The organism is Polaromonas sp. P1_G1 (genome assembly GCF_056405595.1).
Window position 1 is genome coordinate 1 of sequence record NZ_JBFUBU010000022.1, and the last position, 56,781, is coordinate 56,781.

Here is a 56,781-nt window from a genome sequence, read left to right on the forward strand (position 1 = left end):
GGGTCTGGCTAAACTCGCCTTCGGCTCAAACAACGCCAGCCCTGATCCGCTTGTCTCTGCGCTCCTCGGCCCAGCCAGGACGGGGCAATCGGGAGCGGGGACAGAAGACAGAAATACCAAGAAGACAAATACAAACAAGGACTCGCCACGGCGAGTCCTTGTTTCTTCAGGTATTCGGTATTGGTATTCACTCCCCACCCCTTGTGGATGCGCAGAGGAGCGGAGGTTCAGGCGGATCAGGGATCGCGTTGTTTGAGCGAAGCGAGTTTAGCGAGACCCCGTCTGGACCGAGCACCGCAGGTTGCCCGCAGCGAAGCGGAGGGACGCAGCAACCAGGGTCGCCTTTTCTTTTGGCGAAGCAAAAGAAAAGTGAGTAGCCGCCGGGCTACCCCCGGCCAGCAACCCTCAGCAGAGAGCGCAAAGGCCGGGCAAGACCGGCCAAGAGAAAGAACCACAGATAATCTCTCTATGCGAATCCGATTCACCAAAATGCAAGGCGCCGGCAACGATTTCGTCATGCTCGACGAAACCCGAGGCTCCTTGGGCCTGACCACCGCCCAGTACCGTTTCCTCGCCGACCGCCACTTCGGCGTAGGCGCCGACCAGATCCTCACGGTGCGGCCGTCGCCTGCAAAAGGCATTGACTTCGAGTACGTGATCCACAACGCCGACGGCGGCGAGGTGGAGCAGTGCGGCAATGGCGCGCGCTGTTTTGTGCGTTTTGTGCGCGAGCAGGGGCTGACGGACAAGGATGTTGTGCGGGTCAAGACCCTGAGCGGCATCATCGAGCCGCGCATGCAGGCCGATGGGCGCGTCACGGTCGACATGGGTGCGCCGGTGTTCGAGCTCACGCGTGTTCCTTTCGACGCTTCCGGGCTCGTGGCGACTGCCGAAGGCTCATGGGAAAAATGGCCACTGGAGCTGCCGGGCCAGGCGCAGGCCGCGCCGCTTTTCATTGGCGCTTTGTCCATGGGCAACCCGCATGCGGTGCAACTGGTGGACGACGTGGATACCGCGCCGGTTCTGCAGACCGGTCCGCTGATCGAAAACCATGCGCGTTTCCCGCGCCGTGTGAACGCCGGCTTCATGCAGGTGGTCTCGCGCGGGAAGATACGCCTGCGTGTCTACGAACGCGGTGTGGGCGAGACGCTGGCCTGCGGCACGGGTGCCTGCGCGGCGGTGGTGGCCGGCATACGCTGGGGCCTGCTCGATACGCGCGTGGACGTGATGACGCTCGGCGGCCAGCTCACGATTGAATGGTCGGGGCGGCTCGATGCACCCGTCATGATGACCGGGCCGGCCACCACGGTGTTCGAGTCCGAGATCGAAATTCCGGACACGATCTGAGCGCTTTCGGCGCAAGCGGATGTAACGCGAACCACCAGCGACCTTTGCGCGGGCCGCAAAACTGAGGACAATGCCAGCATGAACCCAACCGAACATCCCATCACCGAAGACGACATCGCCAATTTCCTGGCCAACACGCCCGACTTCTTCGAGCGCCACGCCGAGTTGCTGGCTTCGGTGCAGTTGTCCAGCGGCCACGGCAACCGCGCCGTCAGCCTCCAGGAACGCCAGGCGCTCATGCTGCGCGAAAAAATCAAGGGCCTGGAGACGCGCATGGTCGACATGATCCGCCACGGCCAGGAGAACGTGGGCATCGCCGACAAGATGCAGCGCTGGACGCGCAAGCTGCTTCAGGCCGCGCAGGCGCGCGACCTGCCCGGCGCGGTGGTCGAGGGCATCACCACCGAGTTCCTGATTCCCCAGGCGGCCATCAAGATCTGGGACGTGAACGGCATTTTTTCCGACGAAAGCTTCGCCACCGGTGTGAGCGAAGACGCCAAGGCCTTTGCCTCTTCGCTGGGCGCGCCCTACTGCGGTGTGAATTCGGGTTTTGAAGCCGCCGGCTGGCTGCCCGAACCCGCCGTGGCGCTGTCGATGGCGATGATCCCGCTGCGCGCCGCCCCGGGCGCGGAAGCCTCCGGCCTGCTGGTGCTGGCTTCGCCCGACCCCGAACGCTTCCACAGCGGCATGGGCACCGACTTCCTCGAGCGCCTGGGCGAACTCGCCAGCGCGGCGCTGACGCGCCTGCGGCCCCAGCAGGTGGCGGCCGCATAAACACCACGGCCATGGCGCAGACGTTCCCGCTCGCGCCTGAAACCGGCGGCGCCGAGCCTGCGCCTGTGCCGCCATCGCACCCCCTGGTCGAACGCTACCTCGAGCACGTTCGCGTGGAAAAGCGCCTGGCCTCACGCACCGTGGAACTCTATGCGCTGGACCTGCAAAAACTCGAGGCCAACGCCCGGCAGGCCGGCGTGCAGCTGACCGAGGTTCAAAACATCCACCTGCGGCGCTGGGTCGCGCAGATGCACGGCGCGGGGCGCAGCGGCCGCGGCATCGCACTCATCCTCTCGGGCTGGCGCGGTTTTTACACCTGGCTGGGCCGCGAGGGCCTGGTCAAAGGCAACCCGGTGCAGGACGTGCGTGCCCCCAAGGCCGCCAAGCCCCTACCCAAGGCCTTGAGCGTGGACGAGGCCGTGCAGCTGGCTGCCTACCAGGCCGACGTCACCGACGGTGACCCCTTGCTGGCGCTGCGCGACCAGTGCATCACCGAGCTGCTGTACGGCTGCGGGCTGCGCATTGGCGAACTGGTGGGGCTGGACGTGCAAGCCAGCGCCCAGGCGCGCGGCTGGATAGACATCGACGCGGCCGAGGCCCATGTGCTCGGCAAGGGCTCCAAGCGGCGCAGCGTGCCGGTGGGGGGCGCGGCGCTGCAGTCGCTGCGGCAGTGGCTGGCGGCGCGCGGCGGCTGGGCGCGCGAGGACCAAGCCCTGTTTATCAGTGAGCGCGGCACGCGCCTGACGCCGCAGCACATACGCGTACGCCTGAAGCAGCGCTCCTTGAAGGCCGGGCTGGCCACGCCGGTGCACCCGCACATGCTGCGCCATTCCTTCGCCAGCCACGTGCTGCAGTCCAGCGGCGACCTGCGCGCCGTGCAGGAACTGCTGGGCCACGCCAACATCACGACCACGCAGGTCTATACGCGGCTGGACTTCCAGCACCTGGCCAAGGTCTACGACGCGGCGCATCCGCGCGCGGTGTCAAAGGCCGGCATGGGTGTGGCGCCACCGCTTGTGACCGACCAAGCCGCCACGCCGAAAGCGACCAAGACCGGCAAGGCCTGAGCCGGCGCGAAGCAGCGCCGGGACCGTCTCAGGCGGCCTTGGGCCGGTCGCGCCGGGGTTGCCGCAGGGGCTGCGCTTCCCCGAGCATGAACACCGCGCGCTTGCTGTCGGTGGAAGCGGCGGCCAGGCGTTCTTCGAGCTGTGTCAGCAGGCCCTGCGCATTGGAGCCCTGGTGGGGCACCAGCGCATAGGCCACATGCACCTGCGCCACGCAATCCACATGCAGACCCTTGTAGGGCATGAGGCAACGCGCCACGATGCGCGGCCCCAGCGTGCCGGCGTCTTCCGCGTTGAACGGGCCTTCCACCAGCATGCCGAAGCGCCGTTCCGACAGCCGCGCCGCGCTGTCGATTTCGCGCGCGGTGGACAACAGGCGCTCGGCCACGCGCAGCGGCAGCTCGTCGGCCGCCTTGCGCCCGAAGTCACGCTGGATCTGCTCGGTATTGACCAGGTCGATGATCATCACGGCGCTCTGATGGCGCAGCCGTTCGGAGCGCGCGATCATGCGGATCAGCCGTTCAGCGAACACATGGCCGTTGATCAGGCCGGTCGCCGGGTCCACCCGGTCCAGGCCCTGGATGCGGCGTATGTTTTCGCGGCGCTGCTGGCTGCGCAGCATCAGCACCAGCATGACGATGGGCAGGTGCAGCGCCACTCCCAGCTGCATGCCATGCTGAGTCAGGAAGCCGATGGGCACCAATTCGGCGTTGCGCGCAAGGGTCCAGCCGGCGGCGACCAGCACCGGCACATAGGCCAGCATCAGCCAGGGCGCGAAACGGTCGCCGCGCCGCCAGGCCCAGCCCATGACCAGCATGCCGCTGAACTGCAGGAGCAGCATGATGGGGATGAACACATCCATGCGCGAGGCGGCAGGCAGCAGCACCAGCAGCACGGCCGTGAGCGCGCCCAGCACCGCCTGGCCGACCATCAGCCAGTGCAGGCGCATGGAGCGTTCGGGCAGGGCCACGGCCGCGGAAATGAACAGCAACGTGGCCGCGGCTGTCAACATGGGCAGCACCGAGGTCGCGACGTCGCTCCAGCCCGGCCAGGCGGGCCACAGGTGCAGGCCGGCGATGCCGGTGACGGTGGCCTGGGTCAGCCCCAGCAAGGTCACGCACAGGGCGTAGAAGCCATAGGCGGAGTCGCGTAGCGACACAGCGCCCAGCGCCGAGATCAGCGCGGCCAGGCCGGTCAGCCCAAAGAAAATCCCCAGGATCAGCGAGACGCGTTGTTCGGAATAGCTGAGCCGCCCCTCGCTGATGAACTGTAGCGGTGCGCTGAAGGGGTGGCCGTTTTCCAGGCGCAGCAGGTAGTTGGAGGGAACCTCGGCAGACAGTGCGATGGGCAGCAGCGGATGGCGGTGCGGCACCGGCCATGTGTTGACCGCCACCAGGTCGCCGGCTCGCTGCTCGGTCCACTGGCCGGCGCCGTCCAGCGTGTACAGCGACGCCCGGTCTATGGACGGGTAGGGGACCTCGAGGTACCAGCGTTCGTTATCGGGTGCGGGCGGCACGTTGAAGCGCACCCACATCGAATAGCCGCTGGTGACCGGATAGATCGCGTCGGCGTGCGTCGGCTTCCAGGGAATGTCGGGCGAGGCGGCGACCTGCTCGGGCGTGAACTTGCCGGTGGTGTCTATCCAGTAGTCGCCCCAGTCCTGCAGCGCCACCGGTTGTATCTGGGCGTCGAGGTCCAGCACCGTGCGCGAGCGGGCATCGAGGCTGGTCAGCGCCAGCAGCGAGCCCATCAGCAGGCTCATCGCCAGGCCCAGCAACAGGGTCCGTACAGCCGTGCCTCTGCGAATCACATTGCCTGCAATTGGCGTGTGTTTCTTCAACTGCACGGAAAAGTACTTAAAAATCATTAACCTGCGATTGTCGCAAACTTTCGCGAAAATTACAGTCCCTGTTTATGGGACAAAGGCGGGCGTTGTTTTGCGGTTCACTTGGGAAGGGCTGGGGCCGGTGCGCCCTGCCGCGACAATAGCGCCATGAAAATTATTCGATTGCGGGATGGCAAGGAGCGCTCCTTGCTACGGCGCCACCCCTGGATTTTTGATGGCGCCATCGCCAAGGGGGGCGGCGACGCCGGCGAAACGGTGCGGGTGGAAAGTCACACGGGTCAGTTCCTGGGCTGGGCGGCTTTCAGCCCGGCGTCCAAGATTCGCGCGCGGGTTTGGAGTTTTGACGAGGCCCAGCGCATCGACGCGGCTTTTTTCGCGGGCCGCATCGCCCAGGCCCTGAAGGCCCGGGAGCTGTTTGATATCCAGAGCGACGGCCGGCGCCTGGTCCATGGCGAATCCGACGGACTGCCGGGCCTGGTGGTGGACCGCTACGGCGACACCCTGGTCGCGCAGTTTTCCAGTTGCGGCGCGGAAAAGTGGAAAAGCGTGATCGTCGAGGCCTTGCTGGCCCAGACCGGGTTGACCCGTCTGTATGAACGCTCCGACGCGAGTTCGCGCGCGCTTGAAGGTCTGCCTGAAGTGACTGGATGGCTCAAGGGTTCCGGCGAGACCGGCATCACCATCACCGAACACGACTGGAAGCTCAGCCTGGACATCGCCGAAGGCCACAAAACCGGCTTTTACCTGGACCAGCGCGACAGCCGGCAGAAGTTTGCGGCCTACACGCGCCGTCTGGGCTTCGGGAGCGTGCTCAATTGCTATTGCTACACCGGCGGCTTCACCGTGGCCGCGCTGGCCGGCGGCGCCGGGCACGTCACGTCCATCGACTCGTCGGCCCCGGCGATTGAACGGGCCCGCGCCAACGTAGCGCTCAACGGCTTTGACGCCGGCCGTACCACCTTGCTCGACGCCGATGTGAACGCCTCACTGCGCCAGTACCAGAAAGAGGGCCGGACCTTCGACGCCATCGTGTTGGACCCGCCCAAATTCGCACCCACCGTGACGCACGCCGAGCGCGCCGCCCGGGCCTACAAGGACATCAACCGCCTGGCGCTGTCCATTCTTTCGCCCGGGGGCGTGCTGTTCACCTATTCGTGCTCGGGCGGCATCAGCGCCGACCTGTTCCACAAGATTGTGGCTTCGGCCGGCACAGACGCGGGTGTGGACGCCTTCATCTCTGAACGCATGGGCGGCGCACCGGACCACCCCATGACGGTGGCCTTCCCGGAGGGCGAATACCTCAAAGGGTTGGTGCTGGTAAAGCGGGTGGGCGGCTAAGAGCGTATAGCCCGGGGGGGCTTGACAGCCTCTGTAAAGTAACTGTTGGCCGAGGTGGTATTCGCCCGGGCCCCGCTTGGGGCTTGAACCCGCCGCTAAACTCCCCAGCTTGGGTTCTCGCGGCCCGCCCGCATCCCCGCAACCCTTCGTTTTTAGGTAGACACCATGAGCTTGATCCCCGTCACCATCCTCACCGGCTTTCTGGGCTCCGGCAAAACCACGCTGCTCAAGCGCGTGCTGACCGAGGCGCACGGCCAGAAGATCGCCGTCATCGAGAACGAGTTCGGCGAGGAAAACATCGACAACGAGATCCTGGTCAACGACACCCAGGAAAACATCATCCAGATGAACAACGGCTGCATCTGCTGCTCGATCCGCGAGGATTTGCGCGAAACGCTGCAGTTGTTGGCCGCCAAGAAGCGCAAAGGCCTGCTCGACTTCGACCGGGTGGTGATCGAAACCACCGGCCTGGCCGACCCCGGCCCGGTGGCGCAGACCTTTTTCATGGACGAGGAGATCGCCGAGCAGTACCTGCTGGACTCCATCCTGACCCTGGTGGACGCCAAGCACGCGGCCGGCCAGCTCAATGACCGCCAGGAGGCGCGCCGCCAGGTCGGTTTCGCCGACCAGATATTTATCAGCAAGTCGGACCTGGTGGCCAAGGACGAGGTCGACGCGCTGATGCACCGGCTCAAGCACATGAACCCCCGAGCCCCGCAGACCGCCGTGCATTTCGGCGAGGTGGCGATCAAGGACGTGTTCGACCTGCGCGGCTTCAACCTCAACGCCAAGCTGGACATCGACCCCGATTTCCTCAAGGAAGACGAACACGCCGGGCATGACCACGACCATGATCATGAGCACGGCGAACATTGCGACCACCCGTCCCACGCCCACGACGCCAAGGACGGGCATGAGGGTCATGGCCACCATCACCACCATGACGACGACGTCAAGAGCTTCGTCTTCCGCTCCGACAAGGCCTTCAGCCCGGCCAAGCTCGAGGATTTCCTGGGCGCGGTGGTCAATATCTACGGGCCGCGCATGCTGCGCTACAAGGGCGTGCTGAACATGGACGGCACCGACCGCAAGGTGATTTTCCAGGGTGTGCACCAGCTCATGGGCAGCGACCTGGGGCCCGCCTGGGCCGAGGGCGAGAAGAAAAACAGCAAGATGGTGTTCATCGGCATCGACCTGCCCAAAGATATTTTTCTGCAGGGCCTGGAGCAGTGCCTGGTTTGAGGTAGGCTGTCCGCCTGTAGCCTATAAAAGGCGGAGGGCTTCATGTTTGTCTCGATTCTCCAACGATTTGTTTTTTGGGTGTCACAGGGCGCTGGCGAGCCGCTACAATCGCGCGCCGACCAAAATACCCGGAAAACCGGATCGGGAGGCCAGTCAGGCACAAAACCAGCTAAAAAGCGGGTTGAGGACCGCGTTTTAGCGGTTCCCAGGACTGGCGGGCGGCGGACAAACCAGGAAATCTGGCAACAGCTAGGGTTGGACTATCGCACTGCGGCAGTCTGGCCAGGAAGCCGCCGCAGAGGCCCCCGGGCCGTTCCAAGGCTGCTTTCCAGAGGAGACACATTGTGAAAGCCCCAGCGAAGAAGACCAAAACGCCCGCCAAGGCTGCAGCCAAACCGGCCGCCAAGACAGCCGTGAAGGCCAAGACGGCGCCCAAGGCAGCCGCCAAAGCCGTGAAAAAAGTTGCCAAGCCCGTGGTCAAAGCCAAGCCGGCGCCCAAACCCGCCGCGAAAAAGGTTGCGAAGCCGGTGCCCAAGGCGGCACCCTCGAAAAAACCTGCCGCAGCCGTCAAGAAAACCGCTGCCAAGCCTGTGCCTTCCAAGGCCAAGGCCGTCGCCAAACCCGTCAAGCCAGTGCTCAAATCCCCACCAAAACCCGCCGTCAAACCTCCCGCAGCCAAAGCCGCCGCAAAACCCGTAGCCAAGCCGGTACCGCCTGTGGCCGCCGTTGCGCCGGCTCCGGCCGCGGCTCCCGTGAGGGCCGGGCTCGCCGCCCCGCCTCCCCTGAAACCCGGCCGGCGCAGTTCCGCCCGGGTCGCCACCCAGTCACCCCCTCCCGCACCCATGGTGCCAACCCATGCGCCCGACGCAGCCAAAGCCAGTTACTCCACAATGACCGAACGCGTGATCGCGCCGCCACCCCAGGCGGCGGCCAAAAAAGACCCCAAGCTCGCCAACAACTGGAAGACCAAATCCGCCGAGCAGCTGACAGACGACGAAGTCAAGGCCATGCCCGACTCCGAGTACATGAATGAAAAGCAGCTGGCCTTCTTCCGCCACAAGCTGTCGGTGCTCAAGCAGGACATCCACAACAGCGCCGGCGAAACCACCGAGCACCTGCGCGAGGACACCGTCGTGGTGCCCGACCCGGCGGACCGCGCCACCATCGAGGAAGAGCACGCCCTTGAATTGCGCACCCGCGACCGCGAGCGCAAGCTGCTCAAGAAAATCGAGCAATCGATCGCCCGCATCGACTCCGGCGACTATGGCTACTGTGACGAAACCGGCGAGCCCATCGGCGTGGGCCGGCTGATCGCCCGCCCCACGGCCAACCTGTCCCTGGAAGCCCAGCAGCGCCGCGAACTCAAGCAAAAGATGTTTGGCGATTGACGCCAGGCTGCCGATTGAAGTATTTTTAGTTGTCCTCCCATGTCCAAAGAAGATACCGCTTCAGGCCTGCTGTCCAAGATGGTGAAGTTCGTCCGGAATCCGGCCACGAACTGGGCCGACCTGGACGCGGCCCCCACGGACCGGGACGAAGCCATGAGCAAGCAGTTGCTCAAGGAAATGATAGAGCGCAAGCGGCAGAACGACTTCGTGCGCAAGCGCGAATTCGACATGCTGCGCAAGATGCGCAAGCGCGAAGCCATGGTCGGCGTCGGCCAGGATCCGGGCGGGCGGCCTTCGTTCTTCCAGAGCAGCATGCCGTCCAAGCCCGACGACAGGGCCACCACGCTCAAGAAGATCGACGAGATCGAAGCGCAGATGTCCATGCAGTGGTGGAAAACCAAGAATGGCGGCATCCCCGACAGCACGCCACCGCATGCCTCGCCTACGGGCGCCAGGAATCCCTCGGTCCAGGCGCCCCTGCTGGACAACGCCTTGCCGACGGCCTACAGGGCCACGGCCCCGGCGGGCCTGAGCCATAAAAAACCCGAACCGACCACGGAGGCCTCTCCGCTGGACGCCTCGCCTACCGCGCCCGACTCCCTGTCCATCGCCCTCGCGGAGGCGCGCGCCGGCGGCGCGCCGCCGCAGCGACGAAGGCGGCAGTTCCGGCTTTTCGCATTCCAAATTCAGCGCCGTCGATGTAGACGAAGGGGTCGAGCATGACGCCGAACTCGAAGAAGCGGCCATCCGCTTTGCCAACGGCGACGATGCCGGTGCCGAAGCCGGCCTGTTGGAAATCCTCGCCCCGAACGGTTCGCGCACCGGCCATGCGGACACCTGGCTGACGCTGTTCGACCTGTACCGCGCCACGGCCCAGCAGGACAAGTTTGAAACCGCCGCGATCCAGTTCGTCGAGCGGTTTGACCGGTCGGCGCCGCAGTGGTTCTCCATGCCCGACATGGTGAAAAAACTCAGTGAGCCTGCAAGCGGCAAAGCTGCCAACGGGCCCGCGGCCGACTGGGTATGCCCCTCGGTGCTGGGTATACAGACGGTGGCCGCGCTCAAGGCGGCCATGGCCAAGGCCCCGATGCCGTGGCGGCTGGACTGGAAAAACATCAAGTCCATTGAGGCCGCCGCGGTGGAGCCGCTGTACAAGGTTTTCAGCGGCTGGGCCGCCCAGCCCGTCCAGCTGCGTTTCATGGGCGATGCGCAGCTGCAGAAAGTATTGCAGGACGCCACGCCCTCGGGCAGCCGCGACACGGCCCAGAACTGGTGGCTTTTGCGCATGGAGGCGCTGCGCGTCACGCACCGCCCCGACGACTTTGAGCTGGCTGCGCTCGACTTCTGTGTCACCTATGAAGTTTCCCCACCGGCCTGGGACAGCGCGCGCTGTGAATACAAACCCATAGACGCCCAGGGCGGCGTCATGAGCGGCCAGGCCATCATCGGCGATGTCTACCGCGACTCGATGTCTTCCAGCCTCAGCTCCATCGAAGGCGACACCCAGATGGATGCACCGAGCTCTCAGATGAGCAACCTGCTGTCGGTGGAACTGTCCGGCCAGGTGCAGGGCGATGCGATCGCGGTGCTCGACAAGCTCGAAGCCAAGCTGATGGGCGCCGATATGATGCTGATCTCCTGCTCCAAGCTGATCCGCGTGGATTTTTCCGCCGCGGGGACGCTGCTCAACTGGGTGTCGGCCCGCGAAGCCGAGAACCGCGCGGTGCAGTTCTCCGACGTCAACCGCCTCGTGGCCGCCTTCTTCAATGTGATCGGCATCACCGAGCACGCAAGGGTCATGGTGCGCGTCGACTGACGCGGACCGCGCCCACTTCGGCCCTGTGCAACGGGGCCGTTTTCAATCGGTTTTTTCCTCCCGCATTTCATCCGCCACTGGGTGCGCCGCTGCCCGTGGCGGGCCGCCCGCGCCCGCTATCTGGCGCGTGTGCATGCTGTTGTTCCCTGTGCAAGCTGGCTTGGTCGCTATGGTTTCTATAGCGAGTCCCGCGGCCATTGCTCGTAATGCAGACGTGAGAGAGGGAAATAGTCCCGCTTTTTCACGCTGCCTTCACCTGCCAGGCACTGTTGCCTTAAAGCAATACTTTCATTGCAGCGTCTAAGTGCTTAATTTAGAACGCTTTTTGATTTTGGCTTTTGCATCCACAGACGCTTCTAAGTCCTTGATTTCATTGAAAAAATTTGTTTCAAATCCCTTGTTTGCAAATGGTTTCCTGCTAAAGTGGGAGGAAGTGCAATTTAGTGGTGAAAAGTGTTCTCTAAAGGTTTTTAGCAGTGTTTCAAGGCGCCTCATCGTTAGCTCTCGATACCAAAGGTCGGCTCTCCGTGCCGACCCGGCATCGTGACGTGCTGAGTGCCACTGCTTCCGGCCAGCTCACCATCACCAAACACCCGCACGGCTGCCTGATGATTTTCCCTCGCAACGAGTGGGAAAAATTCCGTGACCGCATCGCCTCCCTGCCGATGCAGGCACAGTGGTGGAAACGCATCTTTCTCGGCAACGCCATGGACGTCGACATGGACGCCACCGGCCGTGTGCTGGTGTCGCCCGAACTGCGCGCGGCGGCGGGCATCAGCAAGGATACGGTGCTGCTTGGCATGGGCAGTTACTTCGAACTCTGGGATGCCGCGACCTACGCGGCCCAGGAAGCCGAACAGATGAAGGGCGAGATGCCCGATGTCTTCAGAGACTTTTCGTTCTGAAAGAAGACGGTGAACGGCACATGGATACACCGCACCGTCCTGTTGAACGAAGCCATAGAGGCGCTTCTTGTCAACCCGGACGGCCACTACGTCGACGCGACCTTCGGGCGCGGCGGGCACTCGCGGCTGTTGCTGTCGCGGCTCTCGCCCCAGGGGCGGCTCATCGCCTTCGACAAAGACCTCGACGCCATCGCCGAGGCGCAGACCATCACCGACCCGCGCTTTTCGATACGCCACGAGGGTTTTATGCACTTGGGCCAGCTGCCCGCCGCCAGCGCGGCCGGCGTGCTGATGGACCTGGGCGTGAGCTCGCCGCAGATCGACAACCCGGTGCGCGGTTTTTCGTTTCGGCAGGAGGGGCCGCTCGACATGCGCATGGACACCACGCGTGGCCAGAGCGTGGCCGAGTGGCTGGTGGATGCATCCATAGAAACCATGGCGGAGGTGATTCGTGAATATGGCGAAGAACGGTTTGCTCAACAGATTGCAAAGGCGATTGATCGTCGCCGACAGGAACGGGGCCCTCTTCGAACCACCGCTGAGCTGGCCGAAGTCGTGGCTGGCGCGGTCAAAACCCGCGAGCCGGGCAAGGACCCTGCAACGCGCACATTTCAGGCTCTTCGGATTTTCATCAACGCCGAGCTTGAAGAGCTGCAACAGGCGCTAGCCGCGTCACTGAAAGTTCTCCAACCGGGAGGCCGTCTGGTGGTGATCAGTTTTCATTCGCTCGAAGACCGCATCGTCAAGCAGTTCATCGCCGCGCATTCGCGCGAGGTGTTCGACCGCCGTGCCCCTTTTGCCGAACCCAAGGCCATGCAGCTCAAGGCGCTGGGCCGCACCAAACCCAGTGAAGAAGAAGTCGACGGCAATCCGCGTTCGCGCAGCGCAGTGATGCGTGTTGCCGAACGCACTGAGGTGGCCGCATGAATGCCGGAGCACAGTCATGGCGCGCTTGAACCTCGTGCTGCTTCTTGCTGTGCTGGCCAGCGCGCTTTACCTCGTGCGCACCCAGTACGAGTCGCGCCGCCTCTATGTCGAGCTTGAGAAGGCGACGGCCGAGGCGCGCAAGATCGAAATGGACAACGAGCGCCTGCAGGTGGAAAAGCGCGCGCAGGCCACGCCCCTGAAGGTCGAGAAGCTGGCCAAGGAAAAGCTGCAGATGCGCACGGTGACACCCGCCATCACGCAGTACGTGACCCACAAGGACGCCCCGGCTGCACCGGCTTCCGCGGCTGAGGGCGCCAGGCCATGAGCCGCAGCGTTCTTTATTCGTCCAGCCCCCTGCTGGCCAGCAAGACACCCGTCTGGCGCAGCAAATTCATCGTGGCCGGCATCGCGCTGGCCTTTGCCGGGCTGGCCGGCCGTGCGGCTTACATCCAGATTTTCGGCAATGAATTTTTCCAGCGCCAGGGTGAGGTGCGCTTTGCCCGCACGCTGGAGCTGCCCGCCAACCGCGGCCGCATCCTGGACCGCAACGGCCTGATCCTCGCGTCCAGCGTACCGGCATCCAGCATCTGGGCCATTCCCGAGGACGTGGAAGCCAGCAAGCCGCAACTGGCCGAACTGGCCCTGTTGCTGGAAATGCCGCTGGCCGAGCTCAGCAAGAAACTGGGTGACGAAGACAAGACTTTTGTCTGGCTCAAGCGCCAGGTCGACGAGCCGGTGGCGAAAAGAATCCACGCCATGGGCATCAAGGGCATTTACCAGCGCAAGGAATACAAGCGCCAGTACCCCGAAGGCGAAACCGTGGCCCACGTGGTCGGCTTCACCAACGTCGAGGACCGCGGCCAGGAGGGCATTGAGCTGGCCTTCAACAAGGACCTGGCGGGCAAGGCCGGTTCGCGCCGTGTGATCAAGGACCGCCTGGGCCGTGTCGTCGAGGATGTCGGCGAGCAGATGCCGCCCGTCGAAGGCAAGGATATCCAGCTGAGCATAGACAGCAAGGTGCAGTTCTTCGCCTACCAGAAGCTGCGCGACGCGGTCATCGCGCGCAAGGCCAAGGCCGGCAGCGTCGTCGTGCTGGACTCCACCACCGGCGAGGTGCTGGCGCTGGCGAATTATCCCAGCTACGTGCCCGACAGGCGGAAGAACCTGACCGGCGAGCAGTTGCGCAACCGGGCTCTTACCGACACCTTCGAGCCCGGCTCCACGATGAAGCCGATCACGGTCGCCATGGCGCTCGAGGCCGGGCGCATCAAGCCGCAGACCATCATCGAAACCGGGCCAGGGCGCTACAGCATCGGCGGCTTCACCATCAGCGACACCCACAACTACGGCACGCTGACGGTGGAAGGCGTCATCCAGAAGTCCAGCAACGTCGGCGCGCTGAAGATCGCGCAAAAGATGAGCGCGCAGGAAATGTGGGACACCTACATGGCGCTGGGCTACGGGCAAAAACCGCAGATACAGTTTCCCGGCGCCGTCACGGGGCGTGTGCGGCCCTGGAAAACCTGGCGCCCCGTCGAGCAGGCGACGATGGCCTATGGCTATGGGCTGTCGGCCTCGCTGTTCCAGATGGCGCACTCCTACACCGCCTTCGCGCACGACGGCCAGATCATTCCCGTCACCATGCTCAAAAGCAGCGAACCCGCCGTGGGCGTCAAGGTTTTTTCCGCGGAGAACGCGCATGCCGTCCGCCGCATGCTGCAGATGGCCGCCGCTCCCGGCGGCACGGGCCCGCTGGCGCAAACCGTCGGCTATTCGGTGGGCGGCAAATCGGGCACGGCGCACAAGCAGGTTGGAAAAGGTTACGCCACCAACAAATACCGCGCCTGGTTCACCGGCATGGCGCCCATCGAGGCTCCGCGCATCATCGTCGGCGTGATGATCGACGAGCCCGGCGACGGCAACTACTTCGGCGGCGTGGCCGCCGCGCCTGTTTTCAGCGAGGTCGTGCAGCAGACGCTGCGCATGATGGGCGTGCAGCCCGACATGAGCGTGAAACCGCAGATCACCACCCAGGCCGTGGAGGAGTCGTTTTGAGCACGCAGCTCCACACCCCTGAGCAAGCCGCCGGCTGGTTGCGCGAGCGCGTGAGCGGAAGCCTGCGCACGGACAGCCGCAAGCTGGCCCCGGGCGATGGTTTTATCGCCTGGCCCGGCGCCGCCACCGACGGGCGCAAGTTTGTGGGCGGCGCCCTGGATGCGGGCGCCACGGCCTGCCTGGTCGAACAGGAAGGCGCGGCCGCCTATGCTTTTGAGGACGGCAAAGTCGCTGAATACGCCGGCCTCAAGGCCGCGACCGGCCCCATCGCCGCCGTCTATTTCAAGGAGCCGAGCCGGCAGCTGCGGATTTCCGCCGTCACCGGCACCAACGGCAAGACCTCGACCGCCTGGTGGCTGGCGCAAGCCCTGGGCCGGTTGGGGCGCAAATGCGGCCTTATCGGAACGCTGGGCATTGGCGAGCCGGGCGCCATGGTTTCCAATGGCCTGACCACGCCCGACCCGGTGCTGCTGCAGCAAGAACTGCGGCGCTTCGCCGACGAAGGTTTTGCCGCCTGCGCGCTGGAAGCCTCCTCCATCGGCGTGGTCGAGCACCGCCTGGACGCGACCGCCATCGAGGTCGCCATCTTCACCAATTTCACCCAGGACCATCTCGACTACCACGCGTCGATGCAGGCCTACTGGGAGGCCAAGGCCGCGCTGTTCGGCTGGCCGGGGCTGAAGGCGGCGGTCATCAACATCGACGACGCCAAGGGCGCCGAACTCAAGGACTCCCTTGCCGGCAGCGGCCTGGATCTCTGGACCGTCTCCTGCGTGGAACCGGCGCGCCTGCAGGCGCGCAACATCGAGCACGGCACCGATGCGCTGAGTTTTGACGTGGCCGAGGGCGCCGAAAGCCACACGCTGGCCGCCCGGCTGGTGGGCCAGTACAACGTGTCCAACCTCCTCGGCGTGCTGGGGGCCCTGCGTGCCATGGGTGTGCCGTTGGCCGATGCGGTGAAGGCCTGCGCCGGCCTGCTGCCCGTGCCCGGCCGCACCGAGACCCTGGCCGTGCCGGGCCGGCCGCTGGTGGTCATCGATTACGCCCACACGCCCGATGCCCTCGAGAAAGTGCTGCTCGCCCTGCGGCCGGCCGCGGCGCACCGCGGCGGCCAGCTATGGTGCGTGTTCGGTTGCGGCGGTGACCGCGATGCGACCAAGCGCCCATTGATGGCGGCAGTCGCTGAAAAGAACGCCGACCAGGTGGTGGTCACCAGCGACAACCCGCGCAGCGAGAACCCGCTGGCCATCATCTGCCAGGTGTTGCTGGGCCTGAGCCACCGCGATGCCGTGCATGTGCAGGCCGACCGCGCCGCCGCCATCACGCATGCCCTGAGCTTGGCCGGGCCCGAAGACGTGGTGCTGCTGGCCGGCAAGGGCCACGAGAGTTTTCAGGAAGTGGGCGGCGCCAAGCTTCCCTTCTCCGACCGCGAACATGCGCAGGCGGCGCTTGATGCGCTCGCCGCAGCCCCGCAAGGAGGCCGGCCATGATGCGCCTGCAGCAAGCCCTCGATTGGCTGCCCGACGCCCGCCTCGTGGGTGACGGCGGCGTGCAGGCCGTGCGCGTCAACACCGACACGCGCAGCCTGCAGGCCGGCGACCTGTTCGTGGCGCTCAAGGGCGAGCGTTTCGACGCCCACGACTTCCTCGCGCAGGCCAAGGCGCAAGGCGCGGTCGCGGCGATTGCCCACCACGGGCTGGCGCAAGCCGGCCTGCCGGGGCTGGAGGTGGCCGACACGCGGCTGGCGCTGGGGCGGCTGGCGGCTGGCTGGCGTTCGCAGTTCCGCCTGCCGCTGGTGGCGGTCACGGGCAGCAACGGCAAAACCACCGTCACGCAGATGATCGCTTCGATACTGCGCGCCTGGAAGGCCGACAAGGCCTTCGCCACCGAAGGCAACCTCAACAACGACATCGGCGTGCCGCTCACGCTGCTGCGCCTGTCGGCCGTCCATGAAGTAGGTGTGGTCGAACTTGGCATGAACCACCCCGGAGAGATCGCCTACCTGGCCGAACTCACCAGGCCTACCGTCGCGCTGGTCAACAACGCGCAGCGCGAGCACCTCGAATTCATGGCAACGGTGGAAGCGGTGGCGCGTGAGAACGGCTCGGTGTTCCAGTCGCTGGATGCGGCCGGCACGGCGGTCTTTCCGGCCGACGACGACTACACCCCGCTATGGCGCGAGCTGGTCGGCAAGCGCAAGGTGATGACCTTCGCGCTCTCGGGTGCCGCCGACGTCACCGGCACCGCGCAATGGGAGGGCGGCTGCTGGAAGGTGGCCGCATCCACTCCGGCGGGCAGCACCGATTTCTCGCTGCACATCGCCGGCCGGCACAACGTCAAGAACGCGTTGGCCGCCGCGGCCTGCGCGCTGGCGGCAGGTGTGCCCCTGGCTGCTATCTCCGCGGGCCTCTCGGCTTTTGTGCCGGTCAAGGGCCGCTCCCGCGCCATCGCCGTGGCCTTGCCGGGCCGGGTGTTGACGCTGGTCGACGACAGCTACAACGCCAACCCCGACTCCATGCGCGCCGCGCTGGAAGTCCTCGCCGAACTGCCCGGCCCGCGCCTGATGGTGATGGGTGACATGGGCGAGGTCGGCGACCAGGGCCCGCAGTTCCACGACGAGGCCGGGCGCCATGCGCGCGCGCTGGGCATTGAAAAACTCTTCACGCTGGGCGAGCAGTCCAGGCAGGCCGCGGCCGGTTTCGGTGGCGCGCAAATTTTCGGCGGCATGGACGAACTCGCCGCCGCCGTGCTGGCGGAGCTGCCCCACACCGGCAGCGTGCTGGTCAAAGGCTCCCGCTTCATGAAGATGGAACGTGTGGTCCAGGCCATCACGGCCCATGCGCAAGATCAAGATCAAGCTCAACACAAGCAAAACCATAAGGAAGAGCCCCATGCTGCTTAGTCTGGCCCAGTGGCTCCAGTCACTTTCCCCCGAGTTCGGGTTCTTCAGGGTGTTCCAGTACCTGACCTTCCGCGCCGTCATGGCCGCGCTCACCGCGTTGCTGATCGGCTTGCTGGCCGGGCCCTTTGTGATCCGGCGGCTCATCTCGCTCAAGATCGGCCAGCCCATCCGCCAATACGCGATGCAGACGCACTTGAGCAAGAGCGGCACGCCCACTATGGGCGGTGTGCTGATCCTGCTGGCCATCGGCATCTCCACGCTGCTGTGGTTCGACCTGTCCAACCGCTTTGTCTGGATCGTCCTCATCGTCACGCTGGGCTTCGGCGCCATCGGCTGGGCGGACGACTGGCGAAAAGTGGTGCTCAAGGACCCGGAAGGCATGCGCTCGCGCGAGAAATACCTCTGGCAGTCCCTCATCGGCCTGGTTGCGGCGCTGTACCTGGTGTTCAGCATTTCCGAGAGCTCCAACCTGCGCGTGCTCGAGCTGTTCTTCAGCTGGGTGCAGTCGGGCTTTGACGTGAACCTGCCGCCCAAGGCCGGCTTGTTGGTGCCTTTCGTCAAGGAAGTCAGCTACCCGCTGGGTGTTTTCGGGTTTGTGATCCTGACCTACCTCGTGATCGTCGGCTCCAGCAACGCCGTCAACCTGACCGACGGCCTGGACGGCCTGGCCATCATGCCGGTGGTCATGGTGGGCTCCGCGCTGGGCGTCTTTGCCTATGTCACTGGCAGCTCGGTCTATTCCAAGTACCTGCTTTTCCCGCACATCCCTGGCTCGGGCGAACTGCTCATCTTCTGCTCGGCCATGGCCGGCGCGGGCCTGGCCTTCCTGTGGTTCAACACACATCCGGCCCAGGTCTTCATGGGCGACGTGGGCGCGCTGGCGCTGGGCGCAGCGCTGGGCACCATCGCCGTCATCGTGCGCCAGGAGATCGTGCTGGCCATCATGGGCGGCATCTTCGTGGTCGAAGCGCTTTCCGTGATGATGCAGGTGACCTGGTTCAAATACACCAAGAAGCGCTACGGCGAAGGCCGCCGCATCCTCAAGATGGCGCCGCTGCACCATCACTTCGAGAAAAGCGGCTGGAAAGAAACGCAGGTGGTCGTCCGCTTCTGGATCATCACCATGCTGCTGTGCCTTATCGGCCTCTCCACCTTGAAGCTCAGGTAACAGGCATGCGGCATTTACAAGACCAAACCGTGTTGATCCTGGGCCTGGGTGCGTCCGGCCTGGCCATGGCGCGCTGGTGCGCCCGCCACGGAGCGCATGTGACGGTCGCCGACACGCGCGAAACGCCGCCCCTGCTCGCCACGCTGCGCGAGGAACTGCCGGGCGTCGCTTTTGTCGGCGGCGCCTTCACGCCTGAACTGGTGCAAGGCACGGCCGTGCGCGCCGTCTACCGTTCGCCCGGCCTGGCGCCGGCGACCATTGCCCCCGTGGCCGATGCCGCGCGCGCCATGGGCCTGCCTGTGGGCGGTGAGCTGGACCTGTTTGCGCGGGCTTTGGCGGATTTGCGCGAACCGCCGGCGGCCGAGGTGCCGGGTGAAACAGCTTTGCCCGATGCGCTTGATGCATCTGATGCGCCGGATACGCCGGATGCGTCGGATACGCCTGACGAGACCGATACGGTTGATGAAAGCGCTGTGACCCCTGATGCATCTGAAGGCGAAGCCGCCCTGGCGGCCGATGCCTCTGGCGATATTCATGAAGCAGCCGCAGCGCTCGTCCCGGACGCCGCCCCTGTGCCCGACGAAGCCGGCGAAGAATCGGCGCTGCCCGCCTTGCTGGCGCTGGCCCAGGCCGAACCCGAGCCGGGCTACCGGCCGGCAGTGCTGGCCATCACCGGCACCAACGGCAAGACCACGGTGACCTCGCTGCTGGGCCAGCTGGTGCAGCGCGCCGGCAAAACCGTGGCCGTGGCCGGCAATATCGGCCCGACGCTGCTGGACACGCTGTCGACCCACATGGATGCGCAAACCCTGCCGCAGGTCTGGGTGCTGGAACTGTCCAGCTTCCAGCTGGCCGACGTGCAAGGCTTTGAACCGACGGCCGCCGTGGTGCTTAACATTACACAAGACCACCTGGACTGGCACGGCGACATGGACGCCTACACCGCGGCCAAGGCCAGGGTGTTCGGCGCCGGCACCTTCATGCTGCTCAACCGCGACGACGCGCGTGTGATGGCCATGCTGCCGCCGCCCGTCAAGGTGCGCCTGAAGCCGCCGCAACTGCGTCCCCACGCCACCTTCGGCGCCGGCGAACCGCAGCGCCCCGGCGACTATGGCATTGAAACCGTCAACGGCATGACCTGGCTGGTCCGCGCGGCCGAGGCCGACGAAACCATCAAGCGCCGCAAGGATGAAGAGGTGGAACTGCACGTGCAGCGCCTGATGCCCATCGAGGCCCTGCGTATACGCGGGCGCCACAACGCCACCAACGCCCTGGCGGCGCTGGGCCTGGCCGTGGCCGCGGGCTGCACCCTGGCGCCCATGCTGCACGGCCTGCGCGAATACCGCGGCGAGCCGCACCGCGTGGAGTCGGTGGCCGTGGTCAAGGACGTCGAGTACTTCGACGACAGCAAGGGCACCAACGTAGGGGCCACCGTGGCGGCACTCACGGGCCTGGGCCTGGAGCGCAAGCTGGTGCTGATCCTGGGCGGCGAAGGCAAGGGGCAGGATTTTTCGCCGCTGGCCGATCCCGTGCAGCGCCATGTGCGGGCCGTGGTGCTGATAGGCCGCGACGCGCCCCTCATCAAGGAAGTCCTGCCGCGCAACATCCCGATGTTTGACGCCGTCTCGATGGAAGAAGCCGTCACCCTGGCGGCGCAGCAGGCCCAGACCGGCGACGCCGTGCTGATGTCGCCGGCCTGCGCCAGCTTCGACATGTTCGACAACTACGAGCACCGCGCCCGCGTCTTTTGCGAAGCGGTGCAGGCCTTGGCCCGCGACCAGGGGGAGGTGCTGTGACGGTTGCCGCGCGTCTTTCAGGCTGGTTCTCCGGCTTCGGCAAGGCCGCGGCCGAGGTCCTGCCCGTCCGGCTGGGCGGGCAGAGCTTGTCGCGCTCGCTGGCGGCGCCGCCCGTGCGCATGGCCGGTTTCGACCAGGCGCTGCTCTGGGTCACGGTGGCCTTGCTGATGTGGGGCCTGGTCATGGTGTATTCAGCCTCCGTGGCCATGCCCGACAACCCCAAGTTCGCGCGTTATGCCCACACCCATTTTGTGACGCGCCATGTGCTGTCGCTGGTGGTCGCCTTCATCGTCGCCGTGCTGGCCTTCCAGGTGCCGCTCGCGACCTGGGAAAAGCTTGCACCCTGGCTGTTCGTCATTTCCCTGCTGCTGCTGATCCTGGTGCTGGTGCCCTTCATCGGCAAGGGCGTCAACGGCGCCCGCCGCTGGATTTCCATCGGCATCATGAACTTCCAGCCCTCGGAACTCGCGAAGTTCGCGGTGCTGCTGTACGCGGCTGACTACATGGTGCGCAAGATGGAAGTGAAAGAGCGCTTCTTCCGCGCCGTGATGCCCATGGCCATCGCCATCGCCATCGTCGGCCTGCTGTTGCTGGCCGAGCCCGACATGGGCGCTTTCATGGTGATCTCCGTTATCGCCATGGGCATACTTTTCCTGGGCGGCGTCAATGCGCGCATGTTCTTCGTCATCGCGGCCGTGGTGGTGGTCGCCTTCAGCCTGATGGTGATGCTCAGCGAATGGCGGCGCGAGCGGATCTTTGCCTACCTGGATCCGTGGAGCGACAAATATTCCATGGGCAAGGGCTACCAGCTTTCGCACTCGCTGATCGCCTTCGGCCGCGGCGAGATCTTCGGCGTCGGCCTGGGCGGCAGCATCGAAAAACTGCACTGGCTGCCCGAGGCGCACACCGACTTCCTGATGGCCGTGATCGGCGAGGAGTTCGGCCTGCTGGGCGTGCTGGCCGTGATCGGCCTCTTCATGTGGATGACGCGTCGCATCATGCACATAGGCCGCCAGTCGATCGCGCTGGACCGCCTCTTCGCCGGCCTGGTCGCGCAGGGCGTGGGCATCTGGATAGGTTTCCAGACCTTCATCAACATCGGCGTGAACCTGGGCGCCTTGCCGACCAAGGGGTTGACCCTGCCGCTGATGAGTTATGGCGGGTCGGCGATCTTGATGAATTTGATTTCGCTGGCGGTGGTGCTGCGAATCGACTACGAGAATCGGCTGCTGATGAGGGGAGGGCGCGCATGAGCAAGCAGCACTGCGCCCTGGTCATGGCCGGTGGAACCGGCGGCCACATCTTCCCCGGCCTGGCCGTGGCTGAGGCCCTGCGTGAGCGCGGCTGGCGTGTGCACTGGCTGGGCGGCCTGGGCAGCGCGAGCCGTCCCAGCATGGAAAGCCAGCTGGTGCCGCCGCGCGGCTTCGCTTTCGAGCACATCGATTTTTCCGGCGTGCGCGGCAAGGGCCCGGCCACGCTGGTGTTCCTGCCATTGCGCCTGCTCAAGGCCTTCTGGCAAAGCATCCAGGTGGTGCGCCGCGTCAAGCCCGACGTGGTCGTCGGCCTGGGTGGCTACATCAGCTTTCCTGCCGGCATGATGAGCGTGCTGCTGGGCAAGCCGCTGGTGCTGCATGAGCAGAATTCGGTCGCCGGCATGGTCAACAAGGTGCTGGCCGGTGTGGCCGACCGTGTCTTCACCGCTTTTCCCGGCGTGTTCCGCAAGGCCGAATGGATAGGCAATCCGCTGCGCCCGGCCTTCACGTGCCAGCCCGGCCCGGTCGAGCGTTTTGCCGACCGCGGCGGGCCGCTCAAGTTGCTGGTAGTGGGCGGCAGCCTGGGAGCGCGCGGGCTCAATGACATCGTACCCAAGGCGCTGGCGCTGATTCCCGCCGGCGAGCGCCCGCAGGTCAGGCACCAGAGCGGCGCCCAGCAGATCGACGCGCTGCGCGCCAACTACGCGGCAGCCGGCGTGCAGGCCGAGCTCACGCCGTTTATCGAAGACACCGCCCAGGCCTTTGCCGATGCCGACCTCATCATCTGCCGCGCCGGCGCCAGCACCGTGACCGAGATCGCGGCCGTCGGCGCCGCGGCGCTGTTCGTGCCTTTCCCGGCCGCCGTCGACGACCACCAGACCAGCAATGCGAAATTCCTGGTGGACCAGGGCGGCGGCTGGCTGATCCAGCAGCGCGATCTCAGCGCTGAGAAGCTGGCCAACATTCTGAAAACCACCACGCGCTACACCTTGCTGGAGCGCGCCCTGCAGGCCAAGACCATGCAAAAAACCGATGCCACCGCACGCGTGGTGGCCGCCTGCGAGGAGCTGGCGACATGAAACACGCCATCAAGAACATCCATTTCATCGGCCTGGGCGGCGCCGGCATGTCCGGCATTGCCGAGGTGCTGCACAACCTGGGTTACGCCATCTCCGGTTCCGACCTGTCGGACAGCGCCACGCTGCAGCGCCTGGCAAAGCTCGGCATCAAGACCTTTGTCGGCCATGCGGCGGGCAACCTGGCCAAGGTCGATGCGGTCGTGACCTCCACCGCGGTGCAGGCCGATAACCCCGAGGTGCTGGCGGCGCGCGAAAAACGCATCCCCGTGGTGCCGCGCGCGCTGATGCTGGCGGAATTGATGCGCCTCAAGCAGGGCATCGCCATCGCGGGCACGCACGGCAAGACCACCACCACCAGCCTGGTGGCCAGCGTGCTGGCCGAAGGCGGCCTGGACCCCACCTTCGTGATCGGCGGTCGGCTGAACAGCGCGGGCGCCAACGCCAAGCTCGGCTCGGGCGACTACATCGTGGTCGAGGCAGACGAATCGGATGCCTCCTTCCTGAACCTGCTGCCCGTGATGGCCGTCGTCACCAACATCGACGCCGACCACATGGAAACCTACGGCCATGATTTCGGCAACCTCAAGAAGGCCTTTGTCGACTTCCTGCACCGCATGCCGTTTTACGGCACGGCGATCCTGTGCACCGACGACCCGGCCGTGCGCGATATCGTGCCGCAGGTCTCCTGCCCCATCACCAGCTACGGTTTCGGCGAGGACGCGCAGGTGCGTGCCGTCAACGTGCGGCCGGTGGGCGCGCAGATGCATTTCACGGCGCAGCGGCGCAACGGCGTCACCTTGCCCGACCTGGAAGTGGTGCTCAACCTGGCCGGCGAGCACAACGTGCTTAACGCCCTGTCGGCGATTGCCATCGCGGTCGAGCTCAACGTGCCCGATGCGGCGGTGCAAAAAGCCCTGGCCGACTTCCGCGGCGTGGGCCGGCGCTTCCAGAGCTACGGCGACATGCCGGCCAAGGATGGCGGGCATTTCACCGTGATCGAGGACTACGGCCACCACCCGGTCGAGATGGCCGCGACGCTGGCCGCCGCGCGCGGCGCCTTTCCGGGCCGGCGCCTGGTGCTGGCCTTCCAGCCGCACCGCTACACGCGCACCCGTGACTGCTTTGAGGATTTCGTCAAGGTCATCGGCCAGGCTGACGCCGTGCTGCTGTCCGAGGTCTATGCCGCGGGCGAGCCGCCCATCGTGGCGGCCGACGGCCGTTCGCTGGCGCGCGCGCTGCGCGTGGCCGGCAAGCTCGAACCCGTCTTCGTCGATGAGATCGAGGCCATGCCGCAGGCGATTGTGGACAACGCATTGGGCGGCGACGTCGTGATGTGCATGGGTGCCGGCTCCATAGGCCAGGTGCCCGCCCGGGTGGCCGAGATGCTGGATCCGGCAGGACACCCCAAGACCGCAGGAGCCCCGGCATGAAACAGAACGAGAACACCTCCCAATTCGGCAAGGTCGCCGTCCTGATGGGCGGCATGTCGGCCGAGCGCGAAGTTTCGCTGATGTCGGGCAGCGGCGTGCTCAAGGCGCTGCGCTCGCGCGGTGTGGATGCCCATGCCTTCGACCCGGCCGAGCGCGACCTTTCCCAGCTCAAGAAAGACGGCTTTGCGCGCTGCTTTATCGCGCTGCACGGCCGCTTCGGCGAAGACGGCACGGTGCAGGGCGCGCTGGAGCTGCTGGGCATTCCCTACACCGGCTCCGGAGTCATGGCCTCCAGCATGGCCATCGACAAGGTCATGACCAAACGCGTGATGATCTCCGAGGGGCTGCCGACGCCCCAGTACCGTTTGCTGCGCCGCGGCGCCTACGGCGCGGCCGACATCGCCGCCGTGCCCGACGCGCTGGGCCTGCCGCTGATCGTCAAGCCCGCGCGCGAGGGTTCTTCCATCGGTCTCACCAAGGTCACCAGCCGGGAGGGCATGGCCGAGGCGGTGGCACAGGCTGAAAAGCTCGATGCCGACGTGCTCTGCGAGCAGTTCATCAGCGGCGACGAAGTGACCTGCCCGGTGCTGGGCACCGGCGCCGGTGCGCACGCGCTGCCGGTGATCCGCATCGTCGCGCCCGACGGCAACTACGACTACCAGAACAAATACTTCACCGACACCACGCAATACCTGGTGCCCTGCGGATTGCCCGAAGGCGAAGAAGCCGTCATCCAGCAGCTGGTGCTGGACGCCTTCCGCATCCTCAACTGCCGCGGCTGGGCGCGCGCCGACGTGATGATCGACAAGGCCACGCGCAAACCCTACCTGCTCGAGATCAACACTTCGCCCGGCATGACGGGCCACTCGCTGGTGCCCATGTCCGCGCGCGCGGCCGGCATTTCCTACGAAGACCTGTGCGTCGAAGTGCTCAAGACCGCCACGCTGGACCACCAGAAACAGGGGGAGGCGTAATTTGAACCGCAGAACGCCCAAACCCATCGCCATGCCGCTGGACGTCAAGCTCATGAACACCTTCTCGGTGGTCCTGGGCCTGGCGTTTGCCGCCATGGTCGTGGCGTTGGGCGTCGCCTGGGTGCTGCGCCAGTCGCTGTTCAGCCTGAGCGCGATCCGCGTGCAGGGCGACCTGATACACAACAACGCGGTCACGCTGCGCGCCAACGTGGCGCCCCGGCTGGCCGGCAATTTTTTCACGGTGGACCTGGCCGCCACGCGCGCGGTGTTCGAGTCCGTGCCCTGGGTGCGGCGGGCGCTGGTGCAGCGCGAATTCCCGAACCGCCTCAAGGTGGTGCTGCAGGAACACAAGCCGGTGGCCTTCTGGGGCGCCGAAAGCGACGCACGCCTGGTCAACAACTTTGGCGAGGTGTTCGAAGCCAACCAGGGCGAGGTCGAGGCTGAAGTCCTGCCGGTGCTGAACGGCCCGCAAGGCCAGGCGCCGCTGGTGCTGCAGGCCTACCAGGTGCTTTCGCCGCTGTTTGATGAGACGGATGCCTCGCTGGAACAGCTGCAACTGAGCGGCCAGGGCAGCTGGCGCGCCCAGCTCGACAACGGCGCCGTGATCGAACTCGGCCACGGGTCGCCGCAGGAGATCGAGGCGCGCACGCGCCTTTTTCTCGCCACGGTGACGCAGGTGTCGTCGCGCTACGGACGGGACCTGGAGTCCGCCGACCTGCGTTACGGCAACGGCTATGCGATCAGGCTCAGGGGTGTCACCACGGGAAACCCCGCTGACAAAGACGACGGAAAGAAAAAAAGGTAAACATATGGCCAAGGAATACAAAGATCTCGTGGTTGGGCTGGACATCGGCACCAGCAAGGTCATGGCCGTGGTGGCCGAGGTCATGCCGGGCGGCGAGCTCAAGCTCGCGGGCCTGGGCATCGCGGCGAGCAACGGCCTCAAGCGCGGCGTGGTGGTCAACATCGACGCCACGGTGCAGAGCATCCAGCAGGCGTTGAAAGAGGCCGAACTGATGGCCGACTGCAAGATCGCCCGCGTCTACACCGGCATCACCGGCAGCCACATCCGCGGCATCAACTCCAGCGGCATGGTGGCGGTTAAGGACAAGGAAGTCACCCAGGCCGACGTGGCGCGTGTGATCGAAACCGCCAAGGCCATCAACATCTCGACCGACCAGCGCCTGCTGCTGGTCGAGCCGCAGGAGTTCGTCATCGACGGCCAGGACGTGCGCGAGCCCATAGGCATGAGCGGCATACGCCTGGAAGCCAAGGTGCACATCGTGACCGGCGCGCAGAGCGCGGCCGAGAACATCATCAAGTGCGTGCGGCGCTGCGGGCTGGAAGTGGACCAGTTGATGCTCAACCCGTTGGCCTCCAGCCTGGCAGTGCTCACGCAGGACGAGCAGGAGCTCGGCGTGGCGCTGGTCGACATAGGCGCGGGCACCACCGACGTCGCCATCTTCACCGGCGGCGCCATCCGGCACACCGCGGTGATCCCGATCGCCGGCGACCTGATCACCAGCGACATCGCCATGGCGCTGCGCACGCCCACCAAGGACGCCGAAGACATCAAGGTGGAAAGCGGTTATGCCAAGCAGCTGCTGGCTGACCCGGACCAGCAGGTGGAGGTGCCCGGCCTGGGCGACCGCGGCCCGCGCATGCTGAGCAAACAGGCGCTGGCTGGCGTGATCGAGCCGCGCATCGAAGAGATTTTTTCACTGGTACAGCAGGTGATACGCGAGTCGGGCTATGAAGAGGTGCTGTCGTCCGGCATCGTCATTACCGGCGGCAGCGCCGTCATGCCCGGCATGGTGGAGCTCGGCGAGGACATTTTCCTCAAGCCGGTGCGGCGCGGCATACCTCGCTACTCCAGCGCGCTGTCCGACATGGTGGCCCAGGCCCGTGCCGCCACCGTGATGGGCTTGCTCGAAGAGGCCCGGCTGGCCCGCATGCGCGGCTACAAGGTGTCGCAGAAGGCGGGCAGCGTGCACAACGCATTCGGCAAGGTCAAAGACTGGTTTGTGGGGAATTTCTGACCATGAAAACCTATTCCACTTTTATCGGCAGGCCCTCGCGTTGTATGCATTCGGGCGGGGCGGATCCCCCTGCGTGAGAAAGCCATGTCAACCATAAATACAAATTTCCGATTATTGGCAACTGCAGTTTATTGATTAGGAGGCTCCCAATGAGCATCGAAATGATTGAAATCGAAGAATTCAACCAGGGCACACAGATCAAGGTGATCGGTGTCGGCGGCGGCGGCGGCAATGCCGTCGGGCACATGATCGAATGCGGCGTGCAAGGCGTCGAATTCATCTGCGCTAACACGGACGCGCAGGCGCTCAGCCGCGGCAGCGCCCACAAGACCATCCAGCTGGGCAGCAGCGGCCTGGGCGCGGGCAGCAAGCCCGACAAGGGCCGCGACGCGGCCGAGCTGGCGGCGGACGACATTCGCAGCGCGATTGACGGCGCGCACATGCTGTTCATCACCGCCGGCATGGGCGGCGGCACCGGCACCGGCGCGGCACCCGTGATCGCGCGCATCGCCAAGGAGATGGGCATCCTGACGGTCGGCGTGGTGACCAAGCCCTTCGAATTCGAAGGCGGCCGCCGCATGACCAACGCCGACCTCGGCCTGGCCGAGCTCGAAGCCAATGTCGACTCGCTGATCGTGGTGCTGAACGAAAAGCTGCTCGAAGTGCTGGGCGACGACGTGACGCAGGACGAGGCTTTCGCGCATGCCAACGACGTGCTGAAAAACGCCGTGGGCGGCATTGCCGAAATCATCAACGTGCCCGGCCATGTGAACGTCGACTTTGAGGACGTGCGCACCGTGATGGGCGAGCCCGGCAAGGCCATGATGGGAACGGCCAAGGCCAACGGCCCGGACCGCGCGCGCATCGCCGCCGAGCAGGCCGTGGCCTGCCCGCTGCTCGAAGGCATCGACCTGTCGGGCGCCAAGGGCGTGCTGGTGCTGATCTCGGCGGCCAAGGGATCGCTCAAGCTGAGCGAATCCAAGCTTGCGATGAACACCATCCGCGCTTATGCCTCGCCCGATGCGCACGTGATCTATGGCACGGCCTATGACGATGTGCTGGGCGATGAGATCCGCGTGACCGTGGTCGCGACGGGGTTGTCGCGCCAGGGCGTGCGCCGCCATGCGCCGCCGCTGCAGGTGCTGCGCACCGGAACCGACAACGTGCCTTTCAACGTGCCTACGCTGAATACCACGGCCGGTGCCGGCGGCGCAACGCAGATGGGCGCGGGTTCGGCCCAGCCGGACTACGGCAATATGGCCGTGCCTAGCGTGTGGCGTACCAATCGGACGCAGGCTGCGGCGAAGGTGGATGCGCTGGCATCCGGCGGGATGGACGACTTCGAAATCCCGGCCTTTCTCCGCAAACAAGCCGATTAATCGCTTAATGGGTGTAAAGCTACTGCGGAACCCGATCTTGAGGCTGTGGTGCTCACCGTACCGGAGTACGGTTCCGCTCCTCGCCTCAATCTCGGGCTGCTCGCTACGCTTTCCATCCCATTAATCGCCGTTGGGTAGTGGGGCGGGCGCGCGTCGCTGGAGTGGCTGAGGTCGAGGCCAATGCACCCTGCCTATGCCCAGCATTGCTATCCCCTACCCTTGAAATGGCCTTGCGCCAACTAAAATAGAACCCATGCTTGCCCAAAGAACCCTTAAATCCCTGACCAAAGCCGTGGGCGTGGGCCTGCACAGCGGGCAGCGGGTGGAGCTGACCTTGCGCCCTGCGGCGCCGGACACGGGCATTGTGTTTCGCCGGGTGGATCTGCCGCAGCCGGTGGACATTCATATCTCGGCGCAGGCGGTGACGGACACGCGTCTGGCGTCGACGATTTCCAGCGGCAGCGCCAAGGTGCACACGGTGGAGCATTTGATGTCGGCCTGCGCGGGCCTGGGCATCGACAACCTTTGCGTCGACATCACGGCCGAGGAAGTGCCCATCCTGGACGGTTCGGCGTCGTCGTTCGTGTTTTTGCTGCAGTCGGCCGGCATTGAACTGCAGGCCGCGCCCAAGCGTTTTATCCGCGTGATCAAGCCGGTGGAAGTGCGCGAAGGCGAGGGTACGAACACCAAGTGGGCGCGCCTGAGCCCCTACGAGGGTTACAAGCTCAGCTTTGAAATCGATTTCGACCACCCGGCGGTGGATTCCACCGGCCAGCGCGTGGAGTTCGACATGGGCTCGGGCGCTTACTCGCGCGACATCGCGCGGGCCCGCACCTTCGGTTTCACCAAGGACGTCGAAATGATGCGCGCCAACGGCCTGGCCCTGGGCGGCGGGCTGGACAACGCCATCGTGATGGACGACTACAAGGTGCTCAACAGCGACGGCCTGCGCTACAACGACGAGTTCGTGAAGCACAAGATCCTCGACGCCATGGGCGACCTGTATTTGCTGGGCAAGCCGCTGCTGGCCGCCTACAGCGCGTTTCGCTCCGGCCACGCGATGAACAACAAGCTGCTGCACGAACTGCTGGCGCACAAGGACGCCTACGAAGTCGTCACCTTTGCGGACGAGAAAAAGGCGCCCCGGGGTTTTGCCACGCTGGCACGCGCCTGGTAGCTGCGGCACAGGGCATCCCCATGCTGCTGTTTCGCTGGCTCATCCTGCTGTTTTTGCTGGCCGCCGTGGTGGCCTTCATGTTTTACGCGGGCACCGGCCAGGCGCGCTACAAGCGCTTCGGCCTGATCATCCTCAAATGGACGCTGATCGCCGCCTTCGGCTTCTTCGCGGTGCTGATTCTCGAGCGCGTGGCCTAAGGGCCTTTCACATTCCAAGCCGCGTCAGCGGCTGCGTCCGCCGCGGTAATTCTTGGTCATGCCTGCACCCGTGCCGCCGGCTGCTTGCGCCAGCCGTGCCATGGCACTGCCCACGTGGGCGTGGGTGATTGCCAGGCCCAGCGCGTCGGCCGCATCCTTGCCGGGCAGCGAAGGCAGCTTGAGCAGTCGCATCACCATTTCCTGCACCTCGGCCTTGCCGGCCTTGCCGTAGCCGGCCACGGCTTTTTTGAGCTGCAGCGCCGTGTATTCGGTCACCGCCAGGTCGCGCGAAACCAGCGCGGTGATGCAGGCGCCGCGGGCCTGGCCCAGCAGCAGGGTGGCCTGTGGGTTGACGTTCACGAAGATGATTTCGACTGAGGCCGTGTCAGGCTGGTAACGCTCCACCACCTCGCACACGCCTTGGAACAGCACCTTGAGCCGGCCCGGCAGGTCGGCGCGCTCCAGGTGCGTGGTCTTGATGGTGCCGCTGGCCACATAGCGCAGGTGCGGGCCGTCCACGTCGACCACACCGAAGCCGGAGGTCTGCAGGCCGGGGTCTATGCCTAGGATGCGCATCGATGCCGCCTGGCCTTAGAGGCCGAAATACCAGCGGACCGAATGGAAGAAGATGGGCGCGCCGAAGCACAGGGCATCGACGCGGTCCAGCAGGCCGCTGGCGCCGGTCACGCCCACACCGCGTTTGCCCCAGTTGGGAATGCCGCGGTCGCGCTTGAGCGCTTTCATCACCAGGTGGCCCAGCGAGCCGGAGACGCAGGCGATAAAGGCCATGGCTACGGCCTGCGCCGGCTTGAAGGGCGTGAGGCCCGCCAGCAGGCCGCCCAGCAGGCTGGCCGCCACGACGGCGATCAGCCAGCTGGTCCAGTTGAAGCTCTTGCTCACATTGGGTGCGCTGGGCGGGCGCTTCAGCCTGCGGCCGACCACGTACTCCACGATCATGCAGCTTTGCACCACGAACACCAGGAAGAACACCAGGAAGGCGTTCTTGCCGTCATAGTTGGGAAACTTCAGCAGCATCAGGGCGGGCACGTGGCTGATGCCGTAGACGCAGACCATGATGCCCCATTGCAGCTTGGCGTTGCGCTCCAGGAAGCGCTGCGGGTCGTCGGCCAGTGCGCTGACCACCGGGATCGCCAGGAACACGTAGACCGGGATGAACACGGTGATCAGGTCGAAGCGCTGCGCGATCACCAGCGCGAACTGCACCGGCAGCACCACAAAGAAAGCCAGCACCAGGCTGCGGTGGTCTCCCTGTCGCGTGGGCGAGAGCGTGATGAACTCGCGCAGCGCAAAAAAAGCGACCAGCCCGAACAGCACGGTGGCCACGGTCTCGCCCAGCGTCCAGCCTATCCAGAACACCGTGGACATCAGCCAGGAGGTGCGCAGGACGCCGTTGAATTCCTTGAGCTTCTGGGTATGCAGGTCATCCTCGTGGGTGTCCCTGAGCGACATCACGAAGGCGGCGACACTGATGGCGGCCAGGATGCCGAAGACCAGCACGAACAGCAGGCCGACCTGGTGCGAAGGCGAAAGATTGCGCAGGAAAGTGTTCATCAGGACTCTCGCAGATCCATGACGGCCTGGCGCGCGCGGGCCAGGAATTCGCCGCGGTCTTCACCGGCGCCCAGGGCGATGGGCGCGCCGAAGGTGACCGAGCACAGGATGGGCACCGGCACGACCTCGCCCTTGGGCATGACGCGCTGCACATTGTTGATCCAGGCGGGCACCAGCACCACGCCGGGGAATTTGAGCGCCAGGTTGTAGAGGCCGGCCTTGAATTTCTGCGGCTCCTCGTGGTTGCCGCGCGTGCCTTCGGGGAACAGGATGATGGAGTCGCCGTTGGTCAGTGCCTCGATCAGCGGTTCCAGCGGGTCCTGGTCGCCGGTCTTGGCGCGGTCCACGTAAATGGCGTTAAACACCGCCGTGGTGATCCATTGCTTGAAGGGCGTCTTGGTCCAGTAATCCTTGGCCGCGATGGGCCGCGTGATGCTGCGCAGCTCTTCGGGCAGGGCCGCCCACATCAGCACCAGGTCGGCATGGCTTTGGTGGTTGGCGAAATAAATCCGCTGTTCCGCCTTGGGCGGGCAGCCCTGCCAGCGCGCCTGGGCGCCGGTCAGGGTGCGGATCAGGCCCAGCAGGAACAAGCCCATGAGCTTGGCCAGCACGGGAGAAAGTTTGTCGTTCATGGGCCGATTGCCTTTGTGCGCCTCAAGGCAGTTCGACGCCGCCCATGCGGGCCACGATGGTGCCGGCGCGCGAGGCGAGGTAGCCTGAGCCGGGCCGGGTTTCAAAATACTTGGGCCGCGGCAGCATCACGGCCAGGCGCGCGGCCTCGTAGGCGCCCAGCTTGGCCGCGGGCTTGCGGTAGTAATGCTGGGCCGCTGCCTCGGCGCCGAACACGCCTTCGCCCCATTCCACGTTGTTGAGGTAGATCTCCAGGATGCGCTCCTTGTTCAGCAGCGCTTCCAGCAGCAGTGTCAGCACCAGTTCCTGGCCCTTGCGCAGCAACGTGCGCTCGCCCGACAGGAACAGGTTTTTGGCCAGCTGCTGCGTGATGGTGGAACCGCCCACGATCTTCACGGGCCTGGCCGCCGCTTTGGCGGGCGCCAGCCGGCTGGCCGACTGCGCGGCGCGCTGCTCGGCCTTGGCATTTTTGTCCCAGGCTTTTTCCAGCGCCTCCATGTCCACGCCGTCGTGCTCGGCAAAGCTGGCGTCCTCGGACGCGATGACCGCGCGCTTGAGGGTATCGGGCAGTTCGTCGTAGGGCACCCATTGCTGCCGCCATTTCAGGGTGCCGGTGTTACGCGCGACCAGGTAGGCCTCCGAACGCTGGAAGGCGGTGGACTCCGGGTCGACCACGGCCATCACGGCGATGCGCGCCACAAAAAAGAATTGCAGGGCCAGGCCGGCCAGCAGGCCCAGGCCGACCAGCCTGAACAGCGCTTTCATGCCAGCAGCGCCCGCATTTCCCGCAGCACCTGCGCGGAAGGCGGGCGTACCTTGCGCCACAGCTCGAAGGCCTCGGCGGCCTGCTCTACCAGCATGCCCAGGCCGTCGCGCGGCGTGGCGCCATTTTCCTGGGCCCAGGCAATGAAGCCGGCCGCGGCCGGGCCGTACATCATGTCGCAGGCCAGCGCGCCGGGTTTGAGCACACTGGCGGAGACCGGCACGCCGGTGCCCGCCAGGCTGCTCGCGCTGGCGTTGATGACCACGTCGAAAGTGCCTTGCAGCCCCTGCAGCTCTTCGGTCAGCAGGTCGGTTTTCTGGAGCAGGCCCTGCAGGGAGGCGTGCGCCTTGTGCCGCGCGACCAGCGCGTCGGCCTTGGCCCGCGTGCGGTTGACCAGCACCAGCCGGCGCGGCCCGGCGGCCAGCAGCGGCGCCAGCGCACCGGCGCCCGCGCCGCCCGCGCCTATCAGCAGCACGTCGCGACCGGCCAGTGAAACGCCGGCATTGTTCTGGATGTCGTTCACCAGGCCCACACCGTCGGTGTTGTCGGCGTGCACGGCGCTGCCCTGCAGCACCAGGGTGTTGGCGGCCTGTGCCAGCTGGGCCCGGTCGCTGCGCGTGGCGGCAGCGCCGAAGGCGTCGAGCTTGAAGGGAACGGTGACGTTGCAGCCCTTCACGCCATCACGCAGCAGCTGGGCCAGGGTGGCGGCGAAGGATTCCAGCGGCACCAGCAGGCGCTCGTAGCGAAGGGCTTGCCCGGTGAGTTCGGCAAAGCGCGCGTGGATCAGCGGCGACTTGCTGTGCGCGATCGGGTTGCCCAGGACGTAATACTGATCCATGACGCTTGTGCGGGCTTCAGCGGCTGGTGAGCTTGGTCTCTAGCGTGTCGTCGCGGGTGAACTTGAAGCGCGACACCACGACGATCTGGTCGGCCTTGCGGCGCATGGCATCGCTGAATTTGCCGAAGGGCCCGGTGCCGCGCACGATGCTTTGCGCGCGCCGGTCCAGCGTCAGGTTGCCCGAGGTTTGCACCACTTCCGTGTCCAGCACGGTGCCGTCGAAGTTGACGGTGACGATCATGGTGAGTTCGCCGTAGAGCTTTTTGCCGGCCTGCTCGGGGAAGTTGACGGTGCCCCGGTCTTCAATCCTGCGGCGCAGTTCGTCGTAATAGACGGCGTAGACCTCTTCGCGCGTGGCCGGGCTGATGTAGCGCTTCTTGGGCCGGGCGTTTTCTTCGTTGATGCGGCGCTCGATCTCGGCCAGGATCTTGACCAGCGCCTTGCGCTTTTCCTCGCGCTCGGCCTGGGCCGGGCTGTTGGCGGGCTGGGTCAGGTCGGGCGGCGGCATGGAGGCCAGCTGCTTTTTGATCTGCGCCAGCAACTGGGTCTGCTGCTCCTGCAGCGATTCGACCTTGCGCTGCGCGTCTTCCGTCGCGTCGCCGAGTTCCATCAGGGCAGAAGGCGGCAGGGGAGAGGTGGCCCGGCCTTTTTCAGCCTCGCCGCCGCCGGCCAGCGAGGCCTGGGCGATGGCCTTGGCGAAGTCGGGCTTCTCGTTGGACTTGGCGTTGACCAGGATCACCTCGAGCGGGGTGTCCTGGAACACGCGGTTGAAGCGCTCCGGGTCGACAAAACGCACCGTCAGCAATACCACGTGGACGGCGATGGAGACGCCGAGGGCGATTTGCAGTGTGCTGGGGTTCTTCACAGAAGGAGATTATCGGTGTTTATGCGCGAAATCCGGCGTCAACCGGCTACCGGAGCCGCGGTGGCGGCATCGGTTTGTGGTTCGTTGACATCGACCGCGATCGAGATCGGGCCCGCGGCCATCTCGGCCTCGCCGTCGTCCTCACCGAGCGGGTCGGGCGACTCATCGAGTTCCACGTCCAGCCGCTCGGTCACGGTGCCCGACACGTCGAGTGTGATTTCGTCAATCTCGCCCAGCCGCACGCGCACTTTCGCGCCGCGCGGCAGGCCCTGCGCGCCCACCGCGGGCAACACCAGCGGCAGTTCGTCGGCGCGCACCAGGTTGTCCTTGAAGGCGGTGGCCGTCAGTTCGGTGATGCCGTTTTGCTGCAGGTATTTGAGCGTCCAGTAGCGCTCTATGCCGGCCTGGAAGCCGTTATAGGCGCTGTAGGCGGCGTCAAAACCCGAGATGATGGAGAACAGCTCGGCATCCTTGGGCTTGAAGGGCGCGGCCAGCGCGGCCGTGCGGCCGTGTCGCGCGCAGGCGATGATCTGCCACTGGTTGACCAGGTCGGTATAGCGGCGCAGCGGCGAGGTGCTCCAGGCATAACTTTTGACGCCCAGGCCCGCGTGCGGCAAGGCCTTGGTGCCCATGCGCACCTTCACGCCGGGCGCCAGGCTGGCCTGGCTGCGGTAGATGCCGGGAACGCCGTGCTCGGCCAGCCACTGGCCCCAGGTGCTGTTGGCCAAAATCATCGCTTCGGCCACGATCAGGTCCAGCGGCGCGCCGCGCTGGCGCGTGCTGATGCTGACGGCCTCGTCGCCCAGGGGTTCGCCGCCCGTGGGGTTGTCGAGGCGGAAGTTGTAATCGGGCCGGTTGAAGTTTTCGGGCTTGCCGCGCGCGATTTCTCGCTGCACCTTCAGGTGCCTGGCCAGGCGGTGCAGGAATGTCAGTTCCACACCCCAGGGCACGCCGGTGGGCGGGCTGGTTTGCGCGGCTTCAAAAAAGGCCTCGGTGAAGGTGCTGTCCAGTACGTCGTGGCGCAGGTTGCTGACGATGGGCACCTGCTCGAGCCGGGTGGCGCTTTCCTTGATTTCCAGCGTCGCCTCGTCAATCGTGAGGTACAGCGACAGCGATGGGCAATTGCGGCCTTCCTGCAGCGTGTAGCTTTTGACGATTTCGTCGGGCAGCATGGTCAGCTTGTAGCCCGGCATGTAAACGGTGGACAGCCGCGCGCGGCCCACGGTGTCAATCGGGCTGCCGGGCAGCACGGCCAGGCCGGGCGCGGCGATGTGTATGCCCAGCGTGACGGTGCCGCTACCCAGGCCCTGCACCGACAGCGCATCGTCGATTTCGGTGGTGGCCGAGTCGTCGATGGAAAACGCCTTCACGTCGGCCAGCGGCAGTTCGTCCTTGACCTCGGGCGCCTGCAGCGCCGGGAAGCCCGTGCCCTTGGGGAAATTCTCGAACAGGAAGCGCTTCCAGTGGAATTGGTAGGGCGAGGCGATGGCGCCGGCTTTTTGCAGCAGGTCCAGGGGCGCTGTGTGTGTGGCGCGCGAGGCTTCGACCACGGCCTTGTACTCGGGGCTGTTCTTGTCGGGCTTGAACAGTATTTTGTAGAGCTGCTCGCGCACCGGCGCCGGGCATTCGCCGCGGCCCAGTTCCTCGGCCCAGGCGGTGATCTGCGCCGCCACCTGTTTTTTCTTCTCGATGGCGGCCAGGGCCTGCTGCAAAATTTCTGCGGGCGCCTTCTTGAAGCGGCCCTTGCCGGCGCGGCGGAAGTAATGTGGCGCGTCGTAGAGGCGGAACAACGCTGCAGCCTGCTGCTCCAGCGTGGCGGGTTTGCCGTCGGCGCTGAAATAGTCGCGGGCCAGGTCGGCAAAGCCGAATTCGCCTTCGCCGGCGAATTCCCAGGCCAGGTCGAGCTCGATGTCGTTGCTCAGTTTCTGCCCGGCGGCCATCAGCTCGGCGGGCGCGGGCTTCTCGAATTTCAGCAGGGCGTTGACGCCCTTGACCTTGACGCGTTTGCCCGAGTCGAGCTCCACCTGCAGCGAGGCATCGCTCTCGGACAAAATGCGGCCGGCCAGAAACTTGCCGGCTTCTTCAAACAATACAAACAAAACGGGATCCCTTTGGTGTCTTTGATGACTTCCGGCTAGTGTAATCAGCCCGTTCAGGGCAGGCTTTCAGGCCAGCGCCAGGAAATCGAGGATTTCCGGCACATGCGTGTCAAAGTCGCTCAGCGCATGGTCGCCGCCTTCGAGGATTCGCAGGTGTGCGCCCGCATAGCGGCCCGCCATTTCGCGCCAGTCCAGCACTTCGTCGCCCTTGGCGATGAAGGCCAGGTAGTTTTCGGGCGCCTTGAGCGGCCCGGCGTGCTGGGCCTTGAGTTCGTCGACAAAACGCGGCTCAAAGAAAAAATGCTCGTCCGGGTTGTGCCAGGCGGTCTGCTCGCCGATGTAGCGGGCCAGGTCGCGCGCCGGCTCCACGGCCGGGTTGAGCAGCACGGCCTTGCAGCCGGTTCGCTCGGCCACGGCGGTGGCATAAAAAACCGCCTAGCGAGGAGCCGACCACGGCCAGGCTTTGGTAACCGGCTTCAAGCGGCCAGCGAGCGATTTCGTCCATCACCCCGCGCAGCGCGGCCTCGGGCGAGGGCGGCAACTGCGGGCAGTACCAGTGCACGGCGGGGTGGCACTGCGCCACGATGGCTGCCATTTTTTGGGCTTTCATGGACTGCGGCGAGGAACGAAAGCCGTGCAGGTAGAGCAGGTGGGTGGTGCGCATGCCGCCATGGTAGACGGGAGTCCACGGTCTTTGGGCCCGGGCCGCGGGCCCTGGCGGATAATCCCCGGCATGTCAGCCGTTTTCGACAAACCCTCTCTTTACCAGCGAACTTTGCCCCTGCTGCAGGGTTTTGACGGCCTGCTGGCGTTTGCCGTCTTCCTGCTGGCCTGCGCGGGCCTGCTGATCATGTACTCCTCGGGCTATGACCACGGCAGCCGCTTTGTGGACCACGGCCGCAACATGCTGATCGCCGGGGCCATCATGTTCGTGGTGGCGCAGGTGCCGCCGCAGCGCCTGATGGCCTTTGCCGTGCCGCTGTACATCGCGGGCGTGAGCCTGCTGGTGGCCGTCGCGATTTTCGGCCTGACCAAAAAAGGCGCCAGGCGCTGGCTCAATGTGGGCGTGGTGATCCAGCCCAGCGAAATCCTCAAGATCGCCATGCCGCTGATGCTGGCCTGGTGGTTCCAGAAGCGCGAGGGCCAGCTGCGCCCGCTGGACTTCGTGGCCGCCGTGCTGCTGCTGGCCATGCCGGTGGGCCTGATCATGAAACAGCCCGACCTGGGCACCTCGCTGCTGGTGTTGGCCGCAGGCCTGGCGGTGATCTTTTTCGCGGGCCTGAGCTGGAAGCTGATCCTGCCGCCGGTGCTGCTGGGCCTGGTCGGCGTGTTCCTGGTGGTGTGGTTCGAGCCGCAGATCTGCGCCGACGGCGTGCGCTGGCCCATCCTGCACGACTACCAGCAGCAGCGCATCTGCACCCTGCTGGACCCGTCGCGCGACCCGCTGGGCAAAGGCTTTCACATCATCCAGGGCATGATCGCCATCGGCTCGGGCGGCATCACCGGCAAGGGCTTCATGGCCGGCACGCAGACGCACCTGGAATTCATTCCCGAGCGCACCACCGACTTCATCTTCGCCGCCTATTCCGAAGAATTCGGCCTGCTGGGCAACCTCCTGTTGATCGCCGGCTTCATCTTCCTGATCCTGCGCGGGCTGGCCATCGCGCTGGAGGCTTCGACCCTGTTCGCGCGCCTGCTGGCGGGGGCGCTGACCATGATTTTTTTCACCTACGCCTTCGTCAACATGGGCATGGTCAGCGGCATCCTGCCGGTGGTCGGTGTGCCGCTGCCCTTTATCAGCTACGGCGGCACCGCCATGGTCACGCTGGGCCTGGCCATAGGCATGCTGATGTCGATCGCCAAGGCCAAGCGCCTGGTACAGACCTGAGAGGCCGGCTGCTTTGAACACCCGCATCGTGACCGTGATCGGGGTGGGCAACATGGGCGGCGGCATGGCGGCCAACCTGCTCGCCAAGGGCTGGGATGTCCAAGTCTGCGACGTCGATGCGGCCAAGGTCGCGGCCATGGCGCAACTGGGCGCCACGGCCATTGCCCATCCCGCCGATGCCGCGGCGGAATCCCAGGCTTTTATCGTCTGCGTGGTCGATGCCGCGCAAACCGAAGACGTGCTGTTTGGCGAGCGCGGCCTGGCCCGCATGCTGCGGCCCGGCCATGCCGTGATGCTGTGCCCGACGATCGCGCCGCAGGACGTCGAATCCTTCGCTGCCCGGCTGGCTGAGCGCGGCGTACACACGCTGGATGCGCCCATGTCGGGCGGGCCGGGCCGGGCGCGCGACGGCTCCATGAGCCTGATGCTGGCCTGCGAACAGGCTGTGCAGGAACAACAGGCCGGCTTGCTGCGGGACTTGTCGGCCAAGGTCTTCCACATCAGCGAAAAACCCGGCGACGGCGCCCGCACCAAGCTGGTCAACAACCTGCTGGCGGGCATCAACCTCGTGGGCGCGGCCGAGGCGCTGGCGCTGGCCGGCCGCCTGGGGCTGGATCTGGCGAAAACCCTGGACGTGATCGAGCAGTCCAGCGGCCAGAGCTGGATAGGCTCGGACCGCATGCGCCGGGCGATTGACGGCGACTATGCACCGCGCGCGCATGTGACGCTGCTGGAAAAAGACACGCGGCTGGCCGTTGCAGCGGCACGCGCGGCCGGTTTCGACGGCCCGCTGGGCGAACGTGCCAGCCGGGTTTTCGCCGAGGCCCACCAGGCCGGGCTGGCGGCCGAAGACGATGCCGCGCTGTTCAAGCACCTTGGCAAGCACCTGGACGGTAAGGGCGGCTGAGCGGGATTTTCGGGCTGTTTCGCCTCGTTCGCGGGCAAAACCCCGCCGTACCCGGCGCGAGGGCAGACTGCCTACAATGGCCGCATGACCTCACTTCGCTCCACCACCGCCTCCGCCCCCAACAAGTCCACGGCCTCATCGTCCGCCCGGCCGACGGTGGAGTCGACCTCGGGGCGCCTGGAGATCGCGCAGAAGCTGCTGCTGGCGCCTTTCGGCCTCACGCAGGCGCATTTGAGCCGCGCGCTCGGTGAAATCACCTCCCACGGCGCCGACGACGCCGACCTCTATTTCCAGTACACCCGCAGCGAAGGCTGGAGCCTGGAAGAAGGCATCGTGAAGACCGGCTCCTTCAGCATCGACCAGGGCGTGGGCGTGCGCGCCGTCAGCGGCGAAAAAACCGCTTTTGCCTATTCCGACGACATTTCCGAGGCCTCGCTGCTTGACGCGGCACGCACGGTGCGCAGCATTTCCGCCGGCGGCAAAAGCGCCCGCGTCAAGACGCCGGCCGGCCGCATCGCCGGCAGCCGCTCGCTGTACCAGGGACTGGATCCCATCGCCACGCTGGACAGCACCGCCAAGGTCCAGTTGCTCGAAAAAGTGGAAAAATTCGCCAAGGCCAAGGATCCGCGCATTGTGCAGGTCATGGCCGGCCTGGCCAGCGAATACGACGTGGTGATGGTGGCGCGCGCCGACGGCACGCTGGCCGCCGACGTACGCCCGCTGGTGCGCCTGAGCGTGACCGTGATCGCCGAGCAAAAAGGCCGGCGCGAAGTCGGCTCGGGCGGCGGCGGCGGCCGTTTCGGCCTGGCCTATTTTGACGACGCGCAGATCGCCGAATATGTGAACGATGCGGTGAAAGCCGCGCTGACCAACCTCGACGCGCGCCCCGCGCCGGCCGGCGAGATGACGGTGGTGCTGGGCTCGGGCTGGCCCGGCATCCTGCTGCACGAAGCCATAGGCCACGGCCTGGAAGGCGACTTCAACCGCAAGGGTTCCAGCGCGTTTTCCGGCAAGATCGGCCAGCGTGTGGCGGCCAAGGGCGTCACGGTGCTGGACGACGGCACCATCGCCGACCGCCGCGGCTCGCTCAATGTCGACGATGAAGGCAACGCCAGCCAGCGCAACGTGCTGATCGAAGACGGCATCTTGAAGGGCTACATCCAGGATTCGCTGAATGCCCGCCTGATGAAGGTCAAGCCCACCGGCAACGGCCGGCGCGAAAGCTACGCCCACGTGCCCATGCCGCGCATGACCAACACCTACATGCTGGGCGGCGACAAGCAGCCCGAGGAAATCGTGGCCAGCATCAAGAAAGGCCTGTACGCCACCAACTTCGGCGGCGGCCAGGTCGACATCACCTCCGGCAAGTTCGTGTTTTCGGCGAGCGAGGCCTTCTGGGTCGAAAACGGCAAGATCCTCTACCCCGTCAAAGGCGCGACGATCGTCGGCAACGGCCCCGACGCGCTGACCCGCGTCACCATGATGGGCAACGACATGGCGCTCGACAGCGGCGTGGGCACCTGCGGCAAGGAAGGCCAGAGCGTGCCGGTCGGTGTCGGCCAGCCGACCCTGCGCATCGATGGACTGACCGTCGGCGGAACGGCCTGAAACGGGCCGATCCGGGGCTTTTCTCGGGCTTTTTGAGACCTGTGCTACATTCCACCTTATGAATTCCGCCAAGTTTTATTTTGGTTACTTTTGGTTCTCGAGCGCTTCCGGCGGTAGAGAGATCATGGCGTGACCCGATAAAACGCACCGAATCTCCAAAAAACCGCCGGCTCCCCGGCGGTTTTTTTTTGCCCGTTTTGTTTGCCGAATGTTTGTACTGAAACCTGAATTGCCTGACTGACACCTAGAAAAGGAAGATTGCGATGAATGCCAAAGCCACCTCCGCCAGCGACAACTGGTATGCGACCGTCGAAAAAACCAGCCAGACCGACGACGAACGCATCAAGGACATCACCGTGCTACCCCCTCCCGAGCATCTCATCCGCTTCTTCCCCATCCGCGGCACCGCCGTCGAGACGCTGATCAGCAAGACCCGCAAAAGCATCCACAACATCATCCAGGGCAAGGACGACCGCCTGCTGGTCGTCGTCGGCCCCTGTTCCATCCACGACCCCATGGCGGCGCTGGACTATGCCCGCAAGCTGGTCGAGCAGCGCAAGAAGTACGAAGGCACGCTGGAAATCGTGATGCGCGTCTATTTCGAGAAGCCGCGCACCACGGTTGGCTGGAAGGGCCTGATCAACGACCCCTACCTCGATGAGACCTTCCGCATCGACGAGGGCCTGCGCATCGCGCGCCAGTTGCTGATCGACATCAACCGCCTGGGCCTGCCGGCCGGCAGCGAGTTCCTGGACGTGATCTCGCCGCAGTACATCGGCGACCTGATCTCCTGGGGCGCGATCGGCGCGCGCACCACCGAAAGCCAGGTGCACCGCGAGCTGGCCTCGGGCTTGTCGGCGCCCATAGGCTTCAAGAACGGCACCGACGGCAACATCCGCATCGCCACCGACGCCATCCAGGCGGCGGCGCGCGGCCACCATTTCCTGTCGGTGCACAAAAACGGCCAGGTCGCGATCGTGCAGACCAACGGCAACAAGGATTGCCACGTGATCCTGCGCGGCGGCAAGGCGCCCAATTACGACGCGGCCAGCGTCGCAGCGGCCTGCAAGGAGTTGGAAGCCTCGAAGCTGCCGGCCACGTTGATGGTGGACTGCAGCCACGCCAACAGCTCCAAGCAGCACGAAAAGCAGGTCGAGGTTGCGCGCGACATCGCGGGCCAGGTGGCCGGCGGCTCGCGCCACGTGTTCGGCCTGATGGTGGAAAGCCACCTCACTGCCGGCGCGCAGAAGTTCACCCCAGGCAAGGACGACTCGAAAGCGCTGGAATACGGCAAAAGCATCACCGATGCCTGCCTGGGCTGGAACGATTCACTGGACGTGCTGGAAATCCTGTCGGCCGCCGTGCTCAAGCGCCGCGCGGCGAAGTAAAGCTGCTTGCGGGTTTGTGCGAATAGCCGCCACACCCGCAAGTCGCCGACCATGGGCACCTGATCAGGAGCACATCATCATGCGCAGCGAAGTCAGTGTGAGCTTCAAGGACAGCCCGCCCGTGCGGCTGGACCTCAACGAAGTGCAGCCCATGCCGCACGACGTGGCACGCTGGTGGCTGGACGACCAGTTCACGCAGATGGGCTGCGAGCCGTTGCGGCCCACCGGCAAGCTGCTGACCGCCGACAAGGTCGTGGTGGTGGCCCAGGCCGCCGGGCCGGCGAAGTTCGCCGAGGCCAAATGGGCGCAGGAGTTTGCCCGCGCGACCAGCGCGGCGCTGGCCAAGCCCGTCGTGCATATCGACGTGGCCGCTCTCACCATCAGCTACTAATTAGATAGAGCTCGGCGCTCAGGTCTTGAGCGCCTCCAGCAATTTGGCGTGAATCCCGCCAAAGCCCCCGTTGCTCATGCACAGCAGATGGTCGCCAGGCCGGGCCGCTGCCTTGACCTGTTCGAGGAGCTGGTCAATGGTGCCGGCGACCTGGGCGCGTTCGCCCATGGGCGCCAGCGCGGCGCGCGCGTCCCAGTCCAGTCCGCCGGCGTGGCAGAAGGCCAGGTCGGCCTGCTCCAGGCTCCAGGGCAGCTGGGCCGTCATGGCGCCCAGCTTCATGGTGTTGCTGCGTGGCTCAAAGATGGCAAGGATGCGCTCGGCGCCCCGGCCGGCGCTTTGCAGCTGGCGGCGCAGGCCGTCCACCGTGGTGTGGATAGCGGTGGGGTGGTGGGCGAAGTCGTCATAGACGGTGATGTCGCCGCCCTTGCGCGGGATCACGCCGCGCACTTCCATGCGGCGCTTGACGTTCTGGAATGCCGCCAGCGCCAGTGCCGCGGCCTCGGGCGCCACGCCCACGTGCTCTGCCGCCGCGATGGCGGCCAAGGCATTGAGCTGGTTGTGCACGCCGCTGATGCCCCACTTCACATGGGCCACGGCCTCGCCGGCCTTGAGCACGTGGAAATCGTGCGGCTCGCCGTGGGCCGTGAAACCGGCTTTGTTCAGCAGGCCATTGCCAAAGAGTAGCTGCTCACTCCAGCAGCCCTGGGCCAGCACGCGCTGCAGGCTGGCCTCGGCCGCGTTGACGACCACGCGGCCCTGCGAGGGTACGGTGCGCACCAGGTGGTGGAACTGCCGTTCGATGGCCGCAAGGTCGTCAAAAATGTCGGCGTGGTCGAACTCGAGGTTGTTCAGCACGGCGGTGCGCGGCCGGTAGTGCACAAACTTGCTGCGTTTGTCGAAAAACGCGGTGTCGTATTCGTCGGCCTCGATGACAAAGGTGTTGCCTTCGCCGAGACGGGCCGAGACACCGAAATTGAGCGGCACGCCGCCGACCAGGAAACCCGGCTTCAGCCCGGCATGCTCGAGGATCCAGGTCAGCATGGCCGTGGTGGTGGTCTTGCCGTGCGTGCCGGCCACGGCCAGCACGTGGCGCGGGCCGGTTGAGTGGTGCGTGGGGTGGTGCAGAACATGGCCCGATAGCCATTGCGGGCCGCTGGTATAGGGCTTGCCGCTGTTCAAGATAGCTTCCATCAGCGGGTATTTGGGCGTCCCATCGGCCAGCCGGGCGCGCGAGATCACGTTGCCGACCACAAACACGTCGGGCTCGAAGGCCATCTGGTCCGCGCCGTAACCCTCGATCAGTTCGATCCCCAGGCCGCGCAACTGGTCGCTCATGGGCGGGTAGACGCCGGTGTCGCAACCGGTGACTTTATGCCCCGCCTCCCGCGCCAGGGCGGCCAGGCCGCCCATGAAAGTGCCGCAGATTCCCAGAATATGTATGTGCATGGGCCTGTATTCTAGGCAGGGCTTTTTGCCGGCCCAATGCCGCCGGGGCAGTGGGCTGTGGCGGGCGGTGAACTTTAGGGCCAGATGGGCGCCTAACAGGGGCACAATCGCTTCGCTGCCCTCGTATCTTTCCTGGCCTTCGGGCCTGCCGACCGTGATCCCCCACACCCTCAAATCCGAAATCGCCGCTACAGCCGCCGCAATGGTGGTCGAAGAAGGACTCGAATACGGCCCCGCCAAACGCCGCGCCGTCAAACAGATGGCGCTGCCGGCGCGCACCGAACTGCCCGGCAACGATGAACTCGAAGACGCGGTGCGCGAATACATCGCGCTTTTCTGCGCCGACACCCAGCCGGCCGAGCTGGCCGCCCTGCGCGAGCTGGCCCTGGTCTGGATGGAGCGCCTGGCGCAGTTCCGGCCTTACCTGGGCGGCGCGGTGTGGCATGGCACGGCGACACGGCTGTCCGACATCTACATCCAGCTTTTCTGCGATGACCCCAAATCGGCTGAAATCGCACTGATTGAGCACAATGTGGACTACGAGCCGCGCACCGTCACCGGTTTTACCGGCGACAGCGTGGAAGCGCTCAGCCTGCGAAGTGTGTGCAAACCTTTGAATGAAACGGTGGGTGTGCACCTGATGGTCTACGACCATGACGACTTGCGCGGTGCCCTCAAACCCGACGCCAAGGGCCGGACGCCACGGGGCGACCTCGCCGCCGTGCAAAAATTATTGACTTCCCAAGCCGGAGCTTCAGACACGTGAATCGCAGAAACATGCTTTATGGCAGCGCCGCCGCCATAGCCGGAATTGCCGGCGCCACCATGGCCTGGTGGAAATTCCAGCCGCACCAGGTGGATGCAAGCCCGACTGGGGCGGGTGTCGTGGGCACGGCGGGCGGCGCATCCGACGCCTTCTGGAGCCTGAACTTCGACACGCCCGACGGCAAGAACCTGTCCATGAGCAGCTTCCGCGGCAAGCTCTTGCTGGTGAATTTCTGGGCCACCTGGTGCCCGCCCTGTGTCGAGGAATTGCCGCTATTGGATTATTTCTACCAGGAAAACCGCGATAAAAACCTGCAAATAGTCGGTTTGGCTGTCGACCAGCCGAGCGCGGTGCGGACCTGGCTGCAAAGCAAGCCCCTGCATTTTCCGGTCGGCATGGCCGGCCTGGGCGGGACGGAACTCAGCAAGTCGCTGGGCAACATCGCCGGCAGCCTGCCGTTCACGGCGGTGTTCAGCGCGTCGGGCGAACTGCTGCATCGCAAGATCGGCAAGGTCCTGCCTGAAGACCTGGCGCAGTGGGCCAAGCTCACCTAGCCGGCCGATACGGCTTTCGTTGCGAAATCCTCGTTAACCTGCGGTAACAAGCTTCTAACAGCAATATCTGAGCCCCATCCAGGGAAACAAAGCCAGCCGCCAGACGGTTTGGAATGGCCTCCGGCTTGATGTACACTCTGCGCTTTCCCGGGGAAAGCCGCTTGGCTGCTCCCCGCAGTAATTAACTGATAAGCGCTTTAAAGCGTAAAAGCAGAAAGTAAGTGAAAAAAGAAGGAAGATCGGTGGCCGCGTCAAGTGCGCCCTGTTTCCGGCCTTTCAGTCAAAAGCTGCGCCGAGATCCCGCGCCAGCATCTACCTTCGTTGGAGAGAACCCATGGATTTAAGAAAACTCAAAACCCTGATCGACCTCGTCTCGGAGTCCAACGTCTCCGAGCTGGAGATCACCGAAGCTGAAGGCAAGGTGCGCATCGTCAAATCCAGCGGCGCCCCCGTCGTGATGCAGCAGCCGGTTGCCATGGTAGCAGCTCCCGCAGCGGCCCCGGCCGCCGGTGCGCCTGGTGCTCCGGCCGCCGATGCGGCGCCTGCCGCCCCGGCCGGCCATGCCGTCAAGTCGCCCATGGTGGGCACCTTCTACCGCTCGGCCAGCCCTGGCGCCAAGCCCTTTGTCGAACTCGGCAGCGTGGTCAAGGAAGGCGAGACCATCTGCATCATCGAGGCCATGAAGATCCTCAACGAGATCGAAGCCGACAAGTCGGGCACGGTCACCAAGATCCTTTCGGAAAACGGCCAGGCTGTCGAATACGGCCAACCCCTCTTCATCATTGAATAAGCGGGGCTGAGCGCCTCCTTTTCAAACCAGGCTTACCGACGCATGTTCAAGAAAATACTGATCGCCAACCGCGGGGAGATCGCTTTGCGCATCCAGCGCGCCTGCCGCGAGCTCGGCGTGAAGGCCGTGATGGTCTATTCCGAGGCCGACCGCGAAGCCAAATACATCAAGCTGGCGGACGAATCGGTCTGCATAGGCCCGGCGCCCTCCAAAGACAGCTACCTCAACATGCCCGCCATCATCTCGGCGGCCGAGGTGACGGATGCCGAAGCCATCCACCCCGGCTACGGCTTCCTGAGCGAAAACGCTGACTTCGCTGAACGGGTGGAGAAAAGCGGCTTCAAATTCATCGGCCCCTCGCCCGAATCCATCCGCATCATGGGCGACAAGGTTTCGGCCAAGCAGACCATGATCAAGGCCGGCGTGCCATGCGTGCCCGGTTCCGAGGGCGCCTTGCCTGATGACCCGGTCGTCATCAAGCGCACCGCCAAGCAGGTCGGCTACCCCGTCATCATCAAGGCGGCCGGCGGCGGCGGCGGGCGCGGCATGCGCGTGGTGCACACCGAGGCGGCCCTGCTGCACGCGGTGCAGACCACCAAGGCCGAGGCCGGCGCAGCCTTCGGCAATCCCGAGGTCTACATGGAGAAATTCCTGCAGAACCCGCGGCACATCGAAATCCAGATCCTGGCCGACCAGCACAAGAACGCGGTCTGGCTGGGCGAGCGCGACTGCTCCATGCAGCGCCGCCACCAGAAAGTCATTGAAGAAGCGCCGGCGCCCGGCATTCCGCGCAAGCTGATCGAGCGCATCGGCGAGCGCTGCGTCGCTGCCGTCAAGAAGATAGGCTACCGCGGCGCGGGCACCTTCGAGTTCCTCTACGAAAACGGCGAGTTCTACTTTATCGAGATGAACACCCGCGTGCAGGTGGAGCATCCGGTCACCGAGTGGATCACCGGCGTGGACATCGTGCGCACCCAGATCATGGTGGCGGCCGGCGAAAAACTGCCGTTCGCCCAGCGCGACATCGAACTCAAGGGCCATTCCATCGAATGCCGCATCAACGCGGAAGACCCCTACAAGTTCGTTCCCTCGCCGGGGCGCATCACGACCTGGCACACCCCCGGCGGGCCGGGCGTGCGCGTGGATTCGCACATTTACGCCAACTATTTCGTGCCCCCCAACTACGACTCCATGATCGGCAAGATCATCGTGCACGGCGATACGCGCGAGCAGGCCCTGGCCCGCATGAGCACGGCGCTGGCCGAAACCGTGGTTGAAGGCATCAACACCAACATCCCGCTGCACCGCGAACTGATGGTGGACGCCAAGTTCATGGACGGCGGCACCAACATCCACTATCTAGAAGAGTGGTTGTCGAAACGTGAGAGATGACCCCCACGGTCGCTCACTTCGTGTAGCTTCCTGCCCCCCGAGGGGGCCGCTGCGCCTGCGGCCCGGCAAAGCCGGTTCCGCGGCCCCTGCTTGCAGGGATTGCCATTGTCGAAACCAACCAGTGCGCCTACACAATGTTTGAACTGATCCTGCTGGCCCCTGTCGACGAAGTCGAGACCCTCAGCGAGGCGCTGGACGCACTCGATGCGCTCAGCGTGTCGGTGGAAGACGCCGACGCCCAGACGCCGGCCGAGCAGGCGCTGTTCGGCGAACCGGACATGCCGCCGCCCAAGGCGGGCTGGGAACGCTCCCGCATCGTTTCGCTGTTTGCCACCGAAGCCCTGGCGCGCGACGCGGCCGGCGTGCTGTCAGCCCAGGATTTTTTCACGGGTTGCCGCGTGGTCGCCATCCAGCCCGTGCCCGAACAAGACTGGGTGCGCCTGACGCAGTCGCAGTTCGAGCCGGTGGACATCACGCCTGAATTCTGGATCGTGCCGACCTGGCATGAACCGCCCGCGGAGGCCAAACAGGTGATTCGCCTGGACCCGGGCCTGGCCTTCGGCACGGGAACGCACCCGACCACACGCATGTGCCTGCGCTGGATCGCGAGCCGGGCCGACCAGGACCTGGGGCGCGTCCTCGACTACGGCTGCGGCTCGGGCATCCTGGCCATTGGCGCGGCGAAGTTCGGCGCAACCGACATCGACGCTGTCGACATTGACCCGGCCGCTGTCGAATCGACGCGCGCCAATGCAGACGCCAACCATGTGGTACTCAATGCCGGCTTGCCCGAAAAAGCCTTGGGCCAGTACCGCACCGTGCTGGCCAATATCCTGGCCACGCCGCTCAAGGTGCTGGCGCCGCTGCTGTGCGCGCACGTCGAAAAAGGCGGCCACCTGGTGCTCGCCGGCATCCTGGAGCGCCAGGCCGACGAGCTCAAGGAAGCCTACGCTCCTTATTGCCAGCTCAGCGTGCATGACACGCAAGAGGGCTGGATCCTGATGACCGCCCGGTTCTGAGCCGGCACCGGCCGTCGCGTATGGCGGTTTCCGGGCCGTCGGCGGCAGGCGCCACCCCTACAATACAGCGCTAAATGAGCCTGATTACGCGCTGCCCCGCTTGCGGCACGATGTTCAAAGTCGTGACCGACCAACTCAAAGTCTCACAAGGCTGGGTGCGATGCGGGCATTGCGCCGAAGTGTTCGATGCGTCGGCCCATCTGCTGCCGCGCGACATGTCCTCGCTGACCGCTCCTGCGGCCGCGCTGCTCGACTCGGTGCCCGACACGACCGCCGCGCCCCTTCCGGTTTTTGACGCGCCGACCCAGCCCCAAAGCCTGCCCGAGGCCGATCCACCGGTGGCGCCGTCCCGGCAGGAATGGGCACCGGCCCGCTCGTTTGCCGACAGGGCACCGCTCAGGCCTTCCAGCCCCGGCTGGGAAGATGCCCAGGACAGTGCCGCCGATTTTGATCCCGTGCGCTGGAAGCAGGCGCAGCAGGAACGCCAGCACGACCCGCTGGAGCTGCCCGCCGAATCACTGCCCGACGCGCCGCTCCCGCGCCAGTCTGCCGTGGTGCGCGAGGAGGCCATCGAGGACGATTCCAGCTTCGCCTATTCGGACGTGGATTCCGGCATGCCGGGGCGGCCCGTGGAACACGACGTGTCTTTTGTGCGGGAAGCGCGGCGCAAGGCCTTCTGGCGAAAGCCGCTGACGCGCTGGTCACTGGCCCTGCTCTCCTTGCTGCTGCTGGCCACACTGGTGGCGCAATGGGCGGTCCAGCAAAGGAATACGCTGGCCGCGCTGGAGCCGGGGCTGTTGCCGGCGCTGCAGGCGCTGTGCGGCCCGCTGCACTGTGAGGTCCGCCCGCCGCGCCATATCGAGGCGCTGGTTATCGACAGCTCCAGCTTCAACCGGATAGGCCCCGACGCCTACCGCCTGAGCTTCACGCTCAAGAACACCGGCGTGACGGTGCTGGAAATGCCCTCGCTGGAAGTGACCCTGACCGATACCCAGGACCAAGCCGTGGTGCGCCGCGTCCTGGCGCCGGCGCAGTTCGGCGCCAAGGCCGCGACGCTGGCGGCGCAGTCCGAACTGGCGGGCCTGGTCATCATGAAAGTCCCGGGTGATGCTTCCGCGTCGCCCCCTTCCTCCTCTTCGTCCTCTCCTTCCGCGCCCGCAACCCTGCGGGTGGCGGGCTACCGTGTCCTGGTTTTTTATCCCTGATTGAAACGAGAAAATCAATGTCCGCTGTTATCTGTGGTTCCCTGGCGTTTGACACCATCATGAGCTTTGAGGGGCGCTTTTCCGAGCAGATCCTGCCCGACCAGCTGCACATCCTCAACGTGTCCTTCCTGGTGCCGGCGCTGCGCCGCGAATTCGGCGGTTGCGCCGGCAACATCGCCTACAGCCTGCGGCAGCTGGGCGGCACGGCCCTGCCGATGGCGACGGTCGGCAGCGACGGCGCCGAGTATGTGGAGCGCATGAATACCCTGGGCATCAGCACCGAGTTCGTGCGCCAGGTCAGCGACACCTATACCGCGCAGGCCATGATCATGACCGACCGCGACAACAACCAGATCACGGCGTTTCACCCCGGCGCGATGATGCAGGCCCATGTGACGCGCATCGCGGCGCGGGGCGACATCAAGCTGGGCATCATTTCGCCCGATGGGCGCGACGCCATGCTGCAGCATGCCGAGCAGTTCAAGGCGGCCGGCATCCCCTTTGTGTTCGACCCGGGCCAGGGCCTGCCCATGTTCGACGGCAAGGAGCTCTCGCATTTCGTCGAGCTGGCCACCTGGGTCACGGTCAACGACTACGAAGCCAAAATGCTCTGCGACCGCACCGGCCTGTCCTGCGCTGAATTGTCCAGGCGCGTGCAGGGCCTGGTGGTGACGCTGGGCGCCGAAGGCTGCGAAGTCTGGATTGACGGCGAGAAAACCCTGGTGCCACCCGTGAAGGCCGAGGCCGTGGTGGACCCGACCGGCTGCGGCGACGCCTTTCGCGGGGCGCTGCTGTTCGGCCTGGAGCAGGGCTGGCCGCTGGCGCGTTGCGCCGCGCTGGGCAACCGGGTCGGTGCGCTGAAGATCGCGACGCGCGGCGGCCAGAACTACACGCTGACGGCCGCCCAGATCGCGGGCTGAAGCTCGCCTCTTCTCATCAACCAGGCGAGCCATCCTCGCCCGCCGCTTTCACCAATACATCCCACGCGGCACGGCCGGTCGCCGCGGCGCTCACGCGCAGCTGCTTGCGCCGGGAAGTCTCTCCGCGCGCCAGTGTGACCGCCTGCTGTGGAATGCCCAGGCAGCCGGCCAGCCATTTCACAAGCGCCTGGTTGGCCTTGCCGTCCACGGGGGGCGCCTGCAGCCGCAGGCGAAGTGCCTGCCGGCCGGTTTCGCCGTGCAGGCCCGCAACCTGGGTTTTGGCGGCATTCGGCACTACATGCACGTCGACCAGCACATCGCCGTTCTTTTCCGTCCGCAGAAAAGCAAGGTCAGGCAGTGGTGCGGGCGAGGTCATGGTTGAGCAGGGCAGGCAATCGGAAGAATGAGGGAGTGGGCCGGGCATGAAAAAAGCCCGACATCTTTCGATATCGGGCTCTAAGCAGAATTACCTTACTGCTTACGGCTTGCTGGCTGTCGGAAACGGCCAGGCCGCTTGCGGGTTCAGAGTCGTCTGAGCCGCAGGCGCAGCCGCGGCAGCGGGCGCCTTGGCAGCAGGTTTTTTCGCGGCTTTCTTCGCAGCGGGCTTTTTCGCTGCTTTCTTGGCGGCAGGCTTCTTCGCAGCGGCTTTCTTGGCCGCTGGTTTCTTCGCTACCTTTTTCGCGGCCTTCTTGGCTGCCGGCTTTTTCGCTGCAGCTTTCTTCGCTGCTGGCTTCTTGGCCGCTACCTTCTTGGCTGCTGGCTTTTTCGCTGGCGATTTTTTCGCAGCTGGCTTTTTGGCCGCTACTTTTTTCGCTGGAGCTTTTTTAGCCGGAGCTTTTTTCGCTGCTGCTTTTTTCGCAGGAGCCTTCTTAGCCGCTACTTTTTTCGCAGGGGCTTTCTTCGGAGCAGCTTTTTTAGCCGCAGTTTTTTTCGCAGTTGCCATAGTTTTCTCCTTGATCACGTTGCAAAGAGCACTTCACGGTTGGAGTACGTAAAGCGATTCACGGCGTTGGGCCCCGGATAAACCGGTCCCAGCGCCGCGAACACAGGAGCAAAGCCCAACGCGCACTCTGCGGTGCTGTCATTGGTCATTGCAATTCTAGAAATCATTGTCGGCTTGTGTTGCGCGTCTTGTTCAATCAATCCCAGGAAAGGGCACCACCGGATTGGTACTCGATCACGCGGGTTTCAAAGAAATTGCGTTCTTTTTTCAGGTCGATCATTTCGCTCATCCACGGGAATGGATTCTCCTCGTTGGGGAAGAGAGTTTCAAGTCCGATCTGCGTGGCGCGGCGATTGGCGATGTAGCGGAGGTAGCCCTTGAACATGGATGCGTTGAGGCCGAGCACGCCGCGCGGCATGGTGTCTTCGGCGTAGCGGTACTCCAGTTCGACGGCTTTCATGAACAAGGCCTTGATCTCGGCCTTGAACTCCGCCGTCCAGAGATGGGGGTTCTCGAGCTTGAGCTGGTTGATCAGGTCGATGCCGAAATTGCAGTGCATGGACTCGTCGCGCAGGATGTACTGGTACTGCTCGGCGGCACCGGTCATCTTGTTCTGGCGGCCCAGAGCAAGGATCTGCGTGAAGCCGACGTAGAAGAACAGGCCTTCCATCAGGCAGGCGAAGACGATCAGCGACTTGAGCAGGGTCTGGTCGGCTTCGGTGGTGCCGGTCTTGAAGTGCGGGTCGGAGATGACTTCAATGAAAGGGATCAGAAACTGGTCCTTGTCCTTGATGGACTGGACTTCGTTGTAGGCATTGAAGATCTCGGCTTCGTCCAGGCCCAGCGACTCGGTGATGTACTGGTAGGCGTGGGTGTGGATGGCTTCCTCGAAGGCCTGGCGCAGCAGGAACTGGCGGCACTCGGGCGCCGTGATGTGGCGGTAGGTGCCCAGCACGATGTTGTTGGCGGCCAGCGAATCGGCGGTCACGAAGAAACCCAGGTTGCGCTTGACCAGGCGGCGTTCGTCTTCGGTCAGGCCGTTCGGGTCTTTCCAGAGGGCGATGTCGCGCGTCATGTTCACTTCCTGCGGCATCCAATGGTTGGCGCAGGTGGCGAGGTATTTTTCCCAGGCCCATTTGTACTTGAACGGCACCAGCTGGTTGACGTCGGTCTGGCCGTTGATGATGCGTTTGTCGGAAGCTTTGACGCGCTGTGCCTTGGCGGGTTCTGCAGAGACAGGAGCCGAAGGGGCTGCGGCTTGCGCAGGTGTGAATGCGCCGTCGTTGAGCATGCGCACTTGCGCCTGGGGTTGCTCAACAGCGTTAAAAGAAAGAGGCGGAAGTTCCATCGAGCGGCCTTCGGGCGAGCCGCTGTTTTGAGATGTTTGCAACGATGGTTTGACTTCTTCGTCCCAGGTCAACATAGAGGTTTCCAATACTGTGGGATTATGAAAGCAGCGATACAAAATGAAAAGTGTTCATTCACATCGCTACAAAATTGTGTTGCTCATATACATCGAATCGCGTGGCCGGCTGGCCGCGCGATCCGGTGTTTTTATTGGCAAGCCTCGCATCCCGGATCATCGATCGCGCAGAACTTGATGTCGGTGGCGGGCGTTGCATTCATCTGCGCCTGCGCTGCGGCGGCTGCCGCCTCGAGCGCGCTCATGCCGCTGGCGGCGGGTGCGGAGCCGGACGACACCGAGTTCATCTTGCCCGCGGTCACGGTCGATTTCTCGGCGTGCGTCGCGCTCTGCGTGCGCAGGTAGTAGGTGGTCTTGAGGCCGCGCAGCCAGGCCAGCTTGTAGGTATCGTCGAGCTTCTTGCCCGAGGCACCCGCCATATAGATATTGAGCGATTGCGCCTGGTCTATCCATTTCTGGCGGCGTGCCGCCGCTTCGACGATCCAGGAGGTCTCGATTTCAAACGCCGTGGCGTACAGCGACTTGACGTCCTGCGGCACGCGGTCGATGGGGCGCAGCGAACCGTCAAAGTGCTTGAGGTCCACCACCATCACGTCGTCCCACAGGTTCAGGCGCTTGAGGTCGCGCACCAGGTAGTGGTTGATGACCGTGAATTCACCGGACAGGTTGGATTTGACCGAGAGGTTGCCGAAGCAGGGCTCGATGCAGGCGTCCACGCCGATGATGTTGGAAATGGTGGCGGTCGGGGCGATGGCGACGCAGTTGGAGTTGCGCATGCCGTCCTTGGCGATCTTCTTGCGCAGGGCGTCCCAGTCCAGCGTGGCGGAACGGTCGACTTCGATGTAGCCGCCGCGCTGCTCGGCCAGCATGTCCAGTGTGTCCAGCGGCAGGATGCCCTTGTCCCAGAGCGAGCCCTTGTAGCTGGCGTACTTGCCGCGTTCCTTGGCCAGTTCGGTGGAAGCCCAGTAGGCGTGGTAGCAGACGGCTTCCATGGACTTGTCGGCGAATTCGACAGCTTCCTGGGAGGCGTAAGGCACGCGCAGCTCGTACAGGCAGTCCTGGAAGCCCATGATGCCCAGGCCCACGGGGCGATGGCGCATGTTGGAATCGCGGGCCTTCTTGACGGCGTAGTAATTGATGTCGATCACGTTGTCCAGCATGCGCATGGCCGTGGTGATGGTCTTCTTGAGCTTCTCGTGGTCGACCGCGCCGTCCTTCAGGTGCTGGACGAGGTTGACCGAGCCCAGGTTGCAGACGGCGGTTTCGGTGTCGCTGGTGTTGAGCGTGATCTCGGTGCACAGGTTGGACGAGTGCACGACGCCGGTGTGCTGCTGCGGCGAGCGCACGTTGCAGGCGTCCTTGAAAGTGATCCAGGGGTGGCCGGTCTCAAACAGCATCGAGAGCATCTTGCGCCACATGTCGGTGGCTTGCAGCTTGCGGGACGGCTTGATCTCGCCGCGCTCGGCCTTGGCTTCGTAGGCGATGTAGATCTTTTCGAAGTCCTTGCCGAACTTGTCGTGCAGGTCGGGCGTGTCGGACGGCGAGAACAGGGTCCAGCTGCCTTTTTCCATCACGCGGCGCATGAAGAGGTCGGGAATCCAGTTGGCGGTGTTCATGTCGTGCGTGCGGCGGCGGTCGTCGCCGGTGTTCTTGCGCAGTTCCAGAAACTCCTCGATGTCCAGGTGCCAGGTTTCCAGGTAGGCGCAGACGGCGCCCTTGCGCTTGCCGCCCTGGTTGACGGCAACGGCGGTGTCGTTGACGACCTTCAGGAACGGCACCACGCCTTGCGATTCGCCGTTGGTGCCCTTGATATGGGCGCCCAGGGCGCGCACGGGCGTCCAGTCATTGCCCAGGCCGCCGGCAAACTTGGACAGCAGGGCGTTTTCCTTGATGGCGTCGTAGATGCCGCCCAGGTCGTCGGCGACCGTGGTCAGGTAGCAGGACGACAGCTGCGAACGCAGGGTGCCGGCGTTGAACAGGGTGGGCGTGCTCGACATGAAGTCGAAGGACGACAGGATCTCGTAGAACTCGATGGCGCGCTCTTCGCGGTTGATCTCGTTGAGCGACAGGCCCATGGCCACGCGCATGAAGAAAGCCTGGGGCAGTTCGATGCGCTGCTTGCGCACGTGCAGGAAGTAGCGGTCAAACAGGGTCTGCAGGCCGAGGTAGTCGAATTTCAGGTCGCGCTCGGGCTTGAGCGCGGCGCCCAGGCGGGCCAGGTCGAACTGCTGCAGTTTTTCGTCGAGCAATTCGTTCTGCACGCCCTTGGCGATGAATTGCGGGAAGTATTCGGCATAGCGGACGGCCATGTCTTCCTGGTTGACTTCTTCGCCCAGCACTTCCCGGCGGATGGTGTGCATCAGCAGGCGCGCGGTGGCATAGGTGTAGTCGGGGTCTTTTTCAATCAGGGTGCGCGCCGCCAGGATGGACGCTTTGTAGACCTCGTCGATGGGAACGCCGTCGTAGAGGTTGCGCATGGTTTCCGCGACGATGGGGTCGGGCTTGACATCGGCGCCCAGGTCGGCGCAGGAGGCCTCGATCAGCGCCTGCAGGTTGCGGATGTCCAGGGCGATGCGGTTGCCGCGGTCGGTGACGTGGATTAGGGGCGCTGCGGGCGCCTGGGTCTGCGGCTGGCGCGCGCGCTCCTGCGTGCGCTTTTCGCGGTACAGCACGTAGGCGCGGGCAATCTCGTGGTGGCCGCCGCGCATCAGGCCGAGTTCGACCTGGTCCTGCACGTCTTCTATATGGAAGGTGCCGCCGCCCGGGCGCGAGCGCATCAGGGCGCGGATGACCGCCTGGGTCAGGCCGTCGACCGTTTCGCGCACGCTGGCCGAGGCCGCGCCCTGCGTGCCATGAACGGCCAGGAAGGCCTTCATCATGGCCACGGCGATCTTGTTGGGCTCGAAAGGCACGACGCCGCCGTTGCGGCGAATGATCTGGTAGTGGGCGAGGGGGCTGGGCTGGGTGTTGGTATCGCTGGCTGCCGGATTGCCGGCGGCAACGCTGGACGTTGCGGGCACTGCGTGCTGTGCTGTTTGCATGACTTCCTCTTTGCTTTGTTTTATGACTGGCTTGATGTGCTGTTGCGGGCAACCGTTTTGGCGGAAGGCGTTCAAAAGCATGAACCAATTCCTCGTCGCCGGGGCCCGAATTACATCAAACTGAATTAGGGCTTAGACACTATACCTAGGGTATGGGGGGAATACAAGCCACTACAGGTAGTGTATCGCCGACTGAATGCACCGTTACGTTTTGTGGCTTTTTCAGCCCCGTTTTGG

General features: G+C 64.9%; 50 protein-coding genes and 1 pseudogene. 37 read left to right on the top strand and 14 right to left on the bottom strand.

Annotated features, from left to right (window positions below):
* The first annotated feature begins 468 nt into the window (after window positions 1-468).
* The 3 genes from dapF to AC1D1Y_RS12720 all read left to right on the top strand — a co-directional run bounded on the left by dapF (window position 469) and on the right by AC1D1Y_RS12720 (window position 3,188).
* Window positions 469-1,347 carry a diaminopimelate epimerase gene (gene dapF, locus AC1D1Y_RS12710; RefSeq protein ID WP_477682651.1) on the top strand — a complete coding sequence of 293 codons (879 nt, stop codon included), beginning with the start codon at window positions 469-471 and terminating at the stop codon, window positions 1,345-1,347.
* A gap of 78 nt (window positions 1,348-1,425) precedes the next feature.
* Window positions 1,426-2,121 (top strand): DUF484 family protein, encoded by a 696-nt coding sequence (locus tag AC1D1Y_RS12715; RefSeq protein WP_477652967.1) that lies wholly within the window; start codon window positions 1,426-1,428, stop codon window positions 2,119-2,121.
* A gap of 11 nt (window positions 2,122-2,132) precedes the next feature.
* A complete protein-coding gene (locus AC1D1Y_RS12720; protein ID WP_477682652.1) occupies window positions 2,133-3,188 on the top strand; it encodes a tyrosine recombinase XerC in 1,056 nt (351 codons plus the stop codon).
* Window positions 3,189-3,216: 28 nt separating this feature from the next.
* Here AC1D1Y_RS12720 and AC1D1Y_RS12725 read toward each other — a convergent pair whose 3' ends face one another.
* Entirely contained in the window at window positions 3,217-5,031 is a 1,815-nt protein-coding gene (locus tag AC1D1Y_RS12725; RefSeq protein ID WP_477682653.1) for a sensor domain-containing diguanylate cyclase, read from the bottom strand.
* A gap of 147 nt (window positions 5,032-5,178) precedes the next feature.
* Here AC1D1Y_RS12725 and AC1D1Y_RS12730 point away from each other — a divergent pair, with 147 nt between their 5' ends.
* The 22 genes from AC1D1Y_RS12730 (at window position 5,179) to AC1D1Y_RS12835 (ending at window position 30,096) form a co-directional block, all read left to right on the top strand.
* On the top strand, window positions 5,179-6,369 hold the full coding sequence (locus AC1D1Y_RS12730) for a class I SAM-dependent rRNA methyltransferase (protein ID WP_477682654.1): 1,191 nt from the start codon (window positions 5,179-5,181) through the stop codon (window positions 6,367-6,369).
* A gap of 165 nt (window positions 6,370-6,534) precedes the next feature.
* On the top strand, window positions 6,535-7,611 hold the full coding sequence (locus AC1D1Y_RS12735; RefSeq protein ID WP_477682655.1) for a CobW family GTP-binding protein: 1,077 nt from the start codon (window positions 6,535-6,537) through the stop codon (window positions 7,609-7,611).
* A gap of 344 nt (window positions 7,612-7,955) precedes the next feature.
* On the top strand, window positions 7,956-8,999 hold the full coding sequence (dksA, locus tag AC1D1Y_RS12740) for an RNA polymerase-binding protein DksA (protein ID WP_477682656.1): 1,044 nt from the start codon (window positions 7,956-7,958) through the stop codon (window positions 8,997-8,999).
* Between the two features lie 39 nt (window positions 9,000-9,038).
* Window positions 9,039-9,722 (top strand): hypothetical protein, encoded by a 684-nt coding sequence (locus tag AC1D1Y_RS12745; RefSeq protein ID WP_477682657.1) that lies wholly within the window; start codon window positions 9,039-9,041, stop codon window positions 9,720-9,722.
* Window positions 9,723-9,789: 67 nt separating this feature from the next.
* Entirely contained in the window at window positions 9,790-10,815 is a 1,026-nt protein-coding gene (locus AC1D1Y_RS12750; protein ID WP_477682658.1) for an STAS domain-containing protein, read from the top strand.
* A gap of 476 nt (window positions 10,816-11,291) precedes the next feature.
* The gene (gene mraZ / locus AC1D1Y_RS12755; RefSeq protein ID WP_411877957.1) at window positions 11,292-11,720 is read left to right on the top strand and encodes a division/cell wall cluster transcriptional repressor MraZ; all 429 of its coding nucleotides are present in this window, start codon (window positions 11,292-11,294) and stop codon (window positions 11,718-11,720) included.
* A 9-nt stretch (window positions 11,721-11,729) separates the two neighbouring features.
* Entirely contained in the window at window positions 11,730-12,647 is a 918-nt protein-coding gene (gene rsmH / locus AC1D1Y_RS12760; RefSeq protein ID WP_477682659.1) for a 16S rRNA (cytosine(1402)-N(4))-methyltransferase RsmH, read from the top strand.
* 16 nt (window positions 12,648-12,663) lie between these two features.
* Complete coding sequence (ftsL, locus tag AC1D1Y_RS12765; protein ID WP_477652975.1) at window positions 12,664-12,972, top strand: cell division protein FtsL; 309 nt, start codon at window positions 12,664-12,666, stop codon at window positions 12,970-12,972.
* Window positions 12,969-14,702 carry a peptidoglycan D,D-transpeptidase FtsI family protein gene (locus tag AC1D1Y_RS12770; protein WP_477652976.1) on the top strand — a complete coding sequence of 578 codons (1,734 nt, stop codon included), beginning with the start codon at window positions 12,969-12,971 and terminating at the stop codon, window positions 14,700-14,702. Before ftsL ends, AC1D1Y_RS12770 begins: the two co-directional genes overlap by 4 nt.
* On the top strand, window positions 14,699-16,192 hold the full coding sequence (locus AC1D1Y_RS12775; RefSeq protein ID WP_477682660.1) for a UDP-N-acetylmuramoyl-L-alanyl-D-glutamate--2,6-diaminopimelate ligase: 1,494 nt from the start codon (window positions 14,699-14,701) through the stop codon (window positions 16,190-16,192). The genes AC1D1Y_RS12770 and AC1D1Y_RS12775 overlap by 4 nt, the downstream gene beginning before the upstream one ends.
* Window positions 16,189-17,604, top strand: coding sequence for a UDP-N-acetylmuramoyl-tripeptide--D-alanyl-D-alanine ligase (locus tag AC1D1Y_RS12780; RefSeq protein WP_477682661.1), 1,416 nt, complete (start codon window positions 16,189-16,191; stop codon window positions 17,602-17,604). Before AC1D1Y_RS12775 ends, AC1D1Y_RS12780 begins: the two co-directional genes overlap by 4 nt.
* Window positions 17,594-18,772: a phospho-N-acetylmuramoyl-pentapeptide-transferase gene (gene mraY, locus AC1D1Y_RS12785; protein WP_477682662.1), complete on the top strand. Its 1,179-nt coding sequence runs from the start codon at window positions 17,594-17,596 to the stop codon at window positions 18,770-18,772. Before AC1D1Y_RS12780 ends, mraY begins: the two co-directional genes overlap by 11 nt.
* Before the next feature lie 5 nt (window positions 18,773-18,777).
* On the top strand, window positions 18,778-20,568 hold the full coding sequence (gene murD / locus AC1D1Y_RS12790; RefSeq protein ID WP_477682663.1) for a UDP-N-acetylmuramoyl-L-alanine--D-glutamate ligase: 1,791 nt from the start codon (window positions 18,778-18,780) through the stop codon (window positions 20,566-20,568).
* On the top strand, window positions 20,565-21,821 hold the full coding sequence (gene ftsW, locus AC1D1Y_RS12795; protein ID WP_477682664.1) for a putative lipid II flippase FtsW: 1,257 nt from the start codon (window positions 20,565-20,567) through the stop codon (window positions 21,819-21,821). The genes murD and ftsW overlap by 4 nt, the downstream gene beginning before the upstream one ends.
* Complete coding sequence (gene murG / locus AC1D1Y_RS12800) at window positions 21,818-22,900, top strand: undecaprenyldiphospho-muramoylpentapeptide beta-N-acetylglucosaminyltransferase (RefSeq protein ID WP_477682665.1); 1,083 nt, start codon at window positions 21,818-21,820, stop codon at window positions 22,898-22,900. Before ftsW ends, murG begins: the two co-directional genes overlap by 4 nt.
* Entirely contained in the window at window positions 22,897-24,330 is a 1,434-nt protein-coding gene (gene murC / locus AC1D1Y_RS12805; RefSeq protein ID WP_477682666.1) for a UDP-N-acetylmuramate--L-alanine ligase, read from the top strand. Before murG ends, murC begins: the two co-directional genes overlap by 4 nt.
* Window positions 24,327-25,304, top strand: a complete 978-nt coding sequence (locus AC1D1Y_RS12810) for a D-alanine--D-alanine ligase (protein ID WP_477652984.1) — start codon at window positions 24,327-24,329, stop codon at window positions 25,302-25,304. The genes murC and AC1D1Y_RS12810 overlap by 4 nt, the downstream gene beginning before the upstream one ends.
* A 31-nt stretch (window positions 25,305-25,335) precedes the next feature.
* Window positions 25,336-26,109 carry a cell division protein FtsQ/DivIB gene (locus tag AC1D1Y_RS12815; RefSeq protein WP_477653307.1) on the top strand — a complete coding sequence of 258 codons (774 nt, stop codon included), beginning with the start codon at window positions 25,336-25,338 and terminating at the stop codon, window positions 26,107-26,109.
* Between the two features lie 4 nt (window positions 26,110-26,113).
* Window positions 26,114-27,343, top strand: a complete 1,230-nt coding sequence (ftsA, locus tag AC1D1Y_RS12820; RefSeq protein ID WP_436156423.1) for a cell division protein FtsA — start codon at window positions 26,114-26,116, stop codon at window positions 27,341-27,343.
* A 149-nt stretch (window positions 27,344-27,492) separates the two neighbouring features.
* The gene (gene ftsZ / locus AC1D1Y_RS12825) at window positions 27,493-28,722 is read left to right on the top strand and encodes a cell division protein FtsZ (RefSeq protein ID WP_477652985.1); all 1,230 of its coding nucleotides are present in this window, start codon (window positions 27,493-27,495) and stop codon (window positions 28,720-28,722) included.
* Window positions 28,723-28,975: 253 nt separating this feature from the next.
* A complete protein-coding gene (gene lpxC, locus AC1D1Y_RS12830; protein WP_477682667.1) occupies window positions 28,976-29,899 on the top strand; it encodes a UDP-3-O-acyl-N-acetylglucosamine deacetylase in 924 nt (307 codons plus the stop codon).
* A 20-nt stretch (window positions 29,900-29,919) separates the two neighbouring features.
* Window positions 29,920-30,096, top strand: coding sequence for a hypothetical protein (locus tag AC1D1Y_RS12835; protein WP_477676488.1), 177 nt, complete (start codon window positions 29,920-29,922; stop codon window positions 30,094-30,096).
* Window positions 30,097-30,120: 24 nt separating this feature from the next.
* Here the strand turns inward: AC1D1Y_RS12835 and ruvC are convergent, their stop codons facing one another.
* The 8 genes and pseudogenes from ruvC to AC1D1Y_RS12875 form a co-directional block, all read right to left on the bottom strand.
* Complete coding sequence (ruvC, locus tag AC1D1Y_RS12840) at window positions 30,121-30,672, bottom strand: crossover junction endodeoxyribonuclease RuvC (RefSeq protein ID WP_477676487.1); 552 nt, start codon at window positions 30,670-30,672, stop codon at window positions 30,121-30,123.
* A gap of 15 nt (window positions 30,673-30,687) precedes the next feature.
* Window positions 30,688-31,668, bottom strand: a complete 981-nt coding sequence (locus AC1D1Y_RS12845) for a phosphatidate cytidylyltransferase (RefSeq protein WP_477676486.1) — start codon at window positions 31,666-31,668, stop codon at window positions 30,688-30,690.
* Entirely contained in the window at window positions 31,668-32,300 is a 633-nt protein-coding gene (locus AC1D1Y_RS12850) for a lysophospholipid acyltransferase family protein (protein WP_477652990.1), read from the bottom strand. The genes AC1D1Y_RS12845 and AC1D1Y_RS12850 overlap by 1 nt, the downstream gene beginning before the upstream one ends.
* Window positions 32,301-32,322: 22 nt before the next feature.
* A complete protein-coding gene (locus tag AC1D1Y_RS12855) occupies window positions 32,323-33,063 on the bottom strand; it encodes a transglycosylase domain-containing protein (protein WP_477682668.1) in 741 nt (246 codons plus the stop codon).
* Window positions 33,060-33,899, bottom strand: a complete 840-nt coding sequence (gene aroE / locus AC1D1Y_RS12860; protein ID WP_477682669.1) for a shikimate dehydrogenase — start codon at window positions 33,897-33,899, stop codon at window positions 33,060-33,062. The genes AC1D1Y_RS12855 and aroE overlap by 4 nt, the downstream gene beginning before the upstream one ends.
* Window positions 33,900-33,915: 16 nt before the next feature.
* The gene (locus AC1D1Y_RS12865) at window positions 33,916-34,764 is read right to left on the bottom strand and encodes a TonB family protein (protein WP_477652993.1); all 849 of its coding nucleotides are present in this window, start codon (window positions 34,762-34,764) and stop codon (window positions 33,916-33,918) included.
* Window positions 34,765-34,802: 38 nt separating this feature from the next.
* On the bottom strand, window positions 34,803-36,863 hold the full coding sequence (locus AC1D1Y_RS12870) for a ribonuclease catalytic domain-containing protein (protein WP_477682670.1): 2,061 nt from the start codon (window positions 36,861-36,863) through the stop codon (window positions 34,803-34,805).
* A 66-nt stretch (window positions 36,864-36,929) separates the two neighbouring features.
* A pseudogene (locus AC1D1Y_RS12875) lies at window positions 36,930-37,527 on the bottom strand (YqiA/YcfP family alpha/beta fold hydrolase).
* A gap of 69 nt (window positions 37,528-37,596) precedes the next feature.
* On the opposite strand from AC1D1Y_RS12875, the gene rodA reads away from it, so the two are divergent.
* The 5 genes from rodA to AC1D1Y_RS12900 all read left to right on the top strand — a co-directional run bounded on the left by rodA (window position 37,597) and on the right by AC1D1Y_RS12900 (window position 43,045).
* Window positions 37,597-38,751 (top strand): rod shape-determining protein RodA, encoded by a 1,155-nt coding sequence (rodA, locus tag AC1D1Y_RS12880; protein ID WP_477652997.1) that lies wholly within the window; start codon window positions 37,597-37,599, stop codon window positions 38,749-38,751.
* Window positions 38,752-38,764: 13 nt separating this feature from the next.
* On the top strand, window positions 38,765-39,658 hold the full coding sequence (locus tag AC1D1Y_RS12885) for an NAD(P)-dependent oxidoreductase (RefSeq protein WP_477682671.1): 894 nt from the start codon (window positions 38,765-38,767) through the stop codon (window positions 39,656-39,658).
* Between the two features lie 84 nt (window positions 39,659-39,742).
* Window positions 39,743-41,266 carry a metalloprotease TldD gene (tldD, locus tag AC1D1Y_RS12890; protein WP_477682672.1) on the top strand — a complete coding sequence of 508 codons (1,524 nt, stop codon included), beginning with the start codon at window positions 39,743-39,745 and terminating at the stop codon, window positions 41,264-41,266.
* Window positions 41,267-41,529: 263 nt separating this feature from the next.
* Complete coding sequence (locus AC1D1Y_RS12895; protein WP_477682673.1) at window positions 41,530-42,654, top strand: 3-deoxy-7-phosphoheptulonate synthase; 1,125 nt, start codon at window positions 41,530-41,532, stop codon at window positions 42,652-42,654.
* 79 nt (window positions 42,655-42,733) lie between these two features.
* A complete protein-coding gene (locus AC1D1Y_RS12900) occupies window positions 42,734-43,045 on the top strand; it encodes a hypothetical protein (RefSeq protein ID WP_477653001.1) in 312 nt (103 codons plus the stop codon).
* An 18-nt stretch (window positions 43,046-43,063) separates the two neighbouring features.
* On the opposite strand, the gene mpl is transcribed toward AC1D1Y_RS12900, so the two are convergent.
* Window positions 43,064-44,491, bottom strand: coding sequence for a UDP-N-acetylmuramate:L-alanyl-gamma-D-glutamyl-meso-diaminopimelate ligase (gene mpl / locus AC1D1Y_RS12905; protein WP_477682674.1), 1,428 nt, complete (start codon window positions 44,489-44,491; stop codon window positions 43,064-43,066).
* Between the two features lie 202 nt (window positions 44,492-44,693).
* Here mpl and AC1D1Y_RS12910 point away from each other — a divergent pair, with 202 nt between their 5' ends.
* From AC1D1Y_RS12910 to AC1D1Y_RS12940, 7 genes are all read left to right on the top strand, one after another.
* The gene (locus AC1D1Y_RS12910; RefSeq protein WP_477682692.1) at window positions 44,694-45,257 is read left to right on the top strand and encodes a hypothetical protein; all 564 of its coding nucleotides are present in this window, start codon (window positions 44,694-44,696) and stop codon (window positions 45,255-45,257) included.
* A complete protein-coding gene (locus AC1D1Y_RS12915; RefSeq protein WP_477677772.1) occupies window positions 45,254-45,811 on the top strand; it encodes a TlpA disulfide reductase family protein in 558 nt (185 codons plus the stop codon). Before AC1D1Y_RS12910 ends, AC1D1Y_RS12915 begins: the two co-directional genes overlap by 4 nt.
* Window positions 45,812-46,145: 334 nt before the next feature.
* Window positions 46,146-46,601: an acetyl-CoA carboxylase biotin carboxyl carrier protein gene (accB, locus tag AC1D1Y_RS12920; protein ID WP_477682675.1), complete on the top strand. Its 456-nt coding sequence runs from the start codon at window positions 46,146-46,148 to the stop codon at window positions 46,599-46,601.
* A 42-nt stretch (window positions 46,602-46,643) separates the two neighbouring features.
* Complete coding sequence (accC, locus tag AC1D1Y_RS12925) at window positions 46,644-47,993, top strand: acetyl-CoA carboxylase biotin carboxylase subunit (protein WP_411877990.1); 1,350 nt, start codon at window positions 46,644-46,646, stop codon at window positions 47,991-47,993.
* Between the two features lie 134 nt (window positions 47,994-48,127).
* A complete protein-coding gene (prmA, locus tag AC1D1Y_RS12930; RefSeq protein ID WP_477682676.1) occupies window positions 48,128-49,012 on the top strand; it encodes a 50S ribosomal protein L11 methyltransferase in 885 nt (294 codons plus the stop codon).
* 74 nt (window positions 49,013-49,086) lie between these two features.
* On the top strand, window positions 49,087-50,217 hold the full coding sequence (locus AC1D1Y_RS12935; RefSeq protein ID WP_477682677.1) for a DUF3426 domain-containing protein: 1,131 nt from the start codon (window positions 49,087-49,089) through the stop codon (window positions 50,215-50,217).
* 17 nt (window positions 50,218-50,234) lie between these two features.
* The gene (locus AC1D1Y_RS12940) at window positions 50,235-51,137 is read left to right on the top strand and encodes a carbohydrate kinase family protein (protein WP_477682678.1); all 903 of its coding nucleotides are present in this window, start codon (window positions 50,235-50,237) and stop codon (window positions 51,135-51,137) included.
* Between the two features lie 16 nt (window positions 51,138-51,153).
* Here AC1D1Y_RS12940 and AC1D1Y_RS12945 read toward each other — a convergent pair whose 3' ends face one another.
* From AC1D1Y_RS12945 to AC1D1Y_RS12960, 4 genes are all read right to left on the bottom strand, one after another.
* The gene (locus AC1D1Y_RS12945) at window positions 51,154-51,513 is read right to left on the bottom strand and encodes a DUF167 domain-containing protein (protein ID WP_477682679.1); all 360 of its coding nucleotides are present in this window, start codon (window positions 51,511-51,513) and stop codon (window positions 51,154-51,156) included.
* Window positions 51,514-51,615: 102 nt separating this feature from the next.
* Window positions 51,616-52,080, bottom strand: coding sequence for a histone H1-like DNA-binding protein (locus tag AC1D1Y_RS12950; RefSeq protein WP_436156449.1), 465 nt, complete (start codon window positions 52,078-52,080; stop codon window positions 51,616-51,618).
* 196 nt (window positions 52,081-52,276) lie between these two features.
* Window positions 52,277-53,503: a ribonucleotide-diphosphate reductase subunit beta gene (locus AC1D1Y_RS12955; protein WP_477653008.1), complete on the bottom strand. Its 1,227-nt coding sequence runs from the start codon at window positions 53,501-53,503 to the stop codon at window positions 52,277-52,279.
* A gap of 131 nt (window positions 53,504-53,634) precedes the next feature.
* Window positions 53,635-56,544 (bottom strand): ribonucleoside-diphosphate reductase subunit alpha, encoded by a 2,910-nt coding sequence (locus tag AC1D1Y_RS12960; protein WP_477682680.1) that lies wholly within the window; start codon window positions 56,542-56,544, stop codon window positions 53,635-53,637.
* Window positions 56,545-56,781: the final 237 nt, after the last annotated feature.

What these genes read in the sequence shown, in the direction of transcription:
- dapF (WP_477682651.1), top strand. Translation starts at nt 469, where the DNA reads ATGCGAATCCGATTCACCAAAATGCAAGGCGCCGGCAACGATTTCGTC.
- AC1D1Y_RS12715 (WP_477652967.1), top strand. Translation starts at nt 1,426, where the DNA reads ATGAACCCAACCGAACATCCCATCACCGAAGACGACATCGCCAATTTC.
- AC1D1Y_RS12720 (WP_477682652.1), top strand. Translation starts at nt 2,133, where the DNA reads ATGGCGCAGACGTTCCCGCTCGCGCCTGAAACCGGCGGCGCCGAGCCT.
- AC1D1Y_RS12730 (WP_477682654.1), top strand. Translation starts at nt 5,179, where the DNA reads ATGAAAATTATTCGATTGCGGGATGGCAAGGAGCGCTCCTTGCTACGG.
- AC1D1Y_RS12735 (WP_477682655.1), top strand. Translation starts at nt 6,535, where the DNA reads ATGAGCTTGATCCCCGTCACCATCCTCACCGGCTTTCTGGGCTCCGGC.
- AC1D1Y_RS12745 (WP_477682657.1), top strand. Translation starts at nt 9,039, where the DNA reads ATGTCCAAAGAAGATACCGCTTCAGGCCTGCTGTCCAAGATGGTGAAG.
- ftsL (WP_477652975.1), top strand. Translation starts at nt 12,664, where the DNA reads ATGGCGCGCTTGAACCTCGTGCTGCTTCTTGCTGTGCTGGCCAGCGCG.
- AC1D1Y_RS12770 (WP_477652976.1), top strand. Translation starts at nt 12,969, where the DNA reads ATGAGCCGCAGCGTTCTTTATTCGTCCAGCCCCCTGCTGGCCAGCAAG.
- AC1D1Y_RS12780 (WP_477682661.1), top strand. Translation starts at nt 16,189, where the DNA reads ATGATGCGCCTGCAGCAAGCCCTCGATTGGCTGCCCGACGCCCGCCTC.
- mraY (WP_477682662.1), top strand. Translation starts at nt 17,594, where the DNA reads ATGCTGCTTAGTCTGGCCCAGTGGCTCCAGTCACTTTCCCCCGAGTTC.
- murD (WP_477682663.1), top strand. Translation starts at nt 18,778, where the DNA reads ATGCGGCATTTACAAGACCAAACCGTGTTGATCCTGGGCCTGGGTGCG.
- murG (WP_477682665.1), top strand. Translation starts at nt 21,818, where the DNA reads ATGAGCAAGCAGCACTGCGCCCTGGTCATGGCCGGTGGAACCGGCGGC.
- murC (WP_477682666.1), top strand. Translation starts at nt 22,897, where the DNA reads ATGAAACACGCCATCAAGAACATCCATTTCATCGGCCTGGGCGGCGCC.
- AC1D1Y_RS12810 (WP_477652984.1), top strand. Translation starts at nt 24,327, where the DNA reads ATGAAACAGAACGAGAACACCTCCCAATTCGGCAAGGTCGCCGTCCTG.
- AC1D1Y_RS12815 (WP_477653307.1), top strand. Translation starts at nt 25,336, where the DNA reads ATGCCGCTGGACGTCAAGCTCATGAACACCTTCTCGGTGGTCCTGGGC.
- ftsA (WP_436156423.1), top strand. Translation starts at nt 26,114, where the DNA reads ATGGCCAAGGAATACAAAGATCTCGTGGTTGGGCTGGACATCGGCACC.
- ftsZ (WP_477652985.1), top strand. Translation starts at nt 27,493, where the DNA reads ATGAGCATCGAAATGATTGAAATCGAAGAATTCAACCAGGGCACACAG.
- lpxC (WP_477682667.1), top strand. Translation starts at nt 28,976, where the DNA reads ATGCTTGCCCAAAGAACCCTTAAATCCCTGACCAAAGCCGTGGGCGTG.
- AC1D1Y_RS12835 (WP_477676488.1), top strand. Translation starts at nt 29,920, where the DNA reads ATGCTGCTGTTTCGCTGGCTCATCCTGCTGTTTTTGCTGGCCGCCGTG.
- ruvC (WP_477676487.1), bottom strand. Translation starts at nt 30,672, where the DNA reads ATGCGCATCCTAGGCATAGACCCCGGCCTGCAGACCTCCGGCTTCGGT.
- AC1D1Y_RS12845 (WP_477676486.1), bottom strand. Translation starts at nt 31,668, where the DNA reads ATGAACACTTTCCTGCGCAATCTTTCGCCTTCGCACCAGGTCGGCCTG.
- AC1D1Y_RS12850 (WP_477652990.1), bottom strand. Translation starts at nt 32,300, where the DNA reads ATGAACGACAAACTTTCTCCCGTGCTGGCCAAGCTCATGGGCTTGTTC.
- AC1D1Y_RS12855 (WP_477682668.1), bottom strand. Translation starts at nt 33,063, where the DNA reads ATGAAAGCGCTGTTCAGGCTGGTCGGCCTGGGCCTGCTGGCCGGCCTG.
- aroE (WP_477682669.1), bottom strand. Translation starts at nt 33,899, where the DNA reads ATGGATCAGTATTACGTCCTGGGCAACCCGATCGCGCACAGCAAGTCG.
- rodA (WP_477652997.1), top strand. Translation starts at nt 37,597, where the DNA reads ATGTCAGCCGTTTTCGACAAACCCTCTCTTTACCAGCGAACTTTGCCC.
- tldD (WP_477682672.1), top strand. Translation starts at nt 39,743, where the DNA reads ATGACCTCACTTCGCTCCACCACCGCCTCCGCCCCCAACAAGTCCACG.
- AC1D1Y_RS12895 (WP_477682673.1), top strand. Translation starts at nt 41,530, where the DNA reads ATGAATGCCAAAGCCACCTCCGCCAGCGACAACTGGTATGCGACCGTC.
- AC1D1Y_RS12900 (WP_477653001.1), top strand. Translation starts at nt 42,734, where the DNA reads ATGCGCAGCGAAGTCAGTGTGAGCTTCAAGGACAGCCCGCCCGTGCGG.
- mpl (WP_477682674.1), bottom strand. Translation starts at nt 44,491, where the DNA reads ATGCACATACATATTCTGGGAATCTGCGGCACTTTCATGGGCGGCCTG.
- AC1D1Y_RS12910 (WP_477682692.1), top strand. Translation starts at nt 44,694, where the DNA reads ATGGTGGTCGAAGAAGGACTCGAATACGGCCCCGCCAAACGCCGCGCC.
- accB (WP_477682675.1), top strand. Translation starts at nt 46,146, where the DNA reads ATGGATTTAAGAAAACTCAAAACCCTGATCGACCTCGTCTCGGAGTCC.
- accC (WP_411877990.1), top strand. Translation starts at nt 46,644, where the DNA reads ATGTTCAAGAAAATACTGATCGCCAACCGCGGGGAGATCGCTTTGCGC.
- prmA (WP_477682676.1), top strand. Translation starts at nt 48,128, where the DNA reads ATGTTTGAACTGATCCTGCTGGCCCCTGTCGACGAAGTCGAGACCCTC.
- AC1D1Y_RS12935 (WP_477682677.1), top strand. Translation starts at nt 49,087, where the DNA reads ATGAGCCTGATTACGCGCTGCCCCGCTTGCGGCACGATGTTCAAAGTC.
- AC1D1Y_RS12940 (WP_477682678.1), top strand. Translation starts at nt 50,235, where the DNA reads ATGTCCGCTGTTATCTGTGGTTCCCTGGCGTTTGACACCATCATGAGC.
- AC1D1Y_RS12945 (WP_477682679.1), bottom strand. Translation starts at nt 51,513, where the DNA reads ATGACCTCGCCCGCACCACTGCCTGACCTTGCTTTTCTGCGGACGGAA.
- AC1D1Y_RS12950 (WP_436156449.1), bottom strand. Translation starts at nt 52,080, where the DNA reads ATGGCAACTGCGAAAAAAACTGCGGCTAAAAAAGCTGCTCCGAAGAAA.
- AC1D1Y_RS12955 (WP_477653008.1), bottom strand. Translation starts at nt 53,503, where the DNA reads ATGTTGACCTGGGACGAAGAAGTCAAACCATCGTTGCAAACATCTCAA.
- AC1D1Y_RS12960 (WP_477682680.1), bottom strand. Translation starts at nt 56,544, where the DNA reads ATGCAAACAGCACAGCACGCAGTGCCCGCAACGTCCAGCGTTGCCGCC.